The 53,016-nt window shown below is 68.5% G+C and carries 46 protein-coding genes (1 of these 46 cut by a window edge); 31 read left to right on the top strand and 15 right to left on the bottom strand.

The window, feature by feature from the left end; translation table 11 throughout:
* Positions 1 to 40 precede the first annotated feature (40 nt).
* Together QM568_RS01230 and QM568_RS01225 are read right to left on the bottom strand one after the other, a co-directional pair.
* Positions 41 to 319 (bottom strand): hypothetical protein, encoded by a 279-nt coding sequence (locus tag QM568_RS01230; protein WP_415134993.1) that lies wholly within the window; start codon positions 317 to 319, stop codon positions 41 to 43.
* A 37-nt stretch (positions 320 to 356) separates the two neighbouring features.
* Positions 357 to 1,439, bottom strand: a complete 1,083-nt coding sequence (locus QM568_RS01225; protein ID WP_415134991.1) for an FAD-dependent oxidoreductase — start codon at positions 1,437 to 1,439, stop codon at positions 357 to 359.
* A gap of 53 nt (positions 1,440 to 1,492) precedes the next feature.
* On the opposite strand from QM568_RS01225, the gene QM568_RS01220 reads away from it, so the two are divergent.
* From QM568_RS01220 to guaA, 5 genes are all read left to right on the top strand, one after another.
* Entirely contained in the window at positions 1,493 to 2,614 is a 1,122-nt protein-coding gene (locus QM568_RS01220; RefSeq protein ID WP_415134989.1) for a GuaB3 family IMP dehydrogenase-related protein, read from the top strand.
* Between the two features lie 59 nt (positions 2,615 to 2,673).
* Positions 2,674 to 3,432: an SURF1 family protein gene (locus QM568_RS01215; protein WP_415134995.1), complete on the top strand. Its 759-nt coding sequence runs from the start codon at positions 2,674 to 2,676 to the stop codon at positions 3,430 to 3,432.
* Positions 3,433 to 3,532: 100 nt separating this feature from the next.
* Positions 3,533 to 3,880 carry a DUF2510 domain-containing protein gene (locus tag QM568_RS01210; protein WP_415134987.1) on the top strand — a complete coding sequence of 116 codons (348 nt, stop codon included), beginning with the start codon at positions 3,533 to 3,535 and terminating at the stop codon, positions 3,878 to 3,880.
* A gap of 49 nt (positions 3,881 to 3,929) precedes the next feature.
* Positions 3,930 to 4,457: a DUF3817 domain-containing protein gene (locus tag QM568_RS01205; protein WP_415134985.1), complete on the top strand. Its 528-nt coding sequence runs from the start codon at positions 3,930 to 3,932 to the stop codon at positions 4,455 to 4,457.
* The gene (gene guaA / locus QM568_RS01200) at positions 4,454 to 6,040 is read left to right on the top strand and encodes a glutamine-hydrolyzing GMP synthase (protein WP_415134983.1); all 1,587 of its coding nucleotides are present in this window, start codon (positions 4,454 to 4,456) and stop codon (positions 6,038 to 6,040) included. Before QM568_RS01205 ends, guaA begins: the two co-directional genes overlap by 4 nt.
* Positions 6,041 to 6,152: 112 nt before the next feature.
* Here the strand turns inward: guaA and QM568_RS01195 are convergent, their stop codons facing one another.
* The 3 genes from QM568_RS01195 to QM568_RS01185 form a co-directional block, all read right to left on the bottom strand.
* Positions 6,153 to 8,117: a TPM domain-containing protein gene (locus tag QM568_RS01195; RefSeq protein WP_415134981.1), complete on the bottom strand. Its 1,965-nt coding sequence runs from the start codon at positions 8,115 to 8,117 to the stop codon at positions 6,153 to 6,155.
* 123 nt (positions 8,118 to 8,240) lie between these two features.
* Positions 8,241 to 8,909, bottom strand: a complete 669-nt coding sequence (locus QM568_RS01190; protein WP_415134979.1) for a DNA alkylation repair protein — start codon at positions 8,907 to 8,909, stop codon at positions 8,241 to 8,243.
* Positions 8,910 to 9,131: 222 nt separating this feature from the next.
* Positions 9,132 to 10,046, bottom strand: coding sequence for a Bax inhibitor-1/YccA family membrane protein (locus tag QM568_RS01185; RefSeq protein WP_415134977.1), 915 nt, complete (start codon positions 10,044 to 10,046; stop codon positions 9,132 to 9,134).
* An 85-nt stretch (positions 10,047 to 10,131) separates the two neighbouring features.
* On the opposite strand from QM568_RS01185, the gene QM568_RS01180 reads away from it, so the two are divergent.
* Positions 10,132 to 11,118, top strand: coding sequence for a glycerophosphodiester phosphodiesterase family protein (locus QM568_RS01180; protein ID WP_415134975.1), 987 nt, complete (start codon positions 10,132 to 10,134; stop codon positions 11,116 to 11,118).
* A gap of 494 nt (positions 11,119 to 11,612) precedes the next feature.
* On the opposite strand, the gene QM568_RS01175 is transcribed toward QM568_RS01180, so the two are convergent.
* Positions 11,613 to 12,011 (bottom strand): YccF domain-containing protein, encoded by a 399-nt coding sequence (locus tag QM568_RS01175; protein WP_415134973.1) that lies wholly within the window; start codon positions 12,009 to 12,011, stop codon positions 11,613 to 11,615.
* A 60-nt stretch (positions 12,012 to 12,071) separates the two neighbouring features.
* Here QM568_RS01175 and QM568_RS01170 point away from each other — a divergent pair, with 60 nt between their 5' ends.
* The 11 genes from QM568_RS01170 (at position 12,072) to QM568_RS01120 (ending at position 26,944) form a co-directional block, all read left to right on the top strand.
* Entirely contained in the window at positions 12,072 to 13,019 is a 948-nt protein-coding gene (locus QM568_RS01170; RefSeq protein WP_415134971.1) for an ABC transporter ATP-binding protein, read from the top strand.
* Entirely contained in the window at positions 13,016 to 14,035 is a 1,020-nt protein-coding gene (locus QM568_RS01165) for an ABC transporter permease (RefSeq protein WP_415134969.1), read from the top strand. Before QM568_RS01170 ends, QM568_RS01165 begins: the two co-directional genes overlap by 4 nt.
* 150 nt (positions 14,036 to 14,185) lie before the next feature.
* Positions 14,186 to 15,754, top strand: a complete 1,569-nt coding sequence (locus QM568_RS01160) for a type I restriction-modification system subunit M (RefSeq protein WP_415134967.1) — start codon at positions 14,186 to 14,188, stop codon at positions 15,752 to 15,754.
* The gene (gene rhuM / locus QM568_RS01155) at positions 15,751 to 16,713 is read left to right on the top strand and encodes a RhuM family protein (protein ID WP_415134965.1); all 963 of its coding nucleotides are present in this window, start codon (positions 15,751 to 15,753) and stop codon (positions 16,711 to 16,713) included. The genes QM568_RS01160 and rhuM overlap by 4 nt, the downstream gene beginning before the upstream one ends.
* Positions 16,710 to 17,375 (top strand): restriction endonuclease subunit S, encoded by a 666-nt coding sequence (locus QM568_RS01150; protein ID WP_415134963.1) that lies wholly within the window; start codon positions 16,710 to 16,712, stop codon positions 17,373 to 17,375. Before rhuM ends, QM568_RS01150 begins: the two co-directional genes overlap by 4 nt.
* Complete coding sequence (locus QM568_RS01145) at positions 17,368 to 17,946, top strand: restriction endonuclease subunit S (protein WP_415134961.1); 579 nt, start codon at positions 17,368 to 17,370, stop codon at positions 17,944 to 17,946. Before QM568_RS01150 ends, QM568_RS01145 begins: the two co-directional genes overlap by 8 nt.
* A complete protein-coding gene (locus tag QM568_RS01140; RefSeq protein ID WP_415134959.1) occupies positions 17,943 to 18,938 on the top strand; it encodes a Fic family protein in 996 nt (331 codons plus the stop codon). The genes QM568_RS01145 and QM568_RS01140 overlap by 4 nt, the downstream gene beginning before the upstream one ends.
* Positions 18,935 to 22,051, top strand: coding sequence for a type I restriction endonuclease subunit R (locus QM568_RS01135; protein ID WP_415134957.1), 3,117 nt, complete (start codon positions 18,935 to 18,937; stop codon positions 22,049 to 22,051). The genes QM568_RS01140 and QM568_RS01135 overlap by 4 nt, the downstream gene beginning before the upstream one ends.
* Before the next feature lie 211 nt (positions 22,052 to 22,262).
* Positions 22,263 to 24,746, top strand: coding sequence for an ATP-dependent helicase (locus tag QM568_RS01130; protein WP_415134955.1), 2,484 nt, complete (start codon positions 22,263 to 22,265; stop codon positions 24,744 to 24,746).
* A 75-nt stretch (positions 24,747 to 24,821) separates the two neighbouring features.
* Positions 24,822 to 25,958: an SseB family protein gene (locus tag QM568_RS01125; RefSeq protein ID WP_415134953.1), complete on the top strand. Its 1,137-nt coding sequence runs from the start codon at positions 24,822 to 24,824 to the stop codon at positions 25,956 to 25,958.
* 14 nt (positions 25,959 to 25,972) lie between these two features.
* A complete protein-coding gene (locus QM568_RS01120) occupies positions 25,973 to 26,944 on the top strand; it encodes a DNA polymerase domain-containing protein (protein ID WP_415134951.1) in 972 nt (323 codons plus the stop codon).
* 26 nt (positions 26,945 to 26,970) lie between these two features.
* On the opposite strand, the gene QM568_RS01115 is transcribed toward QM568_RS01120, so the two are convergent.
* Positions 26,971 to 28,425 carry a phytoene desaturase family protein gene (locus QM568_RS01115; protein WP_415134949.1) on the bottom strand — a complete coding sequence of 485 codons (1,455 nt, stop codon included), beginning with the start codon at positions 28,423 to 28,425 and terminating at the stop codon, positions 26,971 to 26,973.
* Positions 28,426 to 28,470: 45 nt separating this feature from the next.
* On the opposite strand from QM568_RS01115, the gene QM568_RS01110 reads away from it, so the two are divergent.
* The gene (locus QM568_RS01110; protein WP_415134947.1) at positions 28,471 to 28,968 is read left to right on the top strand and encodes a hypothetical protein; all 498 of its coding nucleotides are present in this window, start codon (positions 28,471 to 28,473) and stop codon (positions 28,966 to 28,968) included.
* A gap of 35 nt (positions 28,969 to 29,003) precedes the next feature.
* Here the strand turns inward: QM568_RS01110 and QM568_RS01105 are convergent, their stop codons facing one another.
* Complete coding sequence (locus QM568_RS01105) at positions 29,004 to 29,666, bottom strand: TetR/AcrR family transcriptional regulator (protein WP_415134945.1); 663 nt, start codon at positions 29,664 to 29,666, stop codon at positions 29,004 to 29,006.
* A gap of 174 nt (positions 29,667 to 29,840) precedes the next feature.
* Between QM568_RS01105 and sucC the strand changes: the two genes are divergently transcribed.
* The 3 genes from sucC (at position 29,841) to QM568_RS01090 (ending at position 32,462) form a co-directional block, all read left to right on the top strand.
* Positions 29,841 to 31,007 (top strand): ADP-forming succinate--CoA ligase subunit beta, encoded by a 1,167-nt coding sequence (gene sucC, locus QM568_RS01100; RefSeq protein WP_415134943.1) that lies wholly within the window; start codon positions 29,841 to 29,843, stop codon positions 31,005 to 31,007.
* A gap of 18 nt (positions 31,008 to 31,025) precedes the next feature.
* A complete protein-coding gene (sucD, locus tag QM568_RS01095; protein ID WP_415134941.1) occupies positions 31,026 to 31,928 on the top strand; it encodes a succinate--CoA ligase subunit alpha in 903 nt (300 codons plus the stop codon).
* 138 nt (positions 31,929 to 32,066) lie between these two features.
* Positions 32,067 to 32,462, top strand: coding sequence for a DUF2510 domain-containing protein (locus QM568_RS01090; RefSeq protein WP_415134939.1), 396 nt, complete (start codon positions 32,067 to 32,069; stop codon positions 32,460 to 32,462).
* Positions 32,463 to 32,498: 36 nt separating this feature from the next.
* Here QM568_RS01090 and QM568_RS01085 read toward each other — a convergent pair whose 3' ends face one another.
* From QM568_RS01085 to QM568_RS01070, 4 genes are all read right to left on the bottom strand, one after another.
* Complete coding sequence (locus QM568_RS01085; protein ID WP_415134937.1) at positions 32,499 to 33,494, bottom strand: hypothetical protein; 996 nt, start codon at positions 33,492 to 33,494, stop codon at positions 32,499 to 32,501.
* A 7-nt stretch (positions 33,495 to 33,501) separates the two neighbouring features.
* Positions 33,502 to 34,896 (bottom strand): MATE family efflux transporter, encoded by a 1,395-nt coding sequence (locus QM568_RS01080; RefSeq protein ID WP_415134935.1) that lies wholly within the window; start codon positions 34,894 to 34,896, stop codon positions 33,502 to 33,504.
* A 46-nt stretch (positions 34,897 to 34,942) separates the two neighbouring features.
* Positions 34,943 to 35,890: a glycerophosphodiester phosphodiesterase gene (locus QM568_RS01075; RefSeq protein WP_415134933.1), complete on the bottom strand. Its 948-nt coding sequence runs from the start codon at positions 35,888 to 35,890 to the stop codon at positions 34,943 to 34,945.
* A gap of 193 nt (positions 35,891 to 36,083) precedes the next feature.
* Positions 36,084 to 37,487: an NCS2 family permease gene (locus QM568_RS01070; protein WP_415134931.1), complete on the bottom strand. Its 1,404-nt coding sequence runs from the start codon at positions 37,485 to 37,487 to the stop codon at positions 36,084 to 36,086.
* 90 nt (positions 37,488 to 37,577) lie between these two features.
* On the opposite strand from QM568_RS01070, the gene QM568_RS01065 reads away from it, so the two are divergent.
* From QM568_RS01065 to QM568_RS01035, 7 genes are all read left to right on the top strand, one after another.
* Entirely contained in the window at positions 37,578 to 38,843 is a 1,266-nt protein-coding gene (locus tag QM568_RS01065) for a DUF6350 family protein (protein WP_415134929.1), read from the top strand.
* A 151-nt stretch (positions 38,844 to 38,994) separates the two neighbouring features.
* Complete coding sequence (purN, locus tag QM568_RS01060; protein ID WP_415134927.1) at positions 38,995 to 39,582, top strand: phosphoribosylglycinamide formyltransferase; 588 nt, start codon at positions 38,995 to 38,997, stop codon at positions 39,580 to 39,582.
* A gap of 23 nt (positions 39,583 to 39,605) precedes the next feature.
* Positions 39,606 to 41,213 (top strand): bifunctional phosphoribosylaminoimidazolecarboxamide formyltransferase/IMP cyclohydrolase, encoded by a 1,608-nt coding sequence (gene purH, locus QM568_RS01055; protein ID WP_415134925.1) that lies wholly within the window; start codon positions 39,606 to 39,608, stop codon positions 41,211 to 41,213.
* A gap of 78 nt (positions 41,214 to 41,291) precedes the next feature.
* Positions 41,292 to 42,812: an AlkA N-terminal domain-containing protein gene (locus tag QM568_RS01050; protein ID WP_415134923.1), complete on the top strand. Its 1,521-nt coding sequence runs from the start codon at positions 41,292 to 41,294 to the stop codon at positions 42,810 to 42,812.
* The gene (locus QM568_RS01045; RefSeq protein WP_415134921.1) at positions 42,809 to 43,303 is read left to right on the top strand and encodes a methylated-DNA--[protein]-cysteine S-methyltransferase; all 495 of its coding nucleotides are present in this window, start codon (positions 42,809 to 42,811) and stop codon (positions 43,301 to 43,303) included. Before QM568_RS01050 ends, QM568_RS01045 begins: the two co-directional genes overlap by 4 nt.
* A gap of 321 nt (positions 43,304 to 43,624) precedes the next feature.
* Positions 43,625 to 45,508 (top strand): ABC transporter ATP-binding protein, encoded by a 1,884-nt coding sequence (locus tag QM568_RS01040; protein ID WP_415134919.1) that lies wholly within the window; start codon positions 43,625 to 43,627, stop codon positions 45,506 to 45,508.
* On the top strand, positions 45,505 to 47,319 hold the full coding sequence (locus tag QM568_RS01035; protein ID WP_415134917.1) for an ABC transporter ATP-binding protein: 1,815 nt from the start codon (positions 45,505 to 45,507) through the stop codon (positions 47,317 to 47,319). Before QM568_RS01040 ends, QM568_RS01035 begins: the two co-directional genes overlap by 4 nt.
* 42 nt (positions 47,320 to 47,361) lie before the next feature.
* On the opposite strand, the gene QM568_RS01030 is transcribed toward QM568_RS01035, so the two are convergent.
* Entirely contained in the window at positions 47,362 to 49,101 is a 1,740-nt protein-coding gene (locus QM568_RS01030; protein ID WP_415134915.1) for a cation:proton antiporter, read from the bottom strand.
* A gap of 120 nt (positions 49,102 to 49,221) precedes the next feature.
* Here QM568_RS01030 and QM568_RS01025 point away from each other — a divergent pair, with 120 nt between their 5' ends.
* Complete coding sequence (locus tag QM568_RS01025; RefSeq protein ID WP_415134913.1) at positions 49,222 to 50,022, top strand: hypothetical protein; 801 nt, start codon at positions 49,222 to 49,224, stop codon at positions 50,020 to 50,022.
* Positions 50,023 to 50,122: 100 nt separating this feature from the next.
* On the opposite strand, the gene QM568_RS01020 is transcribed toward QM568_RS01025, so the two are convergent.
* Both QM568_RS01020 and QM568_RS01015 read right to left on the bottom strand, forming a co-directional pair.
* Complete coding sequence (locus QM568_RS01020) at positions 50,123 to 50,581, bottom strand: GNAT family N-acetyltransferase (RefSeq protein WP_415134911.1); 459 nt, start codon at positions 50,579 to 50,581, stop codon at positions 50,123 to 50,125.
* Positions 50,582 to 50,681: 100 nt separating this feature from the next.
* Positions 50,682 to 51,359: a GntR family transcriptional regulator gene (locus tag QM568_RS01015; protein ID WP_415134909.1), complete on the bottom strand. Its 678-nt coding sequence runs from the start codon at positions 51,357 to 51,359 to the stop codon at positions 50,682 to 50,684.
* Between the two features lie 193 nt (positions 51,360 to 51,552).
* Between QM568_RS01015 and QM568_RS01010 the strand changes: the two genes are divergently transcribed.
* A complete protein-coding gene (locus tag QM568_RS01010; RefSeq protein WP_415134907.1) occupies positions 51,553 to 52,797 on the top strand; it encodes an ABC transporter substrate-binding protein in 1,245 nt (414 codons plus the stop codon).
* Positions 52,794 to 53,016, top strand: partial view of a branched-chain amino acid ABC transporter permease gene (locus tag QM568_RS01005; RefSeq protein WP_415134905.1) — the beginning only. It continues 1,238 nt past the right edge of the window; the window shows 223 of its 1,461 coding nt (coding positions 1–223); its start codon is at positions 52,794 to 52,796; its stop codon lies beyond the right edge, outside the window. The genes QM568_RS01010 and QM568_RS01005 overlap by 4 nt, the downstream gene beginning before the upstream one ends.

Genomic DNA, 53,016 nt, shown 5'->3' with positions numbered 1-53,016 from the left:
CGGATGCTGACAGCATCCGCCCCTCTCTGCTCATGCGGACTCAGCCGCAGGTGTAGGTGGTGCCGTTCACGTCCCAGACGCCCGGGCCGAGCTGCTCGCACACGTTGAGCAGGCTCGCGAAGACGAAGACCGAGAGGACGATCCCGATGATCCACAGGATCGTGAGGGCGAGCCCGATCCAGAAGCCCGCGGTCGCGAGCCCGGTCGGTGCGCCGGCGTTCTTCAGCTTCGACTTCGCGACGAGGCTGAGGATGAGTCCGATGATGGGGGCGAAGAACGCGAGGATGAGTCCGGCGATCGCCATGCCCCTGCCGGGCACGTCGGCGGGTGTGGGCGCCGAGCCGCCGCCGTGCGGCTCAGGGCAGGCGGAACGGCTCCGCGGCGCGCGCCGAAGGATCCAGGGCGAGGCCGGCGAGCACGGCGCCGACGCCCGGCGCGAATTTGAAGCCGTGTCCGGAGAAGCCTGCGCCGACCACCACGCTCCCGCGCCGGTCGAGCACGAACGCGCCGTCGTCGGTCGAGGTGTAGGTGCAGCTGATCAGCGCTGAGGATGCCGCGTCCAGCCCCGGCATCCATTCGCGCACGTACGAGGTGAGGTCTTCGACATGCGAGGCGCGGTGCGGCCGTGCATCCGGGTCCACCTCATCGCCGACCCGGTGGAAGCCGACCTTCACGCCCTCGCCCGGCGTGGGCATGCCGTACACGGTCGCGGGGTACCTCCCCGGATCGGTGTAGTGGTTGAACGAGGGCCACCCGTGCGCGCCGACCGGGGCGAAGTGCGCCGGCGACTCCTCGGTCACCGTCAGCCGCGGCAGCTTCAGGTGCGGCAGCATCCGCTCGGTCCAGGCGCCGACGGTCACCACCGTGACATCCGCGCGCAGCACGCCGGCGGGCAGCGTCAGCGCGACGCCGGCATCCGTCTCCTCGATGCCGAGCACGGGCGTCTCCCACCGCACCGATCCGCCGTCGGCGACGATGCGGCGCTCCAGTTCGCGCAGCGTGGCCGAGGCGCGGGCCACGCCCGCGTCGCGGGAGAACAGCACGTCCCCCTCGAAGCGCATACCCGTCCACCGCGCCGCCGCCTCGGCATCCGAGAGCATCTCGGCGTGGATGCCGCGCTCGTTCAGGCGCCGCGCGATCGACGACAGATCCGTCGCGCCGTGCGTCACCAGCCCGTGCAACCGCAGCAGCGGCTCCCCGTCGACCTCGCCCAGCGCTTCCCACCCCGCCCGCGCCCGCACGAGCAGATCGAGGTAGTGCTCCTGGTCGTAGGCGTTGTTGAAGTTGCGGGTGGCGCCGTGCGATGCGCCCTCGTGGTGGCCGCGCGCGAACCTCTCCAGCACCACGGGGCGCACCCCGCGACGGGTGAGCTCCCACGCCGTGGCCAGTCCCATCACGCCGCCGCCGACGACGGCCACCTCCGCAGCATCCGTAGTCATGATCACAGTCTCCCAGCCGCGGCTCCGGCCACGGCACCGGGTAGTCTGGGGACGTGACCACAGAGATCGAGCTGGGCCGAGGCAAGCGCGCGCGCCGCGCGTACACGTTCGACGACATCGCGGTGGTGCCCTCGCGGCGCACGCGCAATCCCGAGGACGTGACGACCGCATGGACCATCGACGCCTTCGGCTTCGAGATCCCGGTGCTCGGCGCTCCGATGGACTCCGTGGTGAGCCCGCAGACCGCGGTCAGGCTCGGCCAGCTCGGCGGTCTCGGCGTCATCGACCTCGAGGGCCTGTGGACGAGGTACGAGGATCCAGAGCCGCTGCTCGCCGAGATCGCCGGCCTCGGCGACGATGTCGCCACGACGCGGATGCAGGAGCTCTACGCCGAGCCGATCAAGCCAGAGCTCATCACCAGCCGTCTCGCCGAGATCCGCGACGCCGGCGTCACTGTCGCCGGATCCCTCACGCCGCAGCGCACGCAGCAGTTCTACGACACGGTCGCCGCGGCCGGCGTCGACCTGTTCGTGATCCGCGGCACCACGGTGTCGGCCGAGCACGTCTCCAGCGTCGACCAGGCGCTGAACCTGAAGAAGTTCATCTACGACCTCGATGTCCCCGTGATCGTCGGCGGCGCCGCCACCTACACGGCGGCTCTGCACCTCATGCGCACGGGCGCCGCCGGCGTGCTCGTCGGCTTCGGCGGGGGAGCGGCCTCGACCACGAGAGCGACCCTCGGCATCCACGCGCCCATGGCGACGGCCGTCTCCGACGTCGCCGCCGCCCGTCGCGACTACCTCGACGAGTCCGGCGGCCGGTACGTGCACGTCATCGCCGACGGCGGGGTCGGCACCTCGGGCGACATCGTCAAGGCGCTCGCGATGGGCGCCGACGCCGTCATGCTCGGCGTCGCCCTCGCCCGCGCCACCGACGCCCCGGGGCGCGGATTCCACTGGGGCCCCGAGGCGCACCACCCGCAGCTCCCTCGTGGACGCCGCGTCGAGGTGGGCGGCATCGGCACGCTGGAGCAGATCCTCTACGGTCCCGCCCCGGTCGCCGACGGCACGGCGAACCTCATCGGTGCGCTGCGCAAGTCCATGGCGACGACCGGCTACTCCGATCTCAAGGAGTTCCAGCGGGTCGAGGTCGTGCTCGCGCCGTACGAGTCCTGAGGAGCCGGCGCTTCACCGTGACCACTCCCGTGCAGTTCCCGCCCACGCTGCGTGAGGTGATGCTCCGGGGACGCTGGATCGGCATGCTGCTGCTGTGCCTCGTCGTCGCCGGGGTGTTCGCCTGGCTCGGCCAATGGCAGCTCGGACGCGCGATCGACACCGCCCCGCAGGCACCGGGCGCGACCGAGCAGGTGCGCCCCCTCGCCGACGTCGTCGAGCCCGGTGCGTATCTGCCCGAGCCGCTGGTGGGGCAGAAGGCCCAGACAGCGGGTCACTGGGTCGCCGGCGACTTCATCGTGGTGTCCTCGCGCTTCAACGACGGCGTGCAGGGGTACTGGGTCACCGGCCAGCTCCGCGTCGCGGAGCGCACCTCGATCGCGGTGGCGATCGGGTGGGCGCCGGATCGGGAAAGCGCGGATGCCGCGGCGCAGCGTCTGGAAGCGGATGTCGGCGGCGCCGAGGTCGTCGTCACCGGACGCGTCATCTCCGACGAGGGCCCGGTGCTGCCGCCGCCGAGCGAGCCGTACGCGCTCGAGCGGATGTCGCCCGCGGCGCTGCTGAGCCGGTGGCACGACATCGACGAGCTCCAGGTGTACCGCCCCTATCTCGCAGCGACGACGGCGGACGGCGGGCTCGTCGACATCTCCTCTCCCGCGCCCGATGAGGGCTCGCCGATCAACTGGCTCAACATCTTCTACGCCGTCGAGTGGGTGATCTTCGCCGGCTTCGCCTTCTACCTCTGGTATCGGCTCGCCAAGGATGCCTGGGAGCGCGAGGTCGAGGAGTTCGAAGAGCAAGGCGCCGCGGCATCCGCCTGATCGAACGCCGCTGTTGGTAGATTGCCTGCAGGGGGGTAGCAGCCGAGGTCGATTTCGACCAGATCCAGATCACGATCGATGTCCTGCCCGGGGAGCACTCATGAGCGGCCTCGACCCCGTGGCGCCCGGCTGGTACCAGGTGCACCGACGGACCCAGCGGTGGTGGGATGGGCAGCAGTGGACGGAGAACGTCATCCATCATGGTCGCGCCCGCACCGCCACCGAGCTTCGCACGGCGACCAGGAGGATGCAGTGGCTGTGGGTTGCGGTCGGGGTCGCCGCCTGGGTGGTGTTCCTCGTCTTCTCCTTCGGATTCGGCTCGAGTACAGCGTTCGTCCTCGCCGGGCTGCCCGTCGTCGGGAGTGCGGCGATCGTCGTCGGGGTCATCACGGGTTCGCGGCTGATCGCCGCGGTCCCGCCGACTCCCGGTGCGGCGACCGGTTCGTAGGCCCGTGAGGCCGAGTCGGGCGTCGACGCACGCCGACTAGACTGGAGGCATGCCTGAACCGAAAGCCGCCAGCTTTCCGGCGATCCGCGGTGCGCTGAAGTTCTACCAGATCGCGTCGATCATCACCGGGGTCATGCTGCTCCTGCTGCTCGCCGAGATGGTGCTGAAGTACTCGCCGATGCACGTGGAGCTCTTCGCGGGCGGATCGGGCGGCAGCCTGTGGTTCGCCGGCGTGATCGCGGGCGCCGACTGCCAGTGGTGGTCGCTGTTCGCCCCCTGGACGAACTCCTGCGAGCTGACCTCGCTCGGCGACGGCTTCAACCTCTCGACGTTCGTGCTCGTCGCGCACGGCTGGTTCTACGTCGTCTACCTCTTCGCCTGCTTCCGCGTGTGGAGCCTCATGCGGTGGCCGTTCCCGCGGTTCATCTTGCTGGCCCTCGGCGGTGTCGTGCCGTTCCTGTCGTTCTTCATGGAGGCGATCCTCGCCCGCGAGGTGAAGGGTTACCTCGCCGCCAGGGAGGCCGCCGACGCGTCACCGGGAGCTGCGCCCCAGACCTCAAAGGAAGGTGTCCGTTGACAGAACAGCCCGAGACCCAGCAGCGCCCGGCGCTCGTCATCGACTTCGGCGCGCAGTACGCGCAGCTGATCGCCCGTCGCGTCCGCGAGGCGGGGGTCTACAGCGAGATCGTGCCGCACACCGCGACGGCCGCGGAGATCGCGGCCAAGAACCCGGTCGCGATCATTCTGTCCGGCGGGCCGTCGTCGGTGTACGAAGAAGGCGCGCCCAAGCTCGACCCCGAGGTCTTCGACCTCGGCGTGCCCACGCTCGGCATCTGCTACGGATTCCAGTACATGGCGCAGACGCTCGGCGGTGAGGTCGCGAACACCGGCCTGCGCGAGTACGGGGCGACGGATGCCGTCATCGCCGGCGACGGCGGGACGCTCCTGGGTGGCCAGCCGACAGAGCAGAACGTGTGGATGAGCCACGGCGACCAGGTCGCGAAGGCTCCGGAGGGCTTCGAGGTGCTAGCCACGACGAGCGCCACCAAGGTCGCCGCCTTCGCGAACGAGGAGCGCGGCTTCTACGGCGTGCAGTGGCACCCCGAGGTGAAGCACTCCGATCACGGCCAGCGCGTGCTGGAGAACTTCCTGCACAAGGGCGCCGGGCTCGCCTCCGACTGGAACAGCGGCAACGTCATCGCCGAGCAGATCGAGCGCATCCGCGAGCAGGTCGGCGACGCGCGCGTCATCTCGGCCCTCTCCGGCGGCGTCGACTCCGCCGTCTCGACGGCCCTCGTGCACCGGGCGATCGGCGACCAGCTCACCGCGGTGTTCGTCGACCACGGGCTCCTTCGCAAGGGCGAGCGCGAGCAGGTCGAGAAGGACTACGTCGAGTCCACCGGCGTCCGCCTCATCACGGTCGACGCCGCCGAGACCTTCCTCGGTCACCTCGCCGGTGTTACAGACCCCGAGGAGAAGCGCAAGATCATCGGGCGCGAGTTCATCCGCGCGTTCGAGAAGGTGCAGCGCGACCTCGTCGCCGAAGCCAAGGCCTCGGGCGGCGCCCCGGTGAAGTTCCTCGTGCAGGGGACGCTCTACCCCGACGTCGTTGAATCAGGCGGCGGTGCGGGCACAGCGAACATCAAGTCGCACCACAACGTCGGCGGACTCCCCGACGACCTCGACTTCGAGCTCATCGAGCCGCTGCGCGCCCTGTTCAAGGACGAGGTCCGCGCGATCGGCCGCGAGCTCGGCATCCCGGAGGCGATCGTCGGCCGCCAGCCGTTTCCGGGGCCCGGCCTCGGCATCCGGATCATCGGCGAGGTTACCGCTGACCGTCTCGAGATTCTGCGTGAGGCCGACGCCATCGCCAGGGAAGAGCTGACGAAGGCGGGCCTCGACCAGGAGATCTGGCAGTGCCCCGTCGTGCTGCTCGCCGATGTGCGCTCGGTGGGCGTGCAGGGCGACGGCCGCACCTACGGGCATCCGATCGTGCTGCGTCCCGTCTCCAGCGAAGACGCGATGACCGCCGATTGGAGCCGCTTGCCCTACGACGTGCTGTCGAAGATCTCGAACCGCATCACCAACAGCGTCCGCGATGTCAACCGCGTCGTGCTCGACGTCACGTCGAAGCCGCCGGGGACCATCGAGTGGGAGTGAGCTCCCGTTGAGCTGTGCGGAAGGGCGCGGGCTTCGGTCCGCGCCCTTCCGCATGCGTACGCGAACCCGTCGCGTTTCGTGGCAGGAGGACGGGCGGGAATCGGATGCTGAGTCAGAACCGCCGCCCGCCGGTGCGGCCCGACGATCTGCTGCCGCCGGAGGACCGGCTGCCGCCGCTGGAGCGGCTTCCCGATCGGCTGCTTCCGGAAGACCATCCGCCGGAAGAGCGCGATGACCCGCCCCAACCGGAAGAGCCGCCTCCTCCGCTCTCCCCGCCGCCGAAGGCGCCGGACAGGGCTCCGATCACCACGCCTCCGATGACGAACAACAAGATGAGGCCCGGCTCGTCGGCCGCGATGCCCAGGCTGCCGAAGAATCCGACCGCGCCGCCGCCGAGGCCGCCGAGGACGGCCTTGCCACCACGGCCTTCGTCATCGGAGTCGGCATACGCGTACGAGCGACGCCACTCCGAGCCCTGGCCTGCATCGGGGGAGTCGTACATGACGGCCTCGCTCGCGGCACGAGCGGGTCTGACGAAACGACCGCGCTCGGGTGCGGCCGGCGCCCCGACGAGCGCCTGCACCTGCTGCGCAGAGACGAGAGCGGCCTTCGCATGCTGGTCCCCGTTCTCGGTGCCCGCGGCGTCGGTCGCCGGGGCGAGCTGCCGCTGGGCGTCGCTCAGACGCGTCAGGGGGAACCACCCCACTTCGCCGGGACGCGCCTGCACAGACTTCTCCGCAGCTCTCACCGCCGCGGTCGCCTGGTCCAGGATCGAGCCTGCGCCGACGGGCTCCGGTTCGCCCGCATCGGCCAGCGGCGGATCCGTGGGTGCATCCGCAGACGCGGTCGGGGGCGCGAGCCGACGGGCGGCGAGCGCATCGGCCTGCGCGTCGACGGCGTCGTGCAGATCCATCACCTCGGCGAGAAGCCTTTCGATCTCGTGCACGGTCTGAGCGACGGCCCGGGGCCTGCGGCTGTCGGCGGCCTTCTGCAGCGCATCGAGCTGCAGGTCGGCCGCGCGCAGTCTTCCGGCGATCTCGTCGGCGTTGCCTGCGATGCCGACGAGATCGGCGGGCGGGAACGTCGCCGCCAGGGATCCGAGACGCTCGGCGGCGTCGCTGTGGAGGCGCGTGGCGTCTGCCCGCGCCGTCCTCAGCCGAGCGAGATTGTCCGTCGCTCCGTCGGCCAGGGCGCGCAGGGACGCGATCTCGCGCTTGCGTCCTTCCAGATCCGCGTCGATCTGAGAGCAGAGCCTGAGGATGTCGTCGGTCCACGACCGGGTCTCCTGGGGCGCGTCCTCCTCGGCATCCTGGAGCCTCTCCAGGATCTGGAACCCCTGCTGCAGACGTGCCCGATTCTCGGCCAGCACGGCGGCGAACTCCGCCGTGGTCTCCTCGCCGAACTCCGCGGTGACGAACCCGAGCTCCTGTTCGCTGGTCCGCACCGCTTCGTCGACCTGCACGAGGCGCTGCGCAGTCCGTTTCTTCTGTCCTTCGAGGGTTCGCAGCTCGGCCGCCGATGCTGCTCGACGGCGTAGGAACAGCACCAGACGCGTGACCGCGACGACGATCAGCGCGAGCACGGCCACCCCGAGCACCCATACCCACCACGGCCACGGCACCTTCGAGAACTCGTCGGCGACGTATTCGATGCCGCCCGCCCAGTCATCGTCCGAAAGGTAGTCCGATCCGAGCCGGTTCTCGATCTCGAGGATCCTGGCCTCGGACAGCGGGCCTGCTGCGACGCCGTCGCCGCCGTCCTCGGCCGAGATGGCGAGGCTGCGGCCGTCGGTGGCGATGGCGAGAAGGTACTGGTCAGGGGCGAGGTTGTTGCGCAGGGCGGTGGCGTCCGCCCAGGCGAGGGCGTTGTCGGGGCCCTCGAAGTCGGGCACGAGGACGACGAAGAGCTCAGGAAGGCCGTCGGCGGATGCCAGGTCCTCGAGCCGCTGTTCGAGCCAGGCCTCGTCCGCGTCGCTGAGCACGTCCGAATGGTCGGTGATGTGCCCGGAGTCGAGCGGGGCCGGCGTCTCGGCGTTCGCGGACGATCCGAACACGAGCCCCGCGATCAACGTCAGCATTCCCACAGTCGCCGCAGTTCGCAGCATCCTGTTCCTCATCGTGCCACCCCGCTCGGAATACGATTCCCGATCATCATGGCACGTGGCCCTCTGCGGAAGAGGTGACGACGGGGGACAGGCTGCTCAGCGCAGGTGCTTCAGCGCCTCGCGTCGTGACAGTCCGCTCAACTCCGCCTCGTGCGCGGCCACGAAGGCGAGCACCCAGCCTGGGTCGGTCCTGGCGTAGTCGCGCAGCGCCCATCCGATCGCCTTGCGGATGAAGAACTCGTCATCGCCGAGATTCGGGGCGATCACCTCGACGAGAAGCTCCGTGTCGGTCGCCCCGCGGCGTCCCAGCTGGGAGATGATGCTCGCCCGCCGGATCCAGAGGTCGTCGTCTCGGGACCAGGCCCGCAGCACCGGCGCGACCTCGTCGGGGTGCCCGTCCAGCGTCTCCGCGAGGCGGTGCGAGACCTCGTCGACATGGTCCCACCAGGCGCCGGTGCGGATCATCTCCTCGTGCACCGGCATCTCCTCCAGCCGTCCGCGCAGCGGCCGCAGTCCCATCAGCTCGGTCGCCGCGTACCGCTCCTCGCGATGTGTCGCCTCGCGCCACAGCTCCAAGGCGTTCGCGCGCAGGTCGTCGGCATCGGAGTTCCCGCGGGCCAGCGTCCTGGCGAGACGTCGCGCCACGGGGACCTTCACACCGAGGAACGGCATCGACGACTTCATGTAGGCCTGCTGGCCGGGAGCGATCGACGGATCGGCGGCGTCGCGCAGGGCCAGGCGGATGCTGCCGGCGAGAGCGGTCATGCGAGGAGTCTAGGAGCTGCTGCGTCTCGGACGCAGAGAGGAGGCGCGTCACGAGTTCGCGACCTCCGTCACACTCCCGATCTCGTCCATCAACGCCATGAACTGCGCCTTCAGCGACGCCAACTCCTCCGAAAACGACACGGTGGTCGCAACCTCCCGAAAATCAGGGTGTTGCGACCACCGTTAGAACCCGCCGATGAGGACGGCTCCTTTCGCGATGCGTCAGTTGTTGCCGCGTGCGATGGCGATGATGCGCAGGATCTCGACGTACAGCCACACGACCGTGACCATGATGCCGAAGGCGCCGAGCCAGCCGTACTTGCGGGGGGCGCCGTTGCGCACGCCCTGCTGGACCTGGTCGAAGTCGAGCACCAGCGAGTAGGCGGCCATGATGACCACGAGGACGCCGATGATCAGGCCGAGCGGGATGCCGGCGATCTTGACCTGGCTGTGCAGGCCGAATCCGTCGCTGACGACGCCGGTCCACATGAGGATGACGTTGATCAGCGAGAACGCGAGGTAGCCGAACATCGCGATCATGAAGATCTTGGTGGCCTTCTTCGACGCACGGATCTTGCCGCTCGCGAAGAGCGCAAGGGTGACTCCGACGACGGCGAGGGTGGCGATGGTCGCCTGCGTGACGATGCCGGGCCACAACACCTCGAAGAACGCCGAGATGCCGCCGATGAACAGCCCCTCGAACGCCGCGTAGGCGAAGATCAGCGCGGGGCGGACCTTCTTGCGCGAGGTGAACGAGATGATCATCGCGAGCACGAAGCCGCCGAAGGCGCCGACGATCCACGGCAGCAGGCTGGGGGCGTAGTCGCTGTACGGGTCGCGCTCGGGCGCTGCGACGCCGCCGAGCGTGAACACCCATCCGATCGCCGCGGTGACGAGCAGGATGCCGAACAGACCGGCCGTCTTCCAGACGGTGTCCTCGACCGACATCCGATCGGTCTCGATCGCGCCGGCCGGGGGAGCGGCGTACATGCCCTCGAGCTGCGCGTTCACGGCCGCATCCACCGATGCGTGCTGGAAGGAGGCGGCCTGGGCGCCCTGCGGGGTGCCAGGGTAGGTGGCGACGTTGCGCGGATCCTGCTGCTGGAATGCGGGGTTGTTGAATGCGAAATTGCTCATGGGGCCTCACTCCGACGTGGTTGTAGGTCGCTTCCTCCTACGATACCTGGGCAGGCTGTGCCGCGGGGTGTTCTACGCTGAGAGCGTGCCAAGGAAAACGCCCCTCGTCATCGGACATCGGGGCGCACCCGGGTATCGCCCAGAGCACACCCGCTCCTCGTACGAGATCGCCTTCGCGATGGGAGCGGATGCCGTCGAGCCCGATGTCGTGGCGACGAAGGACGGCGTGCTGGTCGTCCGGCACGAGAACGAGATCTCCGGGACGACCGATGTGGCCCGGCATCCTGAGTTCGCCGATCGCCAGACCACCAAGCGCGTCGACGGGCAGCCCCTGACCGGCTGGTTCACCGAGGACTTCACCTGGGCCGAGCTGTCGACTCTCCGCTGCCTCGAACGTCTGCCCGAGGTGCGCACGTCGAGCGCGAGTTTCGACGGATCGCAGCCGATTCTGCGCCTGACCGACCTGCTCGACCTCGTGCGCGAGGCCTCGCACGAGCACGGACGCGAGATCGGCGTCGTGCTCGAGATCAAGCACGCGACCTACTTCGCCTCGATCGGACTCGAGCTCGCTCCGCTCGTCGAGAGGGATCTGCGCGCGGCAGGCTGGGCCGACGGAGAGCTGCCGTTGGTGATCGAGAGCTTCGAGTCGACCGTTCTCGGCGAGCTGAAGGAACGCGGCATCGCCGCCTCCTACATCTACCTGATCGAGTCGGCGGGGCGCCCGTACGATCTGCTCGTCGCCCAGGGCAAACAGGTGCTCTCGTACAAGGCGACCGTGCGGCCGGCTGGGCTCGCGGCGCTCGTAGGGCACGTCGACGGCATCAGCGTGAGCAAGAAGATGCTGCTCGCGAAGGGCAGCACGATCGTCGCCGACGCCCACGCACGTGGGTTGAGGGTCTTCACCTGGACGTGCCGGCCGGAGAACGCGTTCCTCGCCCCGGAGTTCCGCTCGGGCGGCGGCAAAGCGGCGTTCGGCGACTACGAGGCCGAGTGGGCCGTCATCAAGGCGTCGGGCGTCGACGGCGTCTTCGTCGATCAGCCCGACCTCGGCGTCGCGTTCTTCCGCGACTGAGACCGCCGCTGCGCGGTGGGTTCCGGTCGCAGCCCGGGCAGGCCGCATCCGTTGCTGGTCGGGTGCTCGGGTGCTCGGGTGCTCGGGTGCTTCCCCTGTTCCCGCGTCCGATTCCGGGTTCTGGGTTCGCGCGCCGCCGGGTTCCGGTCGCAGTTGGTGTCGGTATCGGCCTCGATGGTGTGTTCCGGTCGCAGTTCGTGTCGCTTCCGCGCGGCTTGAGCGGCACGGATCGCGACTGGACCGGCGAGGCGAGATGCGGGAGCGGCACAGATCGCGACCGGAACGGTGAGGCGGGATGCGGGAGCGGCATGGAACGCGGCCGGATCGGGACTTGACCTGTTCCGGTCGCAGTTCATGCCGTTCCTGCGCGGCTTGAGCGGCACAGATCGCGACCGGAACGGGGCGGACGGATGCCGGAGCGGCACGGATCGCGACGCGAACGCGATCCGACGCGAACGCGTCAGCGACCGACCGCCGCGTTCAGGCCACCACGCTCAGAGCGTGCGGTCGAAGGCGCCCTGGCGGGTCGAGACGATGTCCTTGCCGAGCGGCATGAGGGAGACGGGGATCATCTTGAAGTCGGCGATGCCCATCGGGATGCCGATGATCGTGATGCACAGCGCGATGCCCGACACGATGTGCCCGATCGCGAGCCACCAGCCCGCGAGGATCACCCAGATCACGTTGCCGAGGAACGAGCCGACGCCCGCCGTCGGCTTCGCCACGACTTCGCGACCGAACGGCCAGATCGCGTAGCCGGCGATGCGGAAAGACGCGATCGCCCAGGGGATCGTGATGATGGGGATGCACAGCAGGATTCCGGCCAGCATGTAACCGAGCCAGAGGCCGAAGCCGGCGAAGATCAGCCAGATGATGTTGAGGATCGTGCGCACCTCTCGATTCTCGCACCTCCCCGTCCAGGGAATCCGCCGGACGGATGCCAGACTGGCCGCATGACCGGAATCGTCGTGGACGGCGTCAGCAGATCGTTCGGGGGAGTGCAGGCGGTGCGGGCCGCGACCATGCGGGCCGAACCCGGCCGCGTGACAGGGCTCGTCGGCCCGAACGGCGCAGGCAAGACCACGCTGCTGCTGATGCTCGCCTCGCTGCTCGCACCGGATGCCGGCACGATCTCGATCGGCGGGGTCGACCCGGTCGCCGAGCCCCTCGCGGCCCGGCGGACGCTGGGATGGATGCCGGATTCGCTGGGCGCATGGCCCTCGCTGAGCGCGCGCCAGACGCTCGTGACCACCGCGCGACTCTACGGGATCGCGCCCGCCGAGGCGGCCGCCCGTGCGCAGGAGCTGCTCGATCTCGTCGGCCTCGCGGCTCTCGGCGACGCGCCGGCCAAGGTGCTCTCGCGGGGGCAGAAGCAGAAGCTCGGCCTGGCCAGGGCGCTCGTGCACGATCCGCAGGTGCTGCTGCTCGACGAGCCGGCATCCGGTCTCGATCCGGAGGCGCGGGTGCAGCTGCGGACGCTGCTGCGGCGCTTCGCGGCCGAAGGACGCACCGTGCTGATCTCCAGCCACATCCTCTCTGAGCTTGAGGAGGTGGTCGATGAGTCCGTGTTTCTCGTCGCAGGCTCCGTCGTCGACGCATCTCCTGCCCAGACAGGCGTTCGCAACTGGCGAGTGCGCCTGGCCGGCGCGACGCTCGAGCGGCAGAACGCCGATGTGTGGCAGGTCGCGTCGGCTCTCGGTATTGCTCCCGATCTGCTCGGGGTCGATCGGGGAAGCGTGCTGGTCGGCTTCGCTACCGATGACGCGGCGGCGGAGTCATTGCGCACGCTCGTGAACGCAGGGCTCGCGATCTCGGAGTTCGCCCCGGCGCAGAGTGCTCTCGAGCATGCGTTCTTGAACCTGCATCCCGCTTCGGATGCTCCCTATGGAGGTGAGTCATGAGTCTCGCTGCTGCGTGGATCATCGCCCGGCTGGAGCTGACGCAGCGGCTGCGCAGCGTCGGCTGGTTCATCCTGCTCGCGGTGTTCGCCGTCGTGCTCCTTGGCGTGACCGGCCTCGCGTTCGCGGTGTACTCTTGGGGCGAGTTCGTCGGTGCCGGTGTGTTCTCGATCGTGGTCAACATGGTGCTGCTCCTGGTCGTTCTGGTTTCGCCGACGCTCAGCGGCAACGCGATCAACGGTGACAGGGATGCCGCCACCCTCGCCGCCGTGCAGGTCACCGCCGCGTCGACCGGTGACATCATGGTCGGTAAGCTCCTCGCTGCGGTCGCGACCGGAGGTGCTTTCCTGGTCGTCGCGCTGCCCTTCCTTGCGCTGTCCCTTTTGGGTGGCGGGGCGAATCCGCTCGTTCTGCTGGTGTCCTTGCTCGTGCTGATGGTCGAGATCGTCGTTGTCGCGGCGATCGGCGTCGGGCTCAGCGGCCTCATCGCCCGACCTCTGTTCTCGGTGGCGACCACCTATCTCGTGGTCGCAGCGCTCGCGATCGGCACCCTCATTCTTTTCGTACTCGGTGGGATGGCGATCAGGAGCGAGTCGACGACGTACACGCGGCCCTATGACGTCCAGGGTGATGTAGATTGCGACTCGTGGGATTCGTACACGACAGAGGTGCCACGCTTCGACCTTGTTTGGTGGGCGCTCGCCGCCAACCCGTTTGTCGTGCTCGCGGACGCCACGCCCACGGAGTTCACTGAGGACGGGTATCCTGTCGATCTCTTCGGCCAGATCAAGTGGGGCGTGCGCAGCGCACAGCAGTCGCCTCTCGAACAGCGCTACGACGACTGTGACATGAGTTCATCGAGCTATCAGACTCCACAGGAACTCATCGACTCGACGGTGCCGAGTTGGTTTGTGGGTCTCGGAGTGCAGGTGGTGATCGCAGGCTCGCTGTTCGCGGGGGCATGGGCGCGCACCAGGACACCCGCGAAAAGGTTGCCTCCGGGGACCCGCATCGCATGAGGCCTGGGGATGCCGTCGGCGGCGGTGCCAGCGGCCGTGTCAGACCCGAGCGAAGCGCGACCAGTCTCGACGTCGGTGGCTGCCGTTAGGCTCGAAGAAGCCTGTGAACACAACTTAGGAAGCGCCTCGGCGCAGGAGAAGAGTCCCACCATGGCACCGACCACCAAAGAAGCTCAGCGTGCCGAGCTGCACAAGACTATCTGGCGCATCGCGAACGACCTGCGTGGCAGCGTCGACGGCTGGGACTTCAAGACGTACGTGCTGGGCATGCTCTTCTACCGCTTCATCTCCGAGAACCTGACCGCCTATATCAACAAGGGCGAGCGCGACGCGGGCGACACTGCGTTCGATTACGCACGTCTGCCTGATGGGCAGGCCGAGTACGGCCGGGCCGAGACGGTGGCCGAGAAGGGCTTCTACATCCTGCCCTCGGAGCTGTTCCAGAATGTGCGCGAGCGGGCTCCGCGCGACGCAAACCTGAACGAGACTCTGGAGCGCGTCTTTAAGAATATCGAGGGTTCGGCGGTCGGCACCGACAGTGAGGACGACCTCAAGGGTTTGTTTGACGACCTCGACGTCAACAGTTCCAAGCTCGGCAATACGGTTGCTAAGCGCAACGAAAAGCTGGTGAAACTACTCGACGCGATCGGCGACCTACCCCTGGGCAACTTCGGCGACAATTCGATCGACCTGTTTGGGGATGCCTACGAGTACCTGATGCAGATGTACGCTTCGCAGGCGGGAAAGTCCGGCGGCGAGTACTACACGCCGCAAGAGGTCTCCGAGGTGCTCGCGAAGATCACGGTCGTCGGCAAGACCCGGGTGAACAAGGTCTACGACCCGGCAGCCGGTTCCGGCTCTCTGCTGCTGAAGTTCGCCAAGGTGCTCGGGCGTGACAACGTGGGCGGTTTCTTCGGTCAGGAGATCAACCTGACCACCTACAACCTGGCCCGCATCAACATGTTCCTGCACGACGTGAACTACGAGAAGTTCAGCATCGCGCACGGCGACACTCTGACCGATCCGCAGCACTGGGACGACGAGCCGTTCGAGGCGATCGTCTCCAATCCGCCCTACTCGATCAAGTGGGAAGGTGATGCGAACCCGCTGCTCATCAATGATGAGCGGTTCGCCCCTGCCGGGGTGCTGGCTCCGAAATCGAAGGCCGATCTCGCGTTCACGATGCACATCCTGTCGTGGCTGGCGGTGAACGGCACAGCAGCGATCGTCGAGTTTCCCGGGGTGCTTTACCGTGGCGGTGCAGAGCGGAAGATCCGCCAGTACCTCATCGACAACAACTATGTCGACGCCGTGATCCAGCTTCCGCCGGATCTGTTCTTCGGCACCACCATCGCGACCTGCATCATCGTGCTGAAGAAGTCGAAGACCGACAACGCAGTGCTGTTCATCGATGCCTCGGCCGAGTTCACCCGGGTCGGGAACAAGAACAAGCTGCAGCCCGCGAACCAGGAGCACATCCTGGAGCGCTTCACCGCCCGCGAGGACGTCGACCACGTCGCGAAGGTCGTGTCGAACGAAGACATTGCCGCGAACGACTACAACATCGCTGTGTCTTCGTATGTCGAGCAGGAGGACACCCGCGAGGTCGTCGACATCCAAGCGCTCAACGCCGAGATCGCCCGCATCGTCTCCCGCCAGGCCGAACTGCGCACCTCCATCGACGCGATCGTCGCTGATCTGGAAGGTGGCGCGGCATGACAGAGGAGCCGTCTGGAGAAGTGATCCTCTATCAGCGCGACGACGGCGCACCGGCGCTTGAGGTGCGTCTTGACGCTGAGACCGTGTGGCTGAGCCAGCAGCAGATCGCCGAGCTGTTTGGAACCACGCGTGAGAACATCACGATGCATCTTCGAAACGTGTTCGATGAGGGAGAACTTGACCGGCAGGCAACCAGTAAGGATTTCTTACAGGTTCGGCAGGAGGGAACCCGAACGGTGCGCCGCAGCGTCGTGCATTATGATCTCGACGCCGTCATCTCGGTCGGTTACCGGGTCAAGAGCAAGGTCGCCACCCAGTTCCGCATCTGGGCGACCGAGCGGCTGCGCGACTATCTTGTGCAGGGCTTCGCGATTAACGAGCAGCGGCTCGAGCAGCTCGGCGCCATAGTGCAGATTCTCGCCCGATCCCAAGACGAACTCGTCGCTGGGGGCGCCGATGTGCTGGCCGAGTATCTGCCCGGTCTCACCCTGCTGCGCGACTACGACGAAGGCAGCATTGATAACGCTCCTGGGTCGGTGCCCGATTGGACACTCACGCTCGTCGAGGCGCGGTCGGTCATCGCGCAGGTGGCAGCCGAGTTCCCCGATGACGGACTGTTCGGTAGGGAGCGTGGCGACGCTCTCGATGGCGTCATCGGTGCGATCTACCAGGGCTTCGGTGGGCAGGATCTTTACCCCACCGTCGAGGAGAAGGCGGCGAACCTGCTCTATCTGGTCGTCAAAGATCATCCGCTCTCGGACGGCAACAAGCGCAGCGCGGCGGCGCTGTTCGTCACCTTCCTCGCGCGCAACGGACTGCTCGCGGGTGTAGGCGGCACGCCACGCATCACGAACAACGCGCTTGCCGCGATCACCCTCATGGTCGCCATGAGCGACCCCCGGGAGAAAGACCTCATGGTTTCCCTGATTGTCCGCATGATCACGGAGGGAGCCGCATGAGCCGCATCGATGAGCTGATTGCCGAGCTGGCGCCGAAGGGCGTCGAGTTCAAGACGCTGGGTGATATCGGCGAGTTCGTTCGCGGCAATGGCCTGCAGAAGTCCGACCTCACCGACGAGGGCGCGCCCGCCATCCACTACGGTCAGGTGCACACCCACTACGGCGTCTGGGCCGAGACGACGAAGTCGTTCACCGATCCCGCCCTGGCCGCCAAGCTGCGCCGTGCGAAGCCGGGCGATCTGGTCATTGCGACAACGAGCGAGGACGATGCGGCGGTGGCTAAAGCGACCGCATGGCTCGGGCGTGGTGAAGTCGCAGTAAGCGGCGATGCATACATCTACCGACACACGGTCGATCCTCGGTACGTCTCCTACTTCTTCCAGTCCGAGCGGTTTCAGGAGCAGAAAGTCCGGTACATCACCGGAACTAAAGTTCGTCGCGTCTCCGGGGACGCACTTGCGAAGATCCGAATCCCCGTGCCGCCTCTCGAGGTGCAGCGGGAGATCGTGAGAATATTGGATCAGTTCACTCAGCTGGAGGCGGAGCTGGAAGCGGAGCTGGAAGCGGAGCTGGAGGCTCGGCGCCGCCAGTATGAGCACTACCGGGATCAGCTATTGACCTTCCGCGAAGCGGGGGGGGGTCCGGTGGATTCCGATGGGTGAAATCTGTGTCAAGGTTTCTTCGGGTGCGACTCCGCTTGCTGGCCGCGCTGAATACTACAAAGAGGGAACCGTCCCGTGGCTCCGTACCCAGGAAGTGGTTTGGCGAGACATCTGGGAAACCGAGGTGAAGATCACTGATCGGGCGCTCAAAGAAACCGCGGCTAAGTGGATTCCCGAGAATTGCGTGATCGTTGCGATATCTGGTGCAACCGCGGCGCGTGCAGCAGTAAACAAGATCCCTCTTACCACCAACCAGCACTGCTGCAACATGGAGATCGACCCTGAAAGAGCGAACTATCGCTACGTGTTCCATTGGGTGAGTGCGAACTACGAGAGGCTCAAGTCGCTTGGTCAGGGTGCGCGTTCGGATCTGAATGCTGGGCTCATCAAGTCATTCCCCATCGCAATTCCTCCACTTGCCGAGCAAGACCGGATCGTTCACGTGCTCGACAAGTTCGACGCGCTCGTGAACGACCTGAGCATCGGTCTCCCCGCCGAGCTCGCGGCGCGCCGGAAGCAGTACGAGTACTACCGCGATCGTCTCCTGACGTTCGAGGAGGCATCCGCATGAGTGCGGTGCCCGGGCCGCCGTTCACGATCTCTATCCGTGCGGCGGACGCACTGGCGAAGATCGTGGAGCGCATCACGCGGCTCGAAGTGGGCACCGACTACCGGCTTGACATCCGGCTGCACAGGGAGCACCGGGTGCAGTCGATCTACTCGTCCCTCGCGATCGAAGGCAACCAGCTCACGCTCGATCAGGTATCTGATCTTCTGGGCGGCAAGCGCGTCTGGGGGCGCCCTGCAGACATCCGCGAGGTCGAGAACGCTCGCGACGCCTACGACAGGTTGCTTTCCTTCGACCCGTACGATGTCGCCGACTTCCTCACCGCGCACACCTTGCTCACTCAGGGGTTGATCGAGGAGGTGGGTCGGTTCCGGGCCGGAGACGTCGCCGTGTTCGAGGGGGACGCCCAGGTGCATATCGGTGCGAGACCACAGTTCGTGCCGGAGCTCATCGGCGGGCTGTTCGACTGGGCGCGCACGACGAACCTGCATCCGGTTCTGCTGAGTGCGATCGTCCACTGCGAGATTGAGACCGTGCACCCCTTCGCTGACGGCAACGGGCGGATCGGACGGTTGTGGCAGACTCTCATCCTGGCTCGGTGGAACGACTCCTTCGCGGCGCTGCCCATGGAATCGGTCGTCTTTCAGCGCCGGCCCGAGTATTACCAGTCGTTGCGCACAGCGCAGCTGGACAACGATGCCACCGGCTTCATCGAGTTCAGCCTCGACGCGATCCTGGGCGCTATCGACGGTGTGCTCGTCTCCTATCGTGGCGGAACAAGTGGCGGAACAAGTGGCAGAACAAGTCGGGATGCCGCCGTGCTCGACGCACTTCGCACCGACCCGACGTTGACCGGGGCTGCCCTGAGCGACCTGCTCGGCATCCCGCGCCGCACCATCGAGCGCAGGCTGAGCGCTCTGAAAGCATCCGGGCATCTTCGGCGCGAAGGCTCGACGAAGGCGGGGCGTTGGATCGTCCTGAAGGAGCACGTATGAGGTACGAACCGATTGCCGTGTCGACGGAGAGCACAGTGGTCGCTGAGTTCACCCCTGACACGCATGCCGAGGCTTCGTACCAATCGGAATCCGCGCTGGAGCGGGAATTTCTCCGACTGCTCGAATCCCAGGCCTACGAGTACCTCCCCGTCACATCCGAGGAGCAGCTGGTCGCCAACCTCCGCGCGCAGTTGGAGGCTCTGAACCACATCACGTTCTCCGACGCGGAGTGGCAGAACTTCTTTGAGAATGTGATCGCTGGGAAGAACGATGGCATCGTCGAGAAGACGGTGCGCATCCAGGAGGATCACGTCCAGCTGCTCAAGCGTGACGACGGTTCTACGAAGAACGTCACTTTGCTGGATAAGCAGAACATCCACAACAACCGGCTGCAGGTCATCAACCAGTACGAGATCGACCGTGCCGACCCTTTTGACGAGACCAGTGCGGGCGGGCGTTATGCGAATCGCTACGACGTGACGATCCTCGTGAACGGCCTACCGATGGTGCACATCGAGCTCAAGCGTCGCGGCGTCGACATTCGTGAGGCGTTCAACCAGATCGACCGCTACCAGCGCGACAGCTTCTGGGCGGGCTCGGGCCTGTTCGAGTACGTGCAGCTGTTCGTGATCTCGAACGGGACGTTGACGAAGTACTACTCGAACACGACCCGCAGCCAGCACATCAAGGAGGGGCGGGCTTCGGCAGGCTCAACCACCGGTTCCCGCCGGAAGACGTCGAACAGTTTCGAGTTCACGTCGTGGTGGGCGGACAGCACCAATAGGCCGATCCAGGATCTGACGTCGTTCGCGAAGACGTTCTTCGCCAAGCACGCCCTGCTGAACATCCTGACGAAGTACTGCGTACTGACTGCCGACCGGCTGCTGCTGGTGATGCGTCCGTATCAGATCGTCGCGACGGAGCGGATTCTGCAGCGGATCGACATCGCCACGAACTACAAGCGGCTCGGCGCGGTCGATGCCGGCGGTTACGTGTGGCACACCACCGGCTCAGGCAAGACACTGACCAGCTTCAAGACCGCGCAGCTCGCCTCAGCGTTGCCGAGCGTGGACAAGGTGCTGTTCGTTGTCGACCGCAAGGATCTCGACTATCAGACGATGCGCGAGTACGACCGCTTCCAGAAAGGCGCGGCGAACTCGAATACATCTACGGCGGTGCTGAAGCGGCAGCTCGAAGACCCGGCGGCGAGAATCATCATCACGACGATCCAGAAGCTCTCGACGTTCATCAAGACGAACAAGGGGCACGCGGTCTACGACCAGCACGTCGTCATCATCTTCGACGAGTGTCACCGTTCGCAGTTCGGTGACATGCACACCGACATCACTCGCTCGTTCAAGCGGTACAACCTGTTCGGCTTCACGGGCACGCCGATCTTCGCCGCGAACAGCGGCAGCGGTGGCAACCCACAGCTGAAGACCACGGAGCAGGCGTTCGGCGAGAAGCTGCACACGTACACGATCGTGGACGCGATCACCGACAAGAACGTGCTGCCCTTCCGCATTGACTATGTCAACACGGTCAAGGTCGGCACTGTCATCGACAAGCAGGTCTCCGCGATCGACGCAGAGAAAGCGCTGCTCGATCCGAAGCGCATCGGCGAGATCGTCAGATACACGCTGGAGCACTTCGACCAGAAGACGAAGCGCTCCTCCAGCTATGAGCACTCGGTCGTGACGAACGTGGCGGAGGCGGCGCGTACGCGGCAACAGGCGGAGGCGCTGCGCGAGCGGAAGCGGGTGCGGGGCTTCAACGCGATCTTCGCGACCGCGTCGATCGACGCTGCCCGCCGCTACTACAACGCCTTCCAGATTCAGCAGGAGCAGCTCCCGCCCGACAAACGGTTGAAGATCGGGCTCATCTACTCCTACGGCGCGAACGAGGCGGCCGATGACGGCATCCTCGATGACGAGGCCTTCGACACCGACGCGCTGAGCACCGACGCGCGCGGCTTCCTCGAGGACGCCATCCAGGACTACAACGACTTGTTCGGCACGAGCTACGACACCAGCGCCGACCGGTTCCAGAACTACTACAAGGACCTCTCGCAGCGGCTCAAGAACCGGGAACTCGACCTCGTGATCGTGGTCAACATGTTCCTCACCGGGTTCGACGCGACCACGCTCAATACCCTCTTCGCTGACAAGAACCTGCGCGCGCACGGCCTGATCCAGGCATACTCGCGCACAAACCGCATCCTCAACTCGGTGAAGACGTACGGCAACATCGTCGCGTTCCGCAACCTTGAGGAGGAGACCAACGCGGCGCTGGAGCTGTTCGGCAACAAGGACGCGCGTGGTGTCGTGGTGCTGAAGCCTTACGGCGATTACTACGGCGAGTATGCCGAGAAGGTGCAGGAGTTGCTGACTGAGTTCCCGCTCGGGCAGCCGATAATCGGGGAGAGCGCTCAGAAAGAGTTCATCGGGCTGTTCGGCGCGATCCTGCGGCTGGAGAACATCCTCACCTCCTTCGACGACTTCGCCGGTCACGAGATCCTCACAGAGCGTCAGGGGCAGGACTACCGCGGTGTTTATCTCGACCTCTACGCGGAGTTCCGTAAGGAGAAGACGGCGGAGAAGGAACGCATCAACGACGATGTGGTCTTCGAGATCGAGCTGATGAAGCAGGTCGAGATCAATGTCGATTACATCCTCATGCTCGTTGCCAAGTACCGGGAGCAGTTCGGCGACGGGGCGGACAAGGAAATCCGCTCCGAGATCAGCCGCGCCGTCGATGCCAGCCCGACGTTGCGCAACAAGAAAGATCTCATCGAGGCTTTCGTTGACGCTGTGTCGGTCGACGGCGCGATTGACGAGGAGTGGCAGGAGTTCATCGCCGCCAAGCGCGAAGCGGAGCTGGCGGCGATCATCGAGGAGGAGAACCTCCGCGCAGACGCCGCCCGCGCGTTCGTCGAGACGGCGTTCCGTGACGGGGCACTGCGAACCACCGGCACCGCGATCACGAAGGTGCTCCCTCCTGCATCCCGCTTCGCCCCAGGCGGAGGCCACGGCGAGAAGAAGCAGCGCGTCATCCAGAAGCTCGGCGCATTCTTCGAGCGATTTTTCGGACTGAGCGCGGGAGGTGACGACTGATGTCTGGCGCAGGCAAAGACGACACGAAGGCGACCATGATCAAGGTCGTCTATTTCGACGAAGAGTCGGCGTCGGACTAGTCCTCTACCGAGCGCCTCGTCCGGGCCGACGAATCAATGCAACGACACCAGGGGCAGTCGGCAGCCGTGTCAGACCCGAACGAGGCGTGACCAGTCTCAATGTCGGCGGCGGCGCCTAGACTCGTAAAGCCATGACCGAAGCCCCTCTCATCGTCCCCGGATCCGTCGGCCCCCGCTCCTTGGGAGACCCTGGGCAGGACGCGCTCCTCGCGGGTCTCAACCCACAGCAACGCGATGCCGTGACCTATCGCGGCCCGGCGTTGCTGATCGTCGCGGGCGCCGGCTCGGGCAAAACCAGCGTGCTCACGCGGCGCATTGCCTCGCTGCTGCGTTCGCATGAGGCGTGGCCGAGTCAGATTCTTGCAATCACCTTCACGAACAAGGCCGCAGGTGAGATGCGCGAGCGGGTCGAGAGCATCGTCGGCGAGGCGGCCCGTGGCATGTGGATCTCGACCTTCCACTCCGCGTGCGTGCGGATTCTCCGCCGCGAGGCTGAGCAGTTCGGCTTCACGAAGTCGTTCACGATATACGACTCCGGCGATTCGAGGGCGCTCATCAAGCGCCTCGTCAAGGAGCACGAGGCCGACGCGTACGGGCTCACCCCCGCATCCGTCCAGTCCCGCATCTCGAAGCTCAAGAACGAGCTGTCGGATGCTGAGGGCTACGCCCGTCAGGCGAACATGTCGGACCCCGCCGAGCGCATCTTCGTCGAGCTCTTCGCCGACTACCAGCGCCAGCTGCAGAAGGCGAACGCCTTCGATTTCGACGACCTCATCGGGCAGACGGTGTACCTGTTCCGCGCGTTCCCGCAGGTCGCCGACACGTATCGTCGGCGGTTCCGGCACATCCTCGTCGACGAGTACCAGGACACCAACCACGCGCAGTACGCCCTGATCCATGAGCTCACTCGGCCGGTCTCGGGCTCTTCGGCGGGCGCAGGGACCGGGTTCGAGGGCTCGAACGGCATGATGATCTTCGAGCCCGACCCCTCGGCGGGCTCAGGAACAGGCATGGCGGAGGGCGCCTCGCTCACGGTCGTCGGCGACTCCGACCAGTCGATCTACGCCTTCCGCGGCGCCGACATCCGCAACATCAGCGAGTTCGAGCGCGACTTCCCCGGCGCGAAGGTCGTGCTGCTCGAGCAGAACTATCGCTCGACGCAGAACATCCTGTCCGCCGCGAACGCCGTGATCGGCAACAACTTCGACCGCAAGGACAAGAAGCTCTGGAGCGACAAGGGCGACGGCGACAAGATCATCGGCTTCACCGGCTACTCGCAGCACGATGAGGCCCAGTTCGTCGCCGACGAGGTCGAGTCGCTGCGCCGTGCCGGGTACCCGTACTCGGAGATGGCCGTCTTCTACCGCACCAACTCGCAGTCGCGTGCGCTGGAGGAGATCTTCATCCGTTCGGCCGTGCCGTACAAGATCATGGGCGGCACGAAGTTCTACGAGCGGGCGGAGATCAAGGACGCCCTCGCCTACCTCGTCGCCGTGGCGAACCCCGCCGACGAGATGGCGGTGCGCCGCATCCTCAACAAGCCGCGCCGCGGAATCGGCGAGGTTACGGAGACGGCGATCGCGAGGTTCGCCGAGGAGCACGGCATCACCTTCCGCCAGGCGCTGTCGGTGCCCGACCAGCTGGGCTTCGGACCCAAGATCCAGGCTGCGATCGGCCAGCTCGACGCGGTGCTCGCCGAGGCGACCGAGATCATGCTGCCGGCTTCCGGTGAGGTGCCGCCGCCGACCTCCGTCGCCGACGGTCTCGGCGTGCTGCTCGCGAAGAGCGGATATCTCGACGCGCTGCGCGCCAGCCGCGACCCGCAGGACGAGGCGCGCGTCGAGAACCTCGACGAGTTCGTCGCCGTGGCCCGCGACTTCGCGCGCAACAACACCGATGGCACGATCGTCGACTTCCTCACCGAGGTGGCGCTCGTGTCTGACGCCGACGACCTCGACGACGAGTCGGGCTCGGTGTCGATGATGACCATGCACACGGCGAAGGGACTGGAGTTCGACGTCGTGTTCGTCACCGGCGTCGAAGAGGACCTCATACCGCACCGGATTTCGGCGGGGGAGCCTGGCGGCCCTCAGGAGGAACGCCGCCTGTTCTATGTCGGTATCACCAGGGCGCGCAAGCGCCTGCACCTGTCACTCGCCATGACCAGAGCACAGTTCGGCGAGGTGTCGGTCGCGATGCCCAGCCGCTTCCTGCAGGAGATCCCCGCCGGCCTTATCGACTGGCGGCAGTCGCCGGGCGATGTGAACTCCCGCGGCGGCATGCAGTCGCGGGCGCTGAACGCGCGCCGGCCGGGCGGCTTCGGGGGCACCGGCGGGTCCGGCGACCGCTTCGGCGTGAAACCGCTGCCGGGTCGCGATCAGCTGAAGCCCCTGTCGACGGCGATGGACAAGATACCGAACCGTGTGACCGCCAAGATGCGCGACAACGGCGACCTCGAACTCGCCGCGGGCGACCGCATCCGTCACTCCGACTTCGGCGAGGGCCGCGTGGACGCGGTCACCGGAGAGGGCGCCAAGCGCATCGCGCACGTGCGGTTCGATGCGGCAGGACAGAAGAAGCTGCTCATCAAGGTCGCCCCGATCGAGAAGATCTGACGCACGGCGGTCAAGTGCGCGCCCGGTGCGCGGGGACGGTGCGTTCTCACCAGCGGCGATTAGGCTGAAGTCACTATGGCCCTGTTCTCCCGCCGCAAGAAGTCCGATGACGCCGCCGCCGCGGCATCCGACGCCGCCGAATCCGACGCCGAATCCGAGATCGACGCCGCGGCTGCGGCTGTCGTCGAGGAGCCCGTCGCCGAAGAGCCAGCACCGACGGTCGCCATCTCGGTGCAGGCGTTCCGCGGCGTCGGTGCGCAGGCGGGGCCCGAGGTCTCGCTGAGCGAGCCCGAGAACGCGCCGTCGACGTCGGCGCCGCACCTCGCCGCCTCTCGTCCGACGCCGCCGGCCCGCGCCGCGGAGCCGGAGGAGCGTCTGCTTCCCCTGGCGCCCGCGCTGCCGCCGGAGCAGACCGAGACGGTGCCGGGGATGAAGGACAACGTCCTGCTGCGCGAGGCGCTGAAGCAGATCGAGAAGGGCGCGAGCAACGCGCAGCTGCTCGGCGTGCTGCGCCAGGCGCTCCAGGGGCATCTGTACATCCGTGTCAACGGCGACGCCCGCACGCAGATCGCCGAGGGGAAGCCGCTCTCGGTCGCGGTCGTGCGCGACGGCGACCGGCAGTTCATGCTCGCATTCAGTTCGGCCGCCGCGGTGCGAGACTCCGTCCAGCTCGAGGCCGACCCCGCAGCGACCTCGGCGGTCGCCCAGCCCGTGACCGCGGTGATGCAGCAGGTCGTCGCCGGCGACTTCGCGGGGCTCATCATCGACAACGCGTCGGCCCCGCACCGCGTGGTCTTCCCGACCGAGCTGATGGCACGTGCCCTCGAGCAGGGCGACACCGAGATGACCGTGAAGACACTGCTGGCGGCGCCGCGTGCGCAGGACACCGCGGTGAAGGTCGGGCAGGCGCTCGCGGCGAAGCGGATGTGGGTCGCCGTCAACGACGGCACGACCGGAGCCCCCGTGGGGATCGCCGAGGCGCAGACCCCCGACGGCAGGCGCTTCCTGCAGCTCTTCTCGCACCCGCTCGAGGTGATCGCCCTTGGGCGCGGCGACCGCCCGCTGCCGTTCGAGCCGGCGCAGCTCGCGAAGGTGCTCACCGGGCATGCGGAGATGGCCGGAGTGATCGTGGATCCTGCCGGACCCACGCTCATCGTCGAGCGCGACGCGCTCGCGCCGGTGCTCGTGCACGCGGTGGAAATCGAGGAGTAGCCGCCCCGCGAGCGGTGGTCGTGGTCGGTTTGTCGGGTGCGGATGCCGGTGCTCCGGCGTGTCGGGTCGGATTCACCCGACATTCGGCAATCGGCCCGACAAAGTGCCCGCCACCTGACGGCATCCGAGCGCCGACGGACAATGGCGACGGCGGATTCTTCTCCAAGAACCCGCCCAAGGGCACGCCCGATTTCGTCGACGCAGTGACCGTGACGTACAACAGCGGGCGCCAGCATCCGCAGCTCGTGCTCAACCGGCCGAGCGCGATCGTCTGGGCCGTGCAGATGAACACGATCGTCTTCCACCCCTGGGCCTCGCTCGCGACCGCCCCCGACGACCCGGTCGAGCTGCGCGTCGACCTCGACCCCCAGCCGGGCACGGACTTCGCGGATGCCGTCGCCGCAGCTCTCGCGCTGCGCGAGGTGCTGCGCGAGGCCGGGCTGACCGCGTTCGTGAAGACGAGCGGCAATCGCGGTCTGCACGTGTTCGCGCCGATCGTGCCGGAGCACGAGTTCCTCGACGTGCGGCACGCGGTCATCGCCGCCGGCCGCGAGCTGGAGCGCCGGATGCCGGGGCAGGTCACGATGAACTGGTGGAAGGAAGAGCGCGGCGAACGCATCTTCATCGACTTCAACCAGGCCAATCGCGACCGCACGATGGCCGGCGCCTACAGTCCGCGGGCGCTGCCGGGGGCGACGGTGTCGACGCCGGTGCACTGGGACGAGCTCGTCGGCCTCGATCCGTCGCGGTTCACGGTGCGCAGCATCCCGCAGCGGCTCGCCGAGGTCGGCGAACCGTGGGCGGGCATGCAGGACGCACCAGGGCGCATCGACACGCTGCTCTCCTGGTGGGAGCGCGACAGGGCAGACGGGCTCGGGGAGCTGCCCTTCCCTCCGGAGTTCCCGAAGAAGCCGGGGGAACCGCCGCGCGTGCAGCCGAGCAAGAAGGTGGCCGCGCACTGGGACGAGAACGGCGAGCCCGCCTGAGGGCCGCAAGCCCGGGGCGGACGACCTCAGGAGCGGAACAGCTCGTCGAGCGTCGCTGGCGTGCCGGCGTCGGCCAGCGCCGTGCGCGCCGCGTGCCAGCCGGCGAGCCCGTTCACGCCGGGGCCGGGGGGCGTGGCCGCCGAGGCGAGGTACACGCCCTTCATCGGCGTGCGCCACGGTGTCGTGCCGAGAACGGGGCGGCGCAGGGCGTGCGGGATCGTGAACGCGCCGGCGAGGATGTCGCCGCCGATCTCCGACGGGTTGATCGCTTCGCGGGCGGATGCCGGCACCGAGTGCGTCGCGAGGATCAGGTCGCGGAATCCGGGTGCGAAGCGCTCGACCTGCTGCGTGATGAGTTCGGTCGCATCCAGCGGGGAGCCGTGCGGCACGTGGATGTAGGCCCAGAGGACGGCCTTGCCCGCGGGAGCCCTGATGTCGTCGAACACCGAGGGCTGCACGGCGAGCACGTACGGACGCTCGCTGACCCGCCCGTGCGCGACCGCGTTCTCGCTCGCCCAGATCTCGTCCCGCGTGCCGCCGAGGTGGACCGTCGGTGCGCGGGCGACGTCGGGGTTCGTCCACGGGATCGGTCCGTCGAGGGCGAAGTCGACTTTGGCGGCTGCGGGTCCGTAGGCGTAGGAGCGCAGCGCGCTGGCGTAGCGCGCGGGGACGTCCGGGTGGGTGAGGGCGAGGCGCGGCGAGGTGTTCAGCAGCAGCAGATCGCCGCGTGCCGGGTCGCCCCAGTCGAGGGTGGCGAGGTCCGTGACGTGCACTCCGGTCAGGGCCGTGCCGCGGTGGGCCTCGAGGTCGGCGACGAGCGCGTCGGCGATGCGCTCAGCGCCGCCGCGCGGGTGCATCCAGCCGCCGGCGTGGGCGAGGGATGCGAGCAGGAGGCCGGCGGCGGCGCCGGCGAGCGATGGCATCGGAGTGTTGGCATGGGCGAAGACGCCCGCGATCATGCCGGCGGCCTCGTCGGTGCGGAAGGTCCGCTTCGCCAGCGGCGTGCCCTCCTGGAGCATCCGCGTCGCGAAGCGGATCGCGGTGAGCGGGTCGCGGGGAACCCGCAGCATCTGGCTGCCGGTGAAGTCGACGACGCCGTCGATGTGCCGGCTGAGCGGGCGCAGCAGCGACAGCCAGGCATCCCGATCCGTGCCGAGAGCGCGGGCCGTGTGCTCGATGTCGCGCCAGGCGATGCCGGCCCGGCCCCCGTCGAGCGGGTGGGCGTAGGAGATGTCGGGCCGGATCCACTCGACACGCTCGGCGAGTCCGAACGCTCGGAAGAACGGCGAGGCGAGGGCGGCCGGATGCACGGCCGAGCAGACGTCGTGCAGGAAGCCGGGCAGCGTCGCCTCGGTCGTGCGGACGCCGCCGCCGACGGTGTCCGCGGCCTCGAGCACCTGCACGTCGTACCCCGCGCGTGCCAGCGACACGGCGGCCGCCAGCCCGTTCGGCCCCGACCCGACGACTGTTGCGCGCACCATGCCCTCAGTGTCGCACGCGCAGGTCGAGGTGAGATCATGGAGGGGATGAACGAAGTACAGGGCCCGACCCCGGCCGGCACCTCCCGCCCCTACCGCTCACTGACCGAGGCGCTGCGCGCGCACCGCATCGCCCCCGAGAACCACGAGTTCATCGCAGCCATCACGGATGCCGTCGGCATCTCCTCCTACATCGACCGTGGGCGCTACATCGAGGCGATCCGCCGCGGGGATGGCGCCGCCTTGCACATCGGCCGCACGTACACGAACGGCTTCGCCGAGGACGAGGTCGTCATGATCGGCTCCGTGCCGCTGCGCCTGCAGCCGAGCGAAGGGCGCGCCCCGTACTTCTACGTCGTGCACCCCAGCGAGCTGCCGCAGGCGGCGGCACCCGGCGCGCGCTCGAAGCGACCGGCATCCGCTCGTCCCGCAGCGTCGCGCACGCCGACCGTGCCCCGTGCTCCGAAGCCCGCCGAGCGCGACTACGGCGTGTGCGACGTGTGCTTCATGGTGAAGACCCCCTCCGGCGGCTGCGGCTGCGGCTGAGCAGCGCGCACCGGAGGGTCGCCTGTCGAGACGCGTCAGTCGAGCCGGGTGCGCAGGCGCCGGGTGATCTCGGCGATCGGCATCGACCGTGGGAACACGGCCACGACGACGTCGTCGGACGACTGCGCCGTCTCCTCCTCCAGCACCCCGTAGCGTCGTCGCACGTCGAGCAGCGCGGTCTGCAGCGTGGACAGCGGCACCTTCTTCCTGCCGCGCAGCAGCTGGCGCAGCACGTGGTTGTGCACGGCGGTGACGAGGGCGGCGAAGCCGACGGCGTCGAGCGGGTCGATACCGGGCAGCGAACGGCGCAGGTACTCGTCGAACAGGCGCTCGTAGCGGAACACCGTGACGATCTCGCGGTCGCGCAGGGCCGGTACGCGGCGCACGATCTGGTAGCGGCGGCGGGCGAGGTCGGGGTCGTCGGCGAAGTACGAGTACACCGATTCGGATGCCGCGCACACGGCCTCCCACGGGTCGTCGTGCCCTTCGGCGAGGAAGTCGCGCAATCGCTCGAGCAGCACCTCGTGGTCGGCGAACACCACGTCCTCCTTGCCGCCGAACTGCCGGAAGAACGTGGAGCGGGACACCCCGGCCGCCTTGGCGATCTGCTCGACGGAGGTCTGCTCGAAGCCCTGGCTCTGGAACAGTTCGAGCGCTGCGGCGACGACGGCGGAGCGCGGCGATGCGGATGCGTGCATGACGAAAGCCTAGATCGTCTGCGCTGCGGATGGCCGTTCGTGTCGGCATCCGGAGCAGTCATCGACGCGCCAGAATCCGCGGGGAGCGCCTATCCCGAGGTAGTAAGCTGTGAGACTGGTCGATGTCTCGACATCGAGAGAAATCCCAGGACGCATTCCAGTGAAGGAACCACAGTGGATCTGTACGAGTACCAGGCGCGAGACGTTTTCGAGAAGTACGGAGTGCCGGTCCTCGCCGGCATCGTCGCCGACACCCCCGAGGAGGTGAAGGCAGCCGCGGAGAAGATCGGCGGCGTCGTCGTCGTCAAGGCGCAGGTCAAGACCGGTGGTCGCGGCAAGGCGGGCGGCGTCAAGGTCGCGAAGACCCCTGACGAGGCGTACGAGGCGGCCAAGGCCATCCTCGGCCTTGACATCAAGGGCCACATCGTCAAGCGCGTCATGGTCGCGCAGGGCGCGGCGATCGCCGAGGAGTTCTACTTCTCCGTGCTGCTCGACCGCGCCAACCGCTCGTACCTCTCGCTGTGCAGCGTCGAGGGCGGCATGGAGATCGAGCAGCTCGCCGTCGAGAAGCCCGAGGCGCTCGCCCGCGTCGAGGTGAACCCCCTCACCGGCATCGACAAGGAGAAGGCGGTCGAGATCGCCCGCGCCGCGAACTTCCCCGAGGACCTCGTCGAGAAGGTCTCCGACGTCTTCGTGAAGCTCTACGACGTCTACAAGGGCGAGGATGCGACCCTCGTTGAGGTCAACCCGCTCGTGCGCACCGAGTCGGGCGACATCATCGCCCTCGACGGCAAGGTCACGCTCGACGACAACGCGAGCGAGATCCGCCACCCCGAGCACGAGGAGCTCGAGGACAAGGACGCCGCCGACCCGCTCGAGGCGAAGGCCAAGGCGTCCGGCCTCAACTACGTCAAGCTCGACGGCGAGGTCGGCATCATCGGCAACGGCGCTGGTCTCGTCATGTCGACGCTCGACGTCGTCGCGTACGCCGGCGAGAACCACGGCGGCGTGAAGCCCGCGAACTTCCTCGACATCGGCGGCGGCGCCTCGGCGGAGGTCATGGCGAACGGCCTCGACGTCATCCTCGGCGACCCGCAGGTCAAGAGCGTCTTCGTGAACGTCTTCGGCGGCATCACCGCGTGCGACGCCGTCGCCAACGGCATCAAGGGCGCGCTCGAGGCGCTGGGCGCCACGGCATCCAAGCCCCTCGTTGTCCGCCTCGACGGCAACCGGGTCGAGGAGGGCCGTGCGATCCTCGCGGAGTACGCGCACCCGCTCGTCACACTCGCCGCCACCATGGACGAGGGCGCCGACAAGGCCGCCGAGCTCGCAGGCGCCTGAGACTTAAGGACTAGAAGAATGTCGATCTACCTCAACAAGGACTCCAAGGTCATCGTCCAGGGCATCACCGGCGGCGAGGGCACCAAGCACACGGCTCTCATGCTGAAGGCCGGCACCCAGGTCGTCGGCGGCGTGAACGCCCGCAAGGCCGGCACCACGGTCTCGCACACCGACAAGGACGGCAACGCCGTCGAACTGCCCGTCTTCGGCTCTGTGGCCGAGGCCATCAAGGAGACCGGCGCCGACGTGTCGATCGCCTTCGTCCCCGGCGCCTTCACGAAGGCCGCGATGATCGAGGCCATCGACGCCGAGATCCCGCTGCTCGTCGTGATCACCGAGGGCGTGCCGGTGGGCGACTCGGCCGAGGCCTGGGCCTACGCGCAGAGCAAGGGCAACAAGACCCGCATCATCGGCCCGAACTGCCCCGGCATCATCACCCCCGGTGAGGCTCTCGTCGGCATCACCCCGGCGAACATCACCGGCAAGGGACCGATCGGCCTCGTGTCGAAGTCGGGCACCCTGACCTACCAGATGATGTTCGAGCTGCGCGACCTCGGCTTCTCGACCGCCATCGGCATCGGCGGCGACCCGGTCATCGGCACCACGCACATCGACGCGCTCGAGGCTTTCGAGGCCGACCCCGAGACCAAGGCGATCGTCATGATCGGCGAGATCGGCGGCGATGCCGAGGAGCGTGCGGCCGACTACATCAAGGCGCACGTCACCAAGCCGGTCGTCGGCTACGTCGCGGGCTTCACGGCCCCCGAGGGCAAGACCATGGGCCACGCCGGCGCCATCGTCTCCGGCTCCGCAGGCACCGCGCAGGCGAAGAAGGAGGCCCTCGAGGCCGCCGGCGTCAAGGTCGGCAAGACGCCGTCGGAGACGGCCGACCTGATGCGCGCGATCGTTGAGGCGCTCTGATCTGAGCTAGACTCGCGGAGAAGACCCCGGGCTCCACCCCGGGGTCTTCTTGCGTCCGGACGGGGCTGCTACCGTGATTCGGGTGGAGGGGTCAGCAGTCCTGGGCGGACGACGGCGTGCGGGTGATGAACTCGCGCTTTGCCTGGTGATGACGTCATGACGCCGTTCCCGGTGCCGGTCGCAGGCTGGTACGCCATCTCGAGCACGCCCCCGCTGCTGCGGTGGTGGGATGGGTCGGCGTGGACCGACCAGCTGGTCGCAGGAGCGAGCGCGACGAACCCCGGAACCCCCGTGACCGCTGCCGCGCTGCTGCGGCGGGAGCGCGTGATCGCGGTGTGGATCTGGGGTGTCGCCGCCTCCTGGCTCGTGCTCGGCGTGGTCGCCTACGTGACCGGCGGGAGCGGCATCCTGTGGCTGCTCGCTCCGGTCCCGTTCGTGGTGGGTGCGGTCATCCTCGAGTCGCGGCTGGCGACGCGACGCCGCCTGCTCGCCCCCGACGCCGCACCGCCCTTCGGACTGGTTCCGGTGCGCTGACCTCGGCGGGAACGCGCCAGGATGAGGTGCACCTGTTCAGGTCGAGACGATGCAGCGGAGCCCGTCGGACATCTCGCGCAGCACGGACTCGCCCAGCCGCGCGCGCAGGGCCGCGTCGACCGCCGCGCCCATGCTCTCGTGGCCGCTGACGTAGATCCACGCCATCTGCTCGATCGGCTCGTCGACGAGCAGATCGGTGACGCGCTCCGGCCTCAGGGCGAGGCGCAGCGAGCTCAGGCGCCCCGCGCGGAGATGCTCGCGCAGCTCTTCCTGCACCCAGGGCGCGAGCTGTTTGTCGCCGAGTCCCCAGACCAGACGGATGCCGGATGCTCCGGCGCGCAGCGCCGCGAACACGCCGGCGGCTCCTGATCCGGTGACGACGGCGAGTCCTGGCCCGTCGTGCGCGACGCGGTGCGGATGCGGCAGCACTCGCGCCTCGACCACGTCGCCCGGTCGGACGCGAGCGAGGAACGACGCGGCCCGCGGCGGCATGCCTGCGGTGTGCGTCACCTGCAGCCTCACGTCGCTCGCCTCGACGCCGGCGACGGTGAAGAACCGCGGTGTGATGCGTTCGGCACGTGCGGGATCCGAATCCGTCGATGCGCTCAGATCGACGACGCTCTCGAGAAGTCCGCTGGCGCCGACACGCGCCCACCGGGACGGACGGTGCGGGATCGGGGTCGTCCAGAACCGTGCGGCCGTCACCGCGTCAGCGGCTGCGATGCGGTCGAGGTCGTTGCGCCACAGCACGTGCAGCATGTCTCCGGCATCCACGCCCACCTCGCCGCGCAACGTGACCTCGATCACCGATGTGCGGTGGCCCTCGGCCAGCATCCGCGTCTCGACGACCTCGAACGCCACCGGGTCGGCGCGCATGATCGTGCGCACCTGTCGCTGGTACGCGTGGAAGGCGAGCCCTCGGCGGGTGCGCTCTCGCGGTGGCAGGGCGACCAGTGCGGCACGTACGACGTCTTCGGCGTGCGAGCGGATGGCGCGTGCCGCGGTGACGCGCGCTTCACGGCGAGTGCTCATCCGTGGCTCACGCGGTCGTCGCCGGGGCGGCGTCCGGCGAGGACGGCGCGGCCTGCCCGGACCCTGTCAGCGGTGCGATCCGCTGCCAGGACCCGCGGATCCAGCGAGCCAGCAGCAGCGCCGCGCGCACGGCCTCACCGGCGACGAGCGCCCAGAAGACGCCGGCGACGCCCCACGCCGGTACGAGCACCAGAGACAGCGGCAGCAGCACGATCGCGCTCGCGCCGATCGAGTACAGCATCGGCATGACGACGTCGCCGGCCGAGCGCAGCGCGCCGTAGACGACGCTTGTCACCGCCGACAGGGGCAGGAGCAGGATGCTGATGAGCAGCGCGTCGCGGGCCTGGGCGAGCACGGCGTCGTTGACCCCGAAGATCGCGAGAGCCGGCTCCGCGCCCAGCCAGAGCAGCGCGGCGAGCACCGCCGCCGCGATCGCCGTGCCCGCTGCGGTGCGCAGCGTCTGCCGCCGCGCGTGGGCGGACGTGCGCCCTCCGACATCCCAGCCGACGATCGTCTCGTTGCCCTGGGCGAAGGCGAGGATCACCCCGGTCACGAGGGCGGTCAGGGTGAGGGCGTAGGAGCGCGCGTTGATGGCATCCGTGCCGAGCAGGTTCATGCTCGCCACGACGGCGACGATCACGACGTTGTAGGCGGCGCTCTCGAGCACCGTCGGGATCGACAGCCGCGCCATCGTCCACGCCGCGCGTCCGGTGCCGGCGGCGGGAAGGGGACCGAAGAGGGTCGCACCGGTGCGTCGGCGCACCATGAAGGCGAGGATGATCACGCCGATGCCGCGGACGATGAGCGTGGGAAGCGCGGCGCCGACGGCCCCGAGGTCGAGCACCAGGAGGAACACCGCGAGGAGGGAGACGTCGAGGAGGTTGACGACCGTGCCCAGCACGAGCAGGGCGACCGTGCGGCCGTACGCGCGCAGCACTGCGGATGCCGCGACGATGTACGCGTTGAACGCCAGGCCGAAGGCGACGATCCACAGGTACGCGGTCGCATCGTCGATGATCTCGGCCGGCGTGTTGATGAGGCGCAGCAGATGCGGGGCGAGCGCGCCGATCGCGACGGCCATCGCGAGACCGAGGATGCTGCTGGCGCGCAGCGAGATCGACGACGAACGCCGTGCACCGACGAGGTCTCCGGCTCCGAGTTGCTGGGTGATGATCACGAGCGCGCCGAGGCTGAACAGGACCGAGATGTCGTAGAGCACGCCGAGCAGTTGATTGGCGCTGGCCACGGCGGCGTTGAGCTCCGGCGATGCGGCGCTGAGCAGGACGACGTTGCCGAGCGTGGCCAGGAGCGTGAGCACCGTGATGACCAGCAGCGGCCAGCTCAGACGCAGCAGTCCTTTGCGTGCGAAGGCAGAGGGAGAAGCAGAGGATCGTTCGGGCATCGGTGCTCCTTAGGTAACCCTAAGAAGAGTACCAGTGCCGCGGGCGCTACATCACTGACCGCACGGCCGGCGAGCGCAGCTCGATCCACTCGGTCAATGCGCTCGGGGTGTTGGTGATGATGCCGTCGACGCCGAGCGCGGTCAGCTCCTCCCAGTCGCAATCGGCATCCTTGGTCCACACGAACACGCGCAGCTTCGCGTCGTGGGCGTCTGCGAGGCCTTGGGGCGTCGTGCTCTGCGGGTTCACGGCATCGGCACCGATCCGCTGGGCGGTTCGCACGATCGAGGCGTCGATGCGGTCGGTCAACCAGCCGACGAACAGGTTGGGCGCGACCGCGGAGATGTTCTCGACCGTCTTCTCGTTGAAGCTCTGCGTGATCACGTGCCCTGTGAGATCGGCTGCGGCGATCTGGTCGACAGTCGTGCGGATCGCGGCGGGGGTCCAGCGTCCCTTGTACTCGATCACGATCGACAGACGGGTCTCGGCGGTGAGAGCGAGAACCTGCTCGAGCGTAGGGATCCGGATGCCGGCGTACTCCTGCGAGAACCAGGACCCGGCATCCAACCGCTGCAATTCGGCGAGCGTCAGCGCGGACACGGATCCGGTGCCGTCGGTGGTGCGATCCACCGTGCTGTCGTGGATCACGACGGGAACACCGTCGCTGGACATCCGGATGTCGATCTCGACGTAGTCCGCGTGCGCATCGGCCGCTGCGGCGATGGCGGGCAGCGTGTTCTCCGGTGCCATCGTGCTCGCGCCCCGGTGTGCAACGACGGCACCCGGCTGCCCCGGCTCTCGCAGGGCCACCCTGGGGCGCAGCGAGAACAGGGCGAGCAGCGACGGTGGGGATGACTTCGTGCTAGCGGCGCTGGCGTGGCTGGCGGCTGCCGGCACCGTCGCCTGCGCGGGCGGGGTGAGCACGGTCGCGGAGGTCACGCAGAGCGCGACGCCGATCACCCCTGTTCCCCACAGGCGTCGCCGTCGAACGCTCATGGGGTCGATCTTGGCAGAGGCGGAGCCGCGCGTCGAGACCTTTTCGTTATATTTGCGTCCCGTCGCGCCCAGCATCCGCTGCGGTGGTCGAAAACACACCGGAGCCGGGCTCGGCGGGTGCGTTTTCGACCACGGCAGGGACGCTCAGGCGAGGACGCTCAGGCGAGGATGCTCAGGCGGAGAGTGGGGGGCCTCAGGCGGCGAACAGTGCCTCGATCGGACCGCGGGCGAAGAACAGCACGAAGCCGACGCCGACCGTCCACAGCAGCGGATGGATCGTCTTCGCCCTGCCCGACAGTGCATTCACGACGATCCAGCTGACGAAGCCCGCACCGATGCCGTTCGCGATCGAGTAGGTCATCGGCATGACCGTGACGGTGAGGAACACTGGCAGCAGCACGCGGAAGTCGCTCAGGTCGATGTTCTTGACCTGAGCGAGCATCATCGCGCCCACGAGCACCAGCGCCGCTGCGGCCACGGCGCTGGGCACCAGGGCGGTGAGCGGGGTGAAGAACATCGCGAGCAGGAACAGCGCGCCCGTGATCGTGGTCGCAAACCCCGTTCGAGCGCCCTCGCCGATACCGGCGCCGGACTCGACGAAGACGGTGGCCGAGGATGAGGACGTGCCGCCGCCGACGAGCGCACCGACGCCCTCGACCACGAGCGCAGACTTGATACGGGGGAAGTCGCCCTTCTCATCGGCGAGGTCGGCCTCTTTGGCGAGGCCGGTCATCGTGCCCATGGCGTCGAAGAAGTTCGAGAACAGCAGGGTGAAGACGAACATCGCCAGCGTCACCGCGCCGACCTTCGCGAAGTTGAAACCGAAGTCGACGCGGCCGATGAGGCTGAGATCGGGGATGCTGACGATGCTGCCGGAGAACGCGAAGCCGAGGCCCTCGGTCGGCCAGATCAGGTTCGCGAGCGCGGCCAGGACCGTGCCGCCGACCAGGGCGATGAGGATCGCGCCCTTGACCCGCAGAGAGATGAGCACGCCGCCGATCAGCAACGTGATGATGAACATCACGGTCGTGAGCGAGGCGACCGAGCCGCCGGTGCCGAGATCGACCGGGGGAGAGGAGGCATTGGTCGCCGTGACGAAGCCTGCGTTCACGAAGCCGATGAAGGCGATGAACAGGCCGATGCCGACGGTGATCGCGAGCTTCAGCTGCACAGGCACCGCATCGAAGATGAGCTTGCGCAGACCCGTCGCTGCGAGCAGGACGATGAGGACGCCGTTGATCATCACGAGCGCCATGGCCTCGGGCCAGGTGACCGTTCCGACGACCGTGAAGGCGAGGAAGGCGTTGATGCCGAGCCCGGCGGCGAACGCGAACGGCAGACGCGTCGTCAGTCCGAAGAGGATCGTCATGACACCGGCGGTCAGGGCTGTGGCTGCGGCGACGGCCCCGGTGGGCAGGGTGTCGCCGGCGACGTCGGGGGTGGAGAGGATGATCGGGTTGAGGATCACGATGTAGGCCATCGTGACGAAGGTCACCAGGCCTCCACGGATCTCGGTGCCGATCGTGGAGCCGCGCTTCGAGATCTCGAAGAAGCGGTCGATCGCGTTCGCCGGGGCGGTGGACGGGGCAGTTGTCATCGGGAACCTCCGCTGGAGACGATATCGTGTCGCGCGCACCCTGCGCGCCCACAGCGTCCGGCACCGTTCCCGTCGTAGTCTCGAGTCGTCATGCAACGCCTCCTCGTCGCGCTCCTCGCGGCGTTCGATGCGGCCATCGCCGCCGCCGTCGGACTCGCCGCCCTTCTCGCGCCTCTCACCCTGCTGTGGACTCTCGCCTTCGGCGCCGCCGCCGAGTGGGGCGCGCTCTGGCCGCTGACCGGCACGCTGTGGCAGTTCGGCCACGGAGCCCCGGTCGATGTGACGCTGCCCGTGGAGCTGGTGACCGCCGCCGGGGTCGCACCGGATGCCGCGGCGTTCACCCTCAGCGTGACGCCGCTCGCGTTCCTGCTGTTCACGCTGCTGTTCGCGGCCCGATCCGGCGCCCGCGCCGCCCGCGCCGGGGCCTGGCTGGTCGGCGTCGGCGGGGGCACGGCGGCCTTCTCCGCCCTCGCGACCGGCGTCGCCCTCACCGCGCGCTTCGCCGAGGCGCGCACCTCGCTCGCGATGGCGATCGTGCTGCCGACCGCGGTCTACCTCGTCGGTGCGCTCGGCGGCGCTCTCCGGGTGGCCTGGGAGGACGGCGACGGCGGCGTCGTCGATCGCCTGCACGACCTCGTCGACTCCTGGGGAGACTGGGGGCCGGTCCTGGCATCCGCCGTGCGGGGTGCGGCCGTCGCCGTCGTCTCGGTGATGGGGATGTCGGCGATCGCCGTGACGCTGATGGTCTTCTTGCGCGGCGGCGAGGTCGTCGCGCTCTTCGAGGCGACCCGCATCGACGTGCTCGGCGGCGTGATGCTCACCCTCGCCCAGCTCGCCTATCTGCCGACCGTGCTCGTGTGGACGGCGTCATGGCTCGCCGGCCCCGGGTTCGCGATCGGCGCCGGCACGTCCGTCTCGCCGGCCGCCACCCACCTCGGCGTGCTGCCCGGACTGCCCGTGCTGGGCCTCGTGCCCGAGAACAGCTCGATGTGGATGCTCGTCGTCGTGCTGCTTCCCGTCGCCGCCGGAGCCTTCGCCGGCTGGGTCGTGCGCTCGCGGCTCGTCTGGGAGAGCACACCGCTCGGGGCCGCCCCGCGCGCCGTCATCGCCACGGGGATCGGCGTGCTCACCGCAGCGGTCGCGGCGATCGCGGCGCTGCTCGCCGGGGGATCGATGGGACCCGGCCGCCTGGCGGAGGCCGGCCCTGCGGTGCTGCCGTTCGCGCTGGTCCTCGGCGGGGAGGTGCTGCTGGGTGCGGCGATCCTGCTGCTGTCGCCGCGCAACCGCGACGAGCTCGCCGAAGAGCGCACCGACCGCTGGATCGCCGAGATGACGGCATCCGACCCTGACCTCTGATCTTCCCGCCGGCACACCTGCACGACTCGGGAACAGGTGCACGAGCATCCGCCCCTTTCCGTCGTGCATCCGTTCCCCGGTCGTGCATCCGTACCGTCACGCGGGCCCGGACCGGCCCGGCGGCGTCGCCCGCCCCGGGTAGACTGGGAACGTGCTCACGGTCGCCGTTCTCATCTCGGGCGCCGGCTCGAATCTTCGCGCCCTCCTCGAAGCCGCCCGCCACCCCGATTTCCCCGCGCGGGTCGTGGTGGTCGGCGCCGACCGCGAAGCCGACGGCCTCGCCCACGCCGAGGCGTTCGGCATCCCCAGCTTCACGGTGCCGTGGCGTCTGCACGAGAGCCGCGAAGCCTGGGGAGAAGAGGTGAGCCGTCAGCTGGCCGTGTGGCAGCCCGATCTCGTGGTGCTCAGCGGCCTCATGCGCCTGCTGCCGCCGGCCCTCGTCGCCGAGTACTCGCCGTGGCTCATCAACACCCACCCCGCTTATCTGCCGGAGTTCCCCGGCGCGCACGGCGTGCGCGACGCGCTCGCCGCCGGCGCCGCTCAGACCGGTGCCAGTGTGATCGTGGTCGACGACGGCGTCGACACGGGGCCGATCCTCGCCCAGGAGCGCGTGCCGATCGTCGACGGCGACACCGAGCACAGCCTTCACGAGCGCATCAAGCCCGTCGAACGCCGACTGCTCATCGACGTGGTGCGCCGCATCGCGACCGGCGAGCTCGTGCTGTCCGCCGCATCCTGACCCCCATCACGAAGGAGCCCTCTATGGCCGGCCCCCGCCACGACCCCTCCCTCTACCGCGACCGCGACGTCGTCCCGGTGCGCCGCGCGCTCGTCTCGGTGAGCGACAAGAACGGCCTCATCGAGCTGGCCGCCGCGCTCGCCGCGGCGGGCGTCGAGATCGTGTCGACCGGATCGACGGCTGCGACGATCCGCGAGGCGGGGCACGAGGTCACGGACGTTGCGGCCGTGACGGGTGTCGCCGAGATGCTCGACGGCCGGGTGAAGACGCTGCATCCGAATATCCACGGCGGGCTCCTCGCCGATCTCCGTCTCGAAGATCACGAGGGCCAGCTCGATCACCTCGGCATCGACCCCTTCGAGCTCGTGGTGGTGAACCTGTACCCGTTCATCGAGACGGTCGCCTCCGGTGCCGAGGGCGACGACGTGGTCGAGCAGATCGACATCGGGGGGCCTGCGATGGTTCGCGCGGCGGCGAAGAATCACGCGAACGTCGCCATCGTCGTCTCGCCCGAGTCGTACCCGTCGATCATCGCCGCGGTGCGCGACGGCGGCACCACGCTCTCGCAGCGTCGCGACCTGGCCGCCCGCGCGTTCGCGCACACCGCGGCCTACGACACGGCGGTCGCCCAGTGGTTCGCCGAGGGCGCGCTGAACGACGCCGACGATCTGCCGGTGCATCTCACGATCCAGGCCGAGCGCCTGGCGACGCTGCGCTACGGCGAGAACTCGCACCAGCGCGCCGCGATCTACACGCGCGCGGGCGGGCACGGCATCGCCCAGGCGACGCAGCTGCAGGGCAAGGAGATGTCGTACAACAACTACGTCGACGCCGACGCCGCCCTGCGCGCCGCCTACGACATGGTGCTGCCGAGCGTCGCGATCATCAAGCACGCCAACCCCTGCGGCATCGCGACCACCGCGCCCAACGCGCTCGACCCGATCGCCAGCGCGCACCTGCGCGCGCACGAGTGCGACCCGGTGTCGGCATACGGCGGCGTGATCGCCGCCAACGGCACTGTCACGCTGAAGATGGCCGAGAACCTCAAGGACATCTTCACCGAGGTCATCGTCGCCCCCTCGTTCGAGCCCGCAGCGCTCGAGGTCTTCAAGGCCAAGAAGAACCTTCGTCTGCTGCAGCTGCCCGAGGACTGGCGGCAGGAGCGCATGGACGTGCGGCTCGTCTCCGGCGGACTGCTGCTGCAGGATGCCGACCGCTTCCCCGACGACATCGGATCCGTGGCGAAGGACTGGGAGCTCGTCTCGGGCGAGCGCCCGGACGACACCGAGATGGAGAACCTCATCTTCGCGTGGAAGGCGTGCCGCGCGGTGAAGTCGAACGCGATCGTGCTCGCCAAGGGCAACGCGACGGTCGGCGTCGGCATGGGCCAGGTCAACCGCGTGGACTCGTGCCGTCTCGCCGTCGAGCGCGCCGGCGACCGCGCGGCAGGGTCGGTCGCGGCATCCGACGCGTTCTTCCCCTTCGCCGACGGAGCCCAGGTGCTCATCGACGCCGGCATCACGGCGATCGTGCAGCCCGGCGGGTCGGTGCGCGACGGGGAAGTGGTGGATGCCGCACGCAAGGCCGGTGTGACGATGTTCTTCACCGGCGAACGTCACTTCTTCCACTGACCACGTCGCCGGCGCCGCCGGCACAGCGATGTCCGATTTCCGCCAGCCGGTGCCGGGACGGCGTGACAGAGTGGAGCCATGAGCCTCCCCGTCACCGACTTCGACGAGCGGTATCGCGCGATCAGCGCCCGCGATACGCGCTTCGACGGGCAGTTCGTGACGGCGGTGCGCTCGACCGGCATCTATTGCCGTCCGAGCTGCCCCGCGCGCACGCCGAAGCCGGCGAATGTGACCTTCTTCCCGACGAGCGCCGCGGCCCACGAGGCCGGCTACCGGGCCTGCAAGCGCTGCCTGCCCGAGGCCGCGCCGGGTTCTCCCGCATGGGATCTCCGCAGCGACACCGCCGCCCGCGCGATGCGGCTCATCGCCGCAGGGGTCGTCGAGCGCGAGGGTGTGCCGGGGCTCGCGAACCGGCTCGGCTACTCCAGCCGCCATCTCACCCGGCTGCTGACCGCTGAGCTCGGCGCGGGGCCGCTCGCCCTCGCCAGGGCGCACCGCGCGCACACGGCGCGGATGCTCCTCGTCGGCACCGCCATGCCCGTGGCCGAGGTGGCGTTCTCGGCCGGGTTCTCCAGCATCCGGCAGTGCAACGACACGATCCGCGAGGTGTTCGCGATGACGCCGGGCGAGCTGCGGGCGCGGCGCGCGTCGACCGGCTCGGCAACCCACGGCGGAGGCTCTGCCCTCGGCGCCATCGACCTGCTGCTGCCCGTGCGCGGCCCGCTCGACGCCGCCGGCCTCTTCGCGTGGATGTCGGCGCGGGCGGTGGCCGGGGTCGAGGACGCCACGGCGACGTCGTTCGCCAGGAACCTGCGGATGCTGGGAGGGGCTGCCTGGTTCGAGGTGCGCCTCGACGCCGTCGGCCGGCTCCGGCTGCGCGCCAGCGTCACCGCGCTCCCGGACCTCGCGCCGCTCGTGTCGACGGTGCGGCGCCTGTTCGATCTCGACGCCGATCCGATCGCCGTCGATGCCGCGCTCGGCGCCCACCCCGAGCTCGCCCCGCTCGTGGCCCGCACCCCCGGCATCCGCGTGCCAGGGGCGGCTGACCCGCACGAGATGCTGATCCGCGCCATGATCGGCCAGCAGATCAGTGTGGCAGCGGCCCGGACCGCGCTCACGGCGTTGACGGATGCCCTGGGGGAGCGGGTCCTCCGCCCCGCTCAGGGACCCGGTCTTCCCGGTGACGCACTGATGTTCCCGACGATGGCGGCGATCGCCGAGCACGGCGCCGAGGTGCTTCGCGGGCCCGCAGCCCGCATCCGCGCGATCGTCGGGGCGGCGTCCGCCCTCGCAGACGGCTCGCTCACGCTCACCATCGGCGACGACGGCTCCGCGCAGCGCGCCGCCCTGCTCGCCATGCCAGGGATCGGCCCGTGGACGGCCGACTACGTGCGCATGCGGGTGCTCGGCGACCCAGACGTGCTCCTTCCCGGCGACGTCGCCCTCCGCGCCGGGGCTGCCGCTGCAGGACTGACCTCCACACCGAGAGAGCTCACCGACTGGGCGCGGCGCACAGCGCCCTGGCGCAGTTACCTCAGCGCCCACCTGTGGCGCGCGGCGCCGGTGCGTCCGTCACGAACCACCGAGGAGACCCCATGACCGCCATCATCCAGACCATCGACACCCCTGACGGCGCGTTCACGCTGCTCGCCGATGAGCGGCAGCGCGTGCTCGCCTCCGGATGGACGGCGGATCACGCGGCCATCGTGAACTGCCTCTCCGGGCCGCATCGGCCGCAGGCGATCGCCGAGGGGGAGACGGATGCCGCAGCCGCCGCCCTTGCCTACTACGACGGCGACCTCGGCGCGATCGACGCGGTGGAGGTCGCTCAGCACGGCACCGCCGCGCAGCTGGCCGGGTGGGCGGCGCTGCGGCGCATCGCCCCTGGCGTGCCGCTCACCTACGCGGGGTTCGCGGCGCACCTCGGCACTCCGCGGGCAGTGCGGGCGGCCGCGTCGATCTGCGCGCGCAACGCCCCGGCCCTCTTCGTGCCCTGCCACCGCGTGCTGCGCAGCGACGGCTCGCTCGGCGGCTTCGCGTGGGGGCTCGAGGTCAAGCGGAGCCTGCTCGCCCGCGAAGCCGCTCGCTGACCGGCACTGCCGCTCGCTGACGGGCGCGAGACGGCGGGGCCGGCATCCGATCTTCGAGATCGTGGGAATGCGCGTTGCGTCCAGACGGTTCACAGGAATAGGCTGGTGGGCTGTCGTGCCAGCCGGCCGGCGCCATCGAGCCCCTGAGGAGGACACCATGACAACGATCGTCACCGTGCAGATCGCGCCCCTCGGCTCGGACGCGCAGCGCCCGCCCCTCGGCTAGATCCGAGATCGCATCCGCTCGGATGCCGGACCCACGCGCTCCCGCATCCGCTTCTTCTTCGCCGCCGATTTCCATACGAAACTCGTCTGAGAGTCATGTCTTTCTCGTCTTCTGCTTCTTCTTCTCTATCCACTGCGGCGGCCCTCTGGCGCCTCAAACCCTTCGTCAGGCCCGCCATCTGGCGCTTCGCCGGGGGAGCGGCGAGCGCGCACGCCGCCGCCGTGATCGCACTGATGATCCCGATCATGCTCGAGCAGATCATCCGTGGCCCCGTGCGATCGGGCGAGATCGGGGCCATCGTCTGGGGTGCCGCCGCCGTGTTCGCTCTCGCCGTCGGCGAGGCGGTCATGGTGTGGCTGCGCCGTCAGTTCGTGCTGAACCCTGCCACCGAGGTCGAGTACCGGATGCGCACCGAGCTGTATGCGCGCCTGCAGACGCTGCCGGTCGCCTTCCACGACCGCTGGCAGTCCGGTCAGCTGCTGAGCCGCATGATGCAGGACATCGGCCTGATCCGCCGCTGGCTCGCCTTCGGGCTCATCCTGCTGGTCGTGAACATCCTGACCATCGCCATCGGGTCGGCGCTCCTTTTCCGTTGGCACTGGCTGCTGGGCGCGATCTTCCTCGTGACCGCCGTTCCGCTGTGGATCCACGGCTACCTGTTCGAGAAGCGCTACGGCGCGCTCACCCGCCGCAGCCAGGATCAGGCCGGAGACCTCGCGACCAGCGTCGAGGAGAGCGTGCACGGCATCCGCGTGCTCAAGGCGTTCGGCCGGGGCACCTACGCGCTGAGCCGGTTCAGCCGTCAGGCCGAGACTCTGCGCGAGATCGAGATGAGCAAGGCCGGAGCGATCGCATCGATCTGGTTCTGGCTCGACCTCATGCCGCAGATCGCGTTCGGGCTCAGCCTGCTGTCGGGCATCTGGCTCATCTCGCAGGGGGCGATCGAGCTCCCGGAGCTCTTCGCGTTCTTCGCGATGGCCGTGGTGCTGCGTTGGCCGATCGAGTCGATCGGGTTCCTCTTCTCGTTCCTGCTCGACGCCCGCACCGCCACCGACCGCGTCTTCGACATCTTCTCGGAGACGAACTCGATCACCGACCCCGTCTCGCCGACGCGCATCGCCTCGCCCCGGGGCGAGCTCGCCTTCGAGGGCGCGCGCTTCCGCTATCAGGATGCCGGATCCCACGAGCGCGACCTGCTCGACGGCATCGACCTCGTGCTGCACCCCGGTGAGACCATGGCGCTGGTCGGGCTGACCGGGTCAGGCAAGACGACGCTCACGACGCTGCCCGCGCGTCTGTACGACGTCACAGGCGGACGGGTGACGCTCGACGGCGTCGACGTGCGCGATCTCGCACTGGCCGAGCTCCGTCAGCACATCGGGATGGCGTTCGAGGACGCGACGCTGTTCTCGGCATCCGTCCGGGAGAACGTCCTGCTCGGCCGGGCCGACCTCGACGTGCACGGCGAGGAGGCCGAGCGGGTGCTGCGCGAGGCGCTCGAGGTGGCACAGGCCGCATTCGTCGACGCGCTGCCCGAGGGCGTCGAGACGATCATCGGCGAGGAGGGACTGAGTCTCTCCGGCGGTCAGCGTCAGCGTCTCGCCCTGGCGCGTGCGGTCGCGGCGAAGCCGAAGGTGCTCGTGCTCGACGACCCGCTGTCGGCTCTCGACGTCGACACCGAGGCGCTCGTCGAAGAGGCGCTGCGCCACGTGCTCGCCGACACCACGGCGCTCATCGTGGCTCACCGCCCGTCGACGGTCGCGCTCGCCGATCGGGTGGCGCTGCTGGAGTCCGGACGCATCACCGCGGTCGGCACGCACGCCGAGCTGCTGAAGACGAGTCGGCACTACCGCCACGTCATCTCGAGCCTGGAGGCCGAGGAGGCGGCGCGCACCGGGGCGATACCGGTGCTCCGCGACGATGCTTCGGCAGGCTCAGCAACCGGGGAAGAGCAGAAGGAGGAGGAGGTGCAGGCATGAGCTCCGCCATCGCCGGAACCCGCGACGAGGACCGCTCCCGGTACACCCGTGAGGAGAGCCGCGCGATCCGTCAGCGCTCGCTGCGACTGCTCGGCTCGCTCGTGGTGCCGCTGCGCGCGCGCATCGTGCTCGCCGCCCTCGTGCTCATCGTCTCCACGGCGCTGCAGGTCATCGGCCCGATCCTCATCAGCATCGGTCTCGACCGGGCGCTGCCGGAGGTGCTGGAGCACGCGAACTGGATGCCGGCGCTGATGATCGGCTTCGCGTACCTCCTCGCGGGGGCGCTGGCCGCCGCGCTCATCGCCTGGTACGTGCTGATCGCGGCCCGGATCACCCAGGCCGTGCTGCTCGACCTGCGCAAGCGCATCTTCCTGCACACGCAGCGACTGAGCCTCGAGTTCCACGAGTCGTACACCTCGGGCCGCATCATCTCGCGGCAGACCAGCGACCTCGACTCGATCAAGGAACTGCTCGACGGCGGCCTCAACGAGCTCGTCTCGGGTGTGCTGTTCGGCATCTTCACCTTCATCGCCCTGTGCGTGTGGGACTGGCAGTCGGGCGTGATCCTCGCGCTCGCCGGCATCCCGTTGTTCCTCCTCATGCGCTGGTTCTACACGCGCTCGCAGCTGGTCTACCGCGAGTCGCGGGTGATCAGCGCGAAGGTGATCGTGCAGTTCGTCGAGACGATGACCGGCATCCGCGCCGTGAAGGCCTTCCGCAAGGAGCCGCGCAACGACGAGGTGTTCCAGGGGCTCGCCGGGGACTACCGCGACGTGAACCGACGCTCGATGCTGCTGTTTGGCACGTTCGAGCCGGGGCTGATGGGGGTCGCCGCGTTGACGCTCGGCCTCGTCGTGCTCTGGGGCGGCATCCGCGTCTCCGACGGAGCGCTCACCGTCGGCGTGCTCCTGTCCGCCGTGCTGTACGTGCGCAACTTCTTCGCACCCATGCAGGAGATCGCGATGTTCCTGAACTCGTACCAGTCGGCCACGGCCGCGCTCGAGAAGGTCTCCGGCGTGCTCGAGGAGGTGCCGACGGTGCCCGATCCCGATAAGCCGGTCGACCTGCGGGAGTCGCGCGGACACATCCGCTTCGACGAGGTGACCTTCGGGTACAACGGCGAGAAGACGATCCTGCCGAACTTCTCCCTGGACATCCCGCCAGGACAGACGATCGCGCTCGTCGGCACCACCGGAGCCGGGAAGTCCACGCTCGCGAAGCTCATCTCGCGCTTCTACGACCCCTCGAAGGGGCGGGTGAGCATCGACGGCGTCGATCTGCGCCAGCTGCACCCGAAGGACCTGCGGCGCGCGATCGTCATGCTCACGCAGGAGGCGTACCTGTTCAGCGGCACGGTCGCCGACAACATCGCGCTGGGCAAGCCCGACGCGACGCTCGACGAGATCCGTGCCGCCGCCCGCGCTGTCGGCGCCGACGGGTTCATCCAGTCGCTGCCCGACGGGTACGCCACCGATGTGAACAAGCGCGGCGGGCGGGTGTCGGCGGGGCAGCGTCAGCTGATCTCGTTCGCCAGGGCCTTCCTCGCCGACCCGTCGGTGCTGATCCTCGACGAGGCGACCGCCTCGCTCGACATGCCCTCTGAGCGGCTCATCCAGGACGCGCTGCAGACTCTGCTCAAGGACCGCACCGCGATCATCATCGCCCACCGCCTGTCGACGGTCGCCATCGCCGACCGGGTGCTGGTGATGGAGCACGGACGGATCATCGAGGACGACACCCCGGCCGCGCTCATCGGCGGCACAGGACGGTTCGCCCAGCTGCACGCGGCCTGGCAGGAGACGCTGGTCTGAGCCGCACGGCGCGGTGCCGGGATGCGGCACCACGCCGTCGGCTCAGTGGGTCTCCGGGCGGCGGGCCAGGCGCGTCTCCTCGATGTCGAGCATCGCCTGGGCCTCGGCGAGGATGCGCGAGGGGTAGTTGCCGAGCGCGCGGAGCTCGAGCATCTTCTCGCGCTCGGCCGCCACGATCGCCAGGCGCAGCTCACGGAACTCCCGGTGCGGGGTGTGCTCCGGGTCGGGCCGGAGCGCGACGCGCTCCCAGGCGGCCTCGGTGCGCAGGAAGCTGGACTGCCGCGCGCGCTCCACCACGTCGGGGTCGATCGGTCGCTCGCTCTCCTGAACGAGGCGGTCGAGCTCGTCCATGCCGGCGCCGCTGAGGACGTCGAGGAGCTGTGCGAGCTCGTGACGGTCCTGCTGGGCGTCGATGCCCTCCACCTTCAGCAGGCGGATCAGCCAGGGGAGCGTGCCGCCCTGGATCACGATGCTCGCGACGGCGACCGTGAAGGCGATGAGGATCAACTGCGGCCGGTACGGCGTTTCTGCGGGCAGCGACTGCGCGGCGGCGAGGGTGACGACGCCGCGCATCCCGGCCCAGCCCAGCACGACGCCGCCGCGCCAGTCGATGCGCTCCTGCCGCTGCTGCTCGAGATCGGCGCGTCGGCGCCCGTAGTCGCGCTCGAGACGGTTGCGGGTGCGCGCCTGGGCCTTCGTGGCGGTGGGGTGCGAACGGTAGTAGTACAGGGCGAGCAGCGCCCGGTAGGTGGAGCGCTCGGCGCGTCGCTCGCGGATGGCGAGCGCCATGATCAGCGGTCCGATCCACAGGTAACGGATGAGGATCAGGGCGACGGTGGCGAGCAGCCCGATGCCGAACGACGCTTCGACGCTGAAGACGTCGGCGTGCTCGTTGGCGTGCCCGATGAGTGTGCGGATCTCGAGGCCGATCAGCAGGAACACGCCGTTCTCGAGCAGGAACTGGATGGTGCGCCAGTTGATGCGGTCGCTGGCGCGCGACTGAGGCGTGAACGCGCGCGGGGCGGCGTGGCCGGTGTAGAGCCCGGCGACGACGACGGCGAGCACGCCCGACGCCCCCAGGGACTCTGCAGGCATGAACGCGACGAAGGGCACCGCGATGCTGAGCGCGGTGTCCAGGACCGGATCGGACAGCTTCGAGCGCACCCACACCGTGACGTAGCCCGCCAGCATCCCGATCACGATGGCGAAGAAGGCCGCGTACAGGAAGTCGGTGACGCCGGCCCAGGGAGACGCGAGTCCGCCTGCCGCTGCGGCGACCGCCGATCTCAGGAGCACGAGGGCTGTGGCGTCGTTGACGAGGCCCTCGCCCTCCAGGAGCGTCAGCAGTCTCGGTGGCAGGCCCAGCCGCCGGCCGATGGAGGTCGCGGCCACCGCGTCCGGCGGGCTGATGATGGCGCCGAGTGCGACGGCTGCGGCGAAGTTCAGATCGGGCAGCAGCGTGAACAGCAGCCCGCCGGTGGCGAACGCGGTGACGATCACCAGCGCGACGGACAAACCGGCGATCGGTGCGAGATTGCGGCGGAAGTCCAGGACCGGCACGCTCACGGCTGCGGCGTAGAGGATGGGAGGGAGCAGCCCGTCGAGGATGATCTCGTGGTCGATCTCGATCTCCGGCACGCCGGGCAGGTACGACAGCCCGACCCCGACGATGACCAGGATGATGGGAGCTGCGATGCCGAGGCGCTTGGAGAACGCGGCGACGGCGACGATCACCGCGACGGCGATCACACCGTACAGGCCGAGTTCCAGGCCGGATTCCATCCGCTGCTTCTCCCTTCGTCGTCTCACTCAACGTTAGAGGTAAAACGCGCGGCCTCGGCGCGCCGGCCGGCTGCGATCGGGGCTGGCGCGTGCTCGGGCAGTCCTGGATACCATCGAGGGATGGAGCCCCTGCTGATCGTCGCGGAGTGGTGGTGGATCGCGCCGACCGCCGTCGCCGCGGGCACGGCCGGAGCGATCGGGATGCGCCACCGGGCGAAGCGGTCGGGGCGACGGCTCGCGGTCGATGCTGCTCGGCACGATCTGAAGGTCGCGCAGCAGGCTGTGACCTATCATCGGCTGGCGGTGAAGGTCGCGCGCGCGGAGTATACGAGGATCACGGCGGAGCGGGGCGCGGGCAGGGTCGGCGCGGAGCGCGTCGCCGGAGCGAGACGGATGCTGCGCGAGCGCGAGCGTGAGCTGAAGGCCGCGACCGCCGACGTCAGAGCGCGGCAGGCGCGGCTGAGTGCCGCGAGGGCCAGTGTGCCGCCGGCATCCGCTCCTCGCCCGCTGGAGCGCCTGCGCGCCGAGCACGAGGTCATCACCGCCCGCTGGATGCGCTACGAGACCGACCCCGCCCTGCAGATCTCCTACCCGGCGATGACCGATGTGCGCCAGCCCACGACCGCCGCCTACCTGCGTGCGGCCGGTCGCGCGAACGAGCTGCGGCGCGAGGCCGAGCACACCCCGACCCCGGTTGCGTACTCGGCGTACCGCGAGGCGGTCGCGGAACTGGAAGGTGCCCTGGAGGCGGCGGAGCACCGGGCCAGGGTCCTCGTCGGCGAGTCGCCGTCGACCGCGTGGCAGGACGCCGCTCAGGACGTGCTGTCGAAGTCGGCCGAGGCCATCGACCAGGCCGCAGGGGCCGTCGCATCGGCCCTCGCCGCCTGGACCGCCCGCAAGCACCCGCGCGACGAGCGCTGAACCCTCCGCAGAGGCTCAGGTCTGGGGGCGTTCTCTTTACGTCGCAGGAGAGGGCGACGAGGTCTCGATGGGGGAGGGGATTCGAGACCCCGCCGCCGGCTTATGCGGTGACGCGGATCTCGCCGACGACCTCTGCGTAGGCCGTCTCGCCGACGGGGGTGAATCCGACGCGCAGGAAGAATGCCTCAGGGCCCTCGCTGCCGGCTTCGTAGATCACGTTCACATGGTCGAATCCGCGCGCACGCGCCTCTTCGACGAGCTTCTCGACCGCGAAGCGCCCAACGCCCTTGCCCTGGTCGTCGGCGTCGACGTTGATGCGCCACAGCACCGAGCGGAAGTACTCCTCCGGGGCATCGGGGTCGAAGTTCGCACTGACGAAGCCCACGACCTCATCGCCGTCGAGGATGACTCGTTGCCAGGAGGTCTGCGGGTTGAGCGCCGTCGCGGCGATGCCGTACGAGACGGGCGCGAGGAACTGCTCCTGGCCAGGCTTCAGCGACAGGTTGTTCACGGCGACGATCGTCGCGGCGGAAAGTTCGACCATGCGCAGTTCGGACATGCACCAAGGCTAGCCCCTAGAGCGCTTTGCGTGCACAGTCGCCGCATGTGAATTCGACTCGAATGGTGCGAGTGCGCGCAGTGAAGGGGCTGTTGCTGGTTCAGAGCGGCCGTGGAGACATCGAGACCATGCCGCTCATGATCTCGTAGGTGCGTCCGACGTGCTCTCGAACGGCCAGGCGCGCAGCCTCCGGGTCGTGGGCGCGCAGTGCGTCGATGATCGCACGGTGCTGCCTGTTCACGATCTCGTCATCGCCCGGCGGCTGGATGACGCCGAGATTGAAGTTCCAGTAGCTGATGTTCGTGCGTCGGGCGAAGTCGTCGAGCATGAAGTTCCCGGCCGCGGCGGTCACTGTGGTGTGGAAGTGGCGGTTCAGCGTGTTCAGCGATGAGCGCTCGAGACCCTTCACCTCCATGTCCAGGGCCAGCCGGTCGAGCTCGTCGAGCTGAGCGTCGGTGATCCGCGATGCGGCAAGCGCTGCGGCTTCGCTCTCCATCACGACGCGCGCCTCGATGATGCGCAGCACCTCGTCAGGGGTGTGATCACGCACGGCCCATCCTCTGGTGCGCACCACCAGCCCGTCCTGCACGAGCGCGAGGAGCGCCTCGCGCACTGGGCTCCGGCTCACGTTCAGGGCGTTGGCGAGGTCCTCCTCGATCAGTCGCGCGTTGGGACGCAGCTCGCCGCTGAGTATGGCGTCGCGCAGGCGCTCGTACACGGGAGCGGAGGCGACGAGGCCGCGAAGAGCCGGCTGGCGGTGCGGGAGCTGTGCGGCCATCGAACGTGCCTTACATGTCGGGGTGCGGGATCGAGCGGATGCCGTGAGCATCGTCGTGATTGCATCCTAATCGTTACTTGCATCCGGATCGTATTGATGTTTGTATACAAATCGTATCCCTTGATGCACACCGAGGCGACGCGGCCGGCACGATGAGGGCGCACGTCTCGCACAGCCACAGTCAGGAGCCACCATGAACCCTCCCACCATCCGGCCGATGCGCATCGGCGCCGGCGCAGCGGCAGTCGCCGCAGCGCTCGTTCTCGCATCCTGCTCGTCCTCGCCGACGACGACCACGAGCGATTCGGCAGAGGCCGATCTGCCCGAGGCACTGAACATCACCTCGTTCCTCGCTCACACGGGCACCCAGGCGTCGGCGGTCGCGCCGCTGATCGCAGCCGCGCAGCTGGCCATCAACGACATCAACGACGCCGGCGGGGTCTTCGGCGCGGATGTCGTCTACGTCGAACAGGACTCCTCGAGCGACAACGACACCGCAGCGACCGCCGCTGACAGCGTCATCTCCTCCGACGCGAACATCGTGATCGGCCCGTACGGCTCTGGGATGGGCGCGGCAGTGATCCCGCAGATCACCGAGGCCGGGATCGTGGAGATCTCCGGGTCGAACACCTCCTCTGCTCTCACGGGCATCTCGCCGCTGTACTTCCGCACTGCTCCCACCGACGCCCTCGAGTCGGCCCAGCTGGTCGACCTCATCGCGGCGGACGGGCACTCATCGGTCGGTCTCATCTGGCAGAACGACGCCTGGGGCGCCGCCTTCGAGGAGGGCATGGTCCAGAATCTCGAAGCCGCGGGTATCGACGTCGCCGCCAACGAGTCGTTCAACGTCGAGGAGACCGACTACAGCGCGCAGGTGAACGCCGTCGTCGCCGCCCAGCCGGATGCCGTCGTGTTCCTGTCCTACGCCACCTACAGCGGCGCCATGATCGAGCAGCTCGTCGGCACCAACGGATTCCCCTCGGCGAACGTGTACTTCTCCAGCTCGACGCTGGGCGACTACTCCGCGAGCGTCAGCAACCTCGCGTACCTGGAGGGCGTCCAGGCGTTCCAGCCGGGCGCCGATGTGGACACCGAGGCGGACTTCGAGGCCCGCGTCAAGGAGATCGACCCCTCGCTCACGGCCTTCGCCTACGCGGCCTCCACCTATGACGCCACCATTCTGGCGGCACTCGCGGCCGAGGTCGCTGGGTCGGTCGACGGGGAGGACATCGCTGCGGCGCTGGCCGAGATCAGCGGCCCGAACGACGGGGAGAGCTGCTCGACCTACGCGGACTGCCTGGCGATCATCGAAGACGGGGGGACGATCGACTACGACGGGCTCACCGGAAACATCGAGTTCGATGACAACAACGACGTCGGGGCGACGAACTACCTGCACTTCGTCTACGCCGCCGACGGCACCTACGCCGTCGAGTGACCCGACCGCATGAGGTGCACGGCACGGATCGCCGTGCCGTGCACCTCGGCCAGGAGGAGTACGAGAACATCGTGACGATCGCACATCCGGCAGGCGCGCGCGCCGTGCCGCATCCTTCGCTCCGCACCCGCAGAGCGCCCAGGGTCGGAGCTCTGCTGACCGTTCTGCTCGCCGCCATCGCGTTGATGGTGATCGGCGTCGCAGCTCCCGCGGCCGCTG

This window comes from Microbacterium sp., from assembly GCF_047607465.1.
GTDB lineage: Bacteria > Actinomycetota > Actinomycetes > Actinomycetales > Microbacteriaceae > Microbacterium.
The sequence above is the reverse complement of the archived record's forward strand: the minus strand, read 5'-3'. Positions and strand labels throughout refer to the sequence as shown.

What these genes read in the sequence shown, in the direction of transcription:
- QM568_RS01225 (WP_415134991.1), bottom strand. Translation starts at nt 1,439, where the DNA reads ATGACTACGGATGCTGCGGAGGTGGCCGTCGTCGGCGGCGGCGTGATG.
- QM568_RS01215 (WP_415134995.1), top strand. Translation starts at nt 2,674, where the DNA reads ATGCTCCGGGGACGCTGGATCGGCATGCTGCTGCTGTGCCTCGTCGTC.
- QM568_RS01210 (WP_415134987.1), top strand. Translation starts at nt 3,533, where the DNA reads ATGAGCGGCCTCGACCCCGTGGCGCCCGGCTGGTACCAGGTGCACCGA.
- QM568_RS01205 (WP_415134985.1), top strand. Translation starts at nt 3,930, where the DNA reads ATGCCTGAACCGAAAGCCGCCAGCTTTCCGGCGATCCGCGGTGCGCTG.
- QM568_RS01195 (WP_415134981.1), bottom strand. Translation starts at nt 8,117, where the DNA reads ATGCTGACGTTGATCGCGGGGCTCGTGTTCGGATCGTCCGCGAACGCC.
- QM568_RS01190 (WP_415134979.1), bottom strand. Translation starts at nt 8,909, where the DNA reads ATGACCGCTCTCGCCGGCAGCATCCGCCTGGCCCTGCGCGACGCCGCC.
- QM568_RS01185 (WP_415134977.1), bottom strand. Translation starts at nt 10,046, where the DNA reads ATGAGCAATTTCGCATTCAACAACCCCGCATTCCAGCAGCAGGATCCG.
- QM568_RS01170 (WP_415134971.1), top strand. Translation starts at nt 12,072, where the DNA reads ATGACCGGAATCGTCGTGGACGGCGTCAGCAGATCGTTCGGGGGAGTG.
- QM568_RS01165 (WP_415134969.1), top strand. Translation starts at nt 13,016, where the DNA reads ATGAGTCTCGCTGCTGCGTGGATCATCGCCCGGCTGGAGCTGACGCAG.
- QM568_RS01160 (WP_415134967.1), top strand. Translation starts at nt 14,186, where the DNA reads ATGGCACCGACCACCAAAGAAGCTCAGCGTGCCGAGCTGCACAAGACT.
- rhuM (WP_415134965.1), top strand. Translation starts at nt 15,751, where the DNA reads ATGACAGAGGAGCCGTCTGGAGAAGTGATCCTCTATCAGCGCGACGAC.
- QM568_RS01150 (WP_415134963.1), top strand. Translation starts at nt 16,710, where the DNA reads ATGAGCCGCATCGATGAGCTGATTGCCGAGCTGGCGCCGAAGGGCGTC.
- QM568_RS01145 (WP_415134961.1), top strand. Translation starts at nt 17,368, where the DNA reads ATGGGTGAAATCTGTGTCAAGGTTTCTTCGGGTGCGACTCCGCTTGCT.
- QM568_RS01140 (WP_415134959.1), top strand. Translation starts at nt 17,943, where the DNA reads ATGAGTGCGGTGCCCGGGCCGCCGTTCACGATCTCTATCCGTGCGGCG.
- QM568_RS01135 (WP_415134957.1), top strand. Translation starts at nt 18,935, where the DNA reads ATGAGGTACGAACCGATTGCCGTGTCGACGGAGAGCACAGTGGTCGCT.
- QM568_RS01130 (WP_415134955.1), top strand. Translation starts at nt 22,263, where the DNA reads ATGACCGAAGCCCCTCTCATCGTCCCCGGATCCGTCGGCCCCCGCTCC.
- QM568_RS01125 (WP_415134953.1), top strand. Translation starts at nt 24,822, where the DNA reads ATGGCCCTGTTCTCCCGCCGCAAGAAGTCCGATGACGCCGCCGCCGCG.
- QM568_RS01115 (WP_415134949.1), bottom strand. Translation starts at nt 28,425, where the DNA reads ATGGTGCGCGCAACAGTCGTCGGGTCGGGGCCGAACGGGCTGGCGGCC.
- QM568_RS01110 (WP_415134947.1), top strand. Translation starts at nt 28,471, where the DNA reads ATGAACGAAGTACAGGGCCCGACCCCGGCCGGCACCTCCCGCCCCTAC.
- QM568_RS01105 (WP_415134945.1), bottom strand. Translation starts at nt 29,666, where the DNA reads ATGCACGCATCCGCATCGCCGCGCTCCGCCGTCGTCGCCGCAGCGCTC.
- sucD (WP_415134941.1), top strand. Translation starts at nt 31,026, where the DNA reads ATGTCGATCTACCTCAACAAGGACTCCAAGGTCATCGTCCAGGGCATC.
- QM568_RS01085 (WP_415134937.1), bottom strand. Translation starts at nt 33,494, where the DNA reads ATGAGCACTCGCCGTGAAGCGCGCGTCACCGCGGCACGCGCCATCCGC.
- QM568_RS01080 (WP_415134935.1), bottom strand. Translation starts at nt 34,896, where the DNA reads ATGCCCGAACGATCCTCTGCTTCTCCCTCTGCCTTCGCACGCAAAGGA.
- QM568_RS01075 (WP_415134933.1), bottom strand. Translation starts at nt 35,890, where the DNA reads ATGAGCGTTCGACGGCGACGCCTGTGGGGAACAGGGGTGATCGGCGTC.
- QM568_RS01070 (WP_415134931.1), bottom strand. Translation starts at nt 37,487, where the DNA reads ATGACAACTGCCCCGTCCACCGCCCCGGCGAACGCGATCGACCGCTTC.
- QM568_RS01065 (WP_415134929.1), top strand. Translation starts at nt 37,578, where the DNA reads ATGCAACGCCTCCTCGTCGCGCTCCTCGCGGCGTTCGATGCGGCCATC.
- purH (WP_415134925.1), top strand. Translation starts at nt 39,606, where the DNA reads ATGGCCGGCCCCCGCCACGACCCCTCCCTCTACCGCGACCGCGACGTC.
- QM568_RS01050 (WP_415134923.1), top strand. Translation starts at nt 41,292, where the DNA reads ATGAGCCTCCCCGTCACCGACTTCGACGAGCGGTATCGCGCGATCAGC.
- QM568_RS01045 (WP_415134921.1), top strand. Translation starts at nt 42,809, where the DNA reads ATGACCGCCATCATCCAGACCATCGACACCCCTGACGGCGCGTTCACG.
- QM568_RS01040 (WP_415134919.1), top strand. Translation starts at nt 43,625, where the DNA reads ATGTCTTTCTCGTCTTCTGCTTCTTCTTCTCTATCCACTGCGGCGGCC.
- QM568_RS01035 (WP_415134917.1), top strand. Translation starts at nt 45,505, where the DNA reads ATGAGCTCCGCCATCGCCGGAACCCGCGACGAGGACCGCTCCCGGTAC.
- QM568_RS01030 (WP_415134915.1), bottom strand. Translation starts at nt 49,101, where the DNA reads ATGGAATCCGGCCTGGAACTCGGCCTGTACGGTGTGATCGCCGTCGCG.
- QM568_RS01025 (WP_415134913.1), top strand. Translation starts at nt 49,222, where the DNA reads ATGGAGCCCCTGCTGATCGTCGCGGAGTGGTGGTGGATCGCGCCGACC.
- QM568_RS01020 (WP_415134911.1), bottom strand. Translation starts at nt 50,581, where the DNA reads ATGTCCGAACTGCGCATGGTCGAACTTTCCGCCGCGACGATCGTCGCC.
- QM568_RS01015 (WP_415134909.1), bottom strand. Translation starts at nt 51,359, where the DNA reads ATGGCCGCACAGCTCCCGCACCGCCAGCCGGCTCTTCGCGGCCTCGTC.
- QM568_RS01010 (WP_415134907.1), top strand. Translation starts at nt 51,553, where the DNA reads ATGAACCCTCCCACCATCCGGCCGATGCGCATCGGCGCCGGCGCAGCG.